Here is a 57,671-nt window from a genome sequence, read left to right as displayed (position 1 = left end):
CTTACGACTATGACAATTGAAGAGGTTATAAAAAGTACAGTTAAGATGGATAATGCGAAAAAAGTTATTCTGAATATCATGTACACGCAAAACGTGATTCAGGATCATTTCAACGAGTTGATAAAACCGTATGATTTATCCGGAGAACAATATAATGTGTTACGTATATTAAGAGGACAAAAAGGAAATCCTGCTAATATGTGTGTAATACAGGAACGTATGCTGGCCAAAACAAGTAATACAACCCGATTGGTAGACAAATTATTACTAAAGGATTTTGTTACGAGAAATGTTTGCCCCGGCAATCGACGTAAAATTGAAGTTTTGATCACCCAAAAGGGATTAGATGTTTTGAAAGAATTAGACCCGAAAGTAGATGAACACGAGCGTGCATTTGCTGAGAATATAAGTCCTGAAGAATTAGAATTATTAAATAAATTATTAGAAAAATACCGAACCCAACAAAATTAATATTATGAGCACATTATTAGACAATCTAAACTGGAGATATGCAACAAAGAAGTTTGATGCAACAAAAAAAATATCTTCGGCAGATTTGAATACTTTAAAAGAGGCTGTTAGACTAGCTGCTTCTTCATACGGATTACAACCTTATAAAGTTGTTATTGTAGAAAATCCTGAAATTAGAGAGCAATTAAAAGCTGCTGCTTACGGTCAGACTCAAATTACTGACGCTTCTCAAATTTTTATTTTTGCTAACGACTTAAATGCCGGAGCAGAATCTGTAGATACTTACATCAAAAATATTAGCGAAACAAGAGGTGTTCCTGCTGATGCTTTGGCTGGATTTGCTGACATGATGAAAGGTACAATTGCTAACTTATCTCAGGATGCTAAAAATATCTGGACAGCAAAACAAACTTATATTGCTCTAGGAACTTTATTGGCTGCTGCTGCTGAATTGAAAATCGATGCAACACCAATGGAAGGATTTAATGCTGCTGCATTTAATGAAATCTTAGGTTTCGATAAATTAGGCTTAAACGCATCTGTTATCGCTACTGTAGGTTACAGACATGACGAAGATGACACACAACACTACAAAAAAGTTAGAAAATCTCACGAGGAATTATTTATCACTATATAATTATTATTAATCCAAAATCAATTTAAACAACATGAAAAATTTAAAAACAATTGCAATAGCATTATTCGTAGCAGCGGCTAGTATTTCAGTAAATGCTCAAACTAAAAAAATCGACGTAAAAGCATCTACTATCAAATGGGTAGGTAAAAAAGTAACTGGAGAACACTCTGGAACTGTAAACTTTAAAGACGGAGCTGTAGTTTTTAAAGGAAAAAAATTAACTGGTGGTTCTTTCACTGTTGATATGACTTCTTTAACTTCAACTGATTTAACTGGAGAATACCAAGGAAAATTGAATGGCCACTTAAAAGCTGACGATTTCTTTGGAACTGACAAATTCCCAACTGCAAAATTAGTTTTCAAAACTATCGGAGCTAAATCTACTGATGTTTACACAGTAACTGCTGATTTAACTATCAAAGGAATTACTAAACCAGTAACTTTTGACATCACTGTAGCAGGAAACACTGCAACTACTGCATTCAAAGTTGACAGAACTAAATACGGTATCAAATACAACTCTGGTAACTTCTTCGAAAACTTAGGAGATAAAACTATCAATGATGATTTCGAATTAACTGTAGCTTTAAAATTCTAATATTTTAAAATTCACACACAATTCTAATTATTATAAGAAAAACCCCAATGGTTCAAAACCATTGGGGTTTCTTTTTACATTATTTTCAAAAAGATAACATCCTTAATATTCGCATAACACTTTCGTAATAACATCTAATACTTTGATTAACATTGGGCTTCTAATTTTGGGCTAACTAAAAAAACAACCCTGGAATCAAAATTATAGTTATGAAAGCAAAAATACATATTGCAATTATTACTCTTCTAAGTACTTTATTTTTACAAGCACAACAGCAACCTAAAGGAATTATTGGCAACTCGAACTGGATGGGTAACTGGACCAATTTTAAGCCAGCCAATACTGAATATAACGAAGCAACAAATATTATTGCAGGTACTATCGACAAAGACACCAAATTATTAAAACGAAATACATATCAGTTAGTTGGCGTTGTTTACGTGACCAAAAATGCTGTTTTAACGATAGAACCCGGAACCGTTATTCGAGGAGACGACAAAACTTGCGGAACTCTTGTAATAACCAACGGAGCAAAAATTGTGGCCGAAGGTTTAGAAACTGATCCTATCGTTTTTACTTCAAATAAAGAAATTGCAGATAGAAAACCCGGAGATTGGGGAGGAATCATCATACTGGGAAAAGCGCCTATTAATACTATAGGTGGTGTACATACGCTACCTTTTGATCTGGAACCAATGCTAAATCATTACGGAGGTCAGGATGCCGAAGACAATTCAGGAATTTTAAAATATGTAAGAATTGAATATTCCGGTAGAAAACTGAGTGCTGCCAAAGAACTTAACGGACTTTCACTAGCCGGAGTGGGCCGAAAAACAGTTTTGAGCAATATCCAGATTAGTTTTTCAAACGATGATTCGTTCGAATGTTATGGCGGAGATTTAAATATGAACAATCTTGTTTCGTACAGAACTACAGATGATGATTTCGATTTTACACAAGGGGTTCAAATCAACATCAATAACAGTATTGCTATTCGTCATCCTTTTTCATCAGATATTTCAGGTTCAAGATGTTTCGAGGTAGATTCTTATGACAAAATTGGAAATACAGATATGAGCAAAAAATTGACTAAAATAAATGCGAGCAATATTACTCTTGTAAACTTGGAAGAAAACAATCAGGGACTTGTACGTGAGTCTGTTTACGTTAGAGAAAATACGCTGTTTAATTTATCGAACAGTATCATTTCAGGTTTTTCTCCCTTTGTTTTATTGGAAGGAAATATTGGAAACGGCGATTTTAATTTAGCTAAAATTACATTCAAAAACTTAATCGTTAACAATTGTAATGGTGGAATTGTAAGCGAAGCGGGTGGTGCAAATCCGTCAATTCAAAAATTCTATAGCAATCCTGATTTCGAAATAAATTATACAAAGCTCAAAAACAGCGAATTGTTTACAACGCCTAATATCAAAGGAAATCCGGATTTTAGAATGAACCAAAACAATACAATTGCGATTGGAAATTAGATCTTTAAAGTAATTTAAAACAGTAGAATTTAACAAATTTTAAAATTTAGAAAAGATTTTTTTGAAATTTTATGTATTCTAATCCAAATTACATTTATATCTTTGTCACATCAAAATAAAGAAATGAAAACATTAATGAACAATACTTGGTGGTGGAAGAATTTACGTCAAACGTCGTGAACGAAGCTTCCTATGGTACTGTAAAACTATAAATATAAAGGGCTTGTCATCACGACAAGCCCTTTTTTTTTGGTCGAAACTAAAACAAGAAAATATTAAAAATCAAAAACAACATACTTTGAAACCTTTTATACTCAACACACACTACAAACAAATTCTGGCAGACACGATTACGCCGGTAAGTATTTATTTTAAAATAAGAGATAAATTCCCGAATAGTTTATTACTGGAAAGTAGTGATTATCACGGAAATGACAACAGTTTCTCATACATCTGCTGCAACCCGATTGCAACGATTAAAATCGAAAACGAAATCATCTCAAAAACTTTTCCTGACGGAACAACAGAACAAATTGCAATCGATGCTTCTACCAATATTCCTCAGGTAATTCAGGAATTTTCAAGTCAGTTTCAATCCGAGAAAAACGATTTTAAATTCATTAATAATGGATTATTCGGATACATTTCTTACGATGCCGTTCGTTATTTCGAGAAAGTTTCGATTGCCAAAAAAGATACTGCGACTTTAATTCCTGATGTATTTTATGCAGTTTATCAAAACATCATCGCTATCAATCACTTTAAAAACGAAGCGTATATTTTCTGCCACAGCGTAGACGGAAAAAACAATATTGCCGAAATCGAGCAATTACTTCAATCCAGAAATATTGCATCCTACAAATTCACCAAAGAAGGCGAAGGTTTCTCTAACCTAACTGATGAGGAATTCAAACACAATGTGGCTTTAGCTAAAAAACATTGCTTCCGCGGAGATGTTTTTCAATTGGTATTATCACGCCGATTTACTCAAGGTTTTAAAGGTGATGAATTCAACGTTTACAGAGCTTTAAGAAGTATTAATCCATCTCCTTATTTATTCTTTTTTGATTATGGAGATTTCAAAATATTTGGGTCTTCGCCCGAAGCACAAATTATCGTAAAAAACAGAAAAGCTGAGATTCACCCCATCGCCGGAACATTCAAAAGAACCGGAAATGACGAACGCGATGCTGTCTTAGCCAAACAACTTTCTGAGGATAAAAAAGAAAATAGTGAACATGTCATGTTGGTTGATTTAGCCAGAAATGATTTAAGTAGAAATGGTCACAATGTAAACGTAGAAAAATATAGAGAAGTTCAGTTTTTCTCTCACGTAATTCACTTAGTTTCTAAAGTTACAGGACATTTACACGATAAAGCTACCACGATGCAAGTCGTTGCAGATACTTTCCCGGCAGGAACTTTAAGCGGTGCTCCAAAACACAGAGCGATGCAATTGATTGAAGATTACGAAAAAACAAATCGTAATTTCTACGGAGGAGCTATAGGTTTCATGGATTTTGAAGGCAACTTTAATCACGCGATTATGATTCGAACTTTCCTTAGTAAAAACCATCAATTACATTGTCAGGCGGGTGCCGGAATTGTTGCCAGTTCTGACGAAGAAAGTGAAATGCAGGAAGTTTATAATAAATTAAGAGCATTGAATACGGCCCTTGAAATGGCGGAGAAAATATAGAAAAAATTAGTTTCAAGTTTTTTTAATTTCAAATTTCAAGCTGTTGGAACGTGAAACCTGAAACTTGAAACAACAAAAACAAACCAAAAACATAACCTATGAAAAATATAATTCCTTTTTTTATCGCTTTCGTTCTTTTAGTATCATGTGAATCTAAGAAAGAAACAACGACAATTCCGTTAACAGGAACTTGGCGTCTGATATCAGCAGAAACCACTGAAAAAGATTCAACGTTTTCTACTTTCAATCCAAAAACAAAAATGATTAAAATTATAAATGACACCCATTTTGCTTTTTTTAATCATGATTTGAATAACGGAAAAGACAGTACGGCAGTATTCTTTGGCGGAGGTGGAAAATATACTTTAAAGGATAGTATTTATACAGAGAATTTAGAGTTTTTTAATAACAGACAATGGGAAAACGGAAAATTTGAGTTTACAGTAAAAATTAAAAATGACACACTGACTCAGAAAGGAATCGAAAAAGTAGAAAAATTAGGAATCGACCGCATTATTACTGAAAAATACGTTCGAGAAAAATAAAAATCAGTTTTCAGTCGCAGTTTTCAGTCACAGAACTTGAAACTTGAAACAAAGAAAACCTGAAACAAAGAAAACCTGAAACAAAACAAAAGACATGAAAAAAATATTAGTTATAGACAATTACGATAGTTTCACTTATAATTTAGTGCACTATTTAGAGGATTTAAACTGCGAAGTTACCGTATACAGAAACGATGAATTCGAAATTGACGAAATCGCTTCTTTCGATAAAATATTACTTTCTCCGGGTCCTGGAATTCCGGATGAAGCAGGTTTATTAAAAGCTGTAATTGCAAAATATGCTCCAACAAAAAGCATCTTAGGAGTTTGTTTAGGTCAACAAGCCATTGGGGAAGTTTTTGGAGGAACGCTTTCTAACCTTGATAAAGTATATCACGGAGTTGCTACAAATGTAAAAACCGTAGTTGCAGATGAAATTTTGTTTGAAGGTTTAGGAAACAAATTCGAAGTTGGGCGTTATCATTCATGGGTTGTTGATGCTAATTTGCCTGATGTTCTTGAAGCAACTTCAATAGACGAAAACGGACAAATTATGTCATTAAGACACAAAACTTTTGATGTTCGCGGAGTGCAGTTTCACCCCGAAAGTGTTTTGACGCCAAACGGAAAAAGAATTTTAGAGAACTGGATAAAGAGCTAGTTTACAATATTCAGTCGCAGTATTCAGTCTCAGAAAAAAAAACTTAGAATCTCATGAAAATAACTATTTCAGCAACTAAAGAAATCAACATTGAAGATATACTGATTTTATACCAAGCAAATGAATGGAGTTCAGCCAGTAAGCCCAATGAATTGTATAATGGCCTTTTGAATTCTGAAACTTTAATAACTGCCTGGGACGGAAAAAAGTTAGTGGGATTAGGAAATGCAATTTCCGATGGTTATTTAACCGTTTATTATCCACATTTATTGGTACTTCCTGATTATCAAGGAAAAGGAATTGGAAAATTGATTATGGATAAAATGCAGGAGAAATACAGTCACTTTCATATGCAAATGCTAACCGCCGACGGAAAATCAGTTGATTTCTATAAGAAAAACGGATTTGAACGTGCCGGAAAAACAGAACCTATGTGGATTTATCAGGGGAATGAACATTAAAAAAGTAGGCAGTCTCAGTCACAGTTTACAGTCTTAGCAACTTAGAGTCTTAGTAACTCAGAACCTTAAAGAAAAATGAAAAATATATTAAACAAATTAATCAGTCACGAAGTGCTTTCAAAAGAAGAAGCAAAAAACGTATTGATTAATATTTCAAGCGGTCAATACAATCCGAGCCAGATTTCGGCATTTTTGACTGTATTTATGATGCGAAGCATTACAATTGATGAACTTTCGGGCTTTCGTGAAGCTTTGTTAGAATTGTGCGTTCGCGTTGATTTATCAGCTTATAATACGATCGATTTATGCGGAACAGGTGGTGACGGAAAAGATACTTTCAACATCTCGACTTTAGCATCATTTATATCCGCCGGAGCGGGAATAAAGGTGGCCAAACACGGAAATTACGGCGTTTCATCGATTTCAGGTTCGAGCAACGTAATGGAAAAAATGGGAATCAAATTCAGCAATGATGCTTCGTTTTTAGAAAAATGTATTGACAAAGCTGGAATTTGTGTTTTGCACGCTCCCCTATTTCACCCGGCAATGAAAAACGTTGGGCCTATTCGTAAAGAATTAGCGGTAAAAACGTTCTTTAATATGTTGGGACCAATGGTAAATCCGTCATTTCCACAAAATCAATTGGTAGGTGTTTTCAATCTGGAACTAGCCAGAATGTATGCGTATTTATATCAAAATACTGATATAAATTTCACCATTTTACATTCGCTTGACGGATATGACGAAATCTCTTTAACAGGCCCGACCAAAACGATAACCTCACATATGGAAGGCATGCTAAAACCGGAAGATTTTGGCGTTCGTCTTTTATTGCAAAGCGAAATTGAAGGCGGAAAAACCATCGAAGAATCAGCAGATATGTTTACCAATATCATTTCTGGAAAAGGAACCGAAGCGCAGAACAATGTAGTATTGGCCAATGCTGCAATGGCGATTGCAACAGTTACAAAGTGTTCTCCTCTCGAAGGATTTGAATTGGCAAAAGAGAGTCTGTTCTCAGGAAAGGGATTAAAAGCATTGCAGACATTACAAGAATTAAGCAAATAAGAAACAAACACAAATTTCACGAATTAGCACAAATTAACTTTGCATCTTTGTGACTTTGTGGCAAAAGAAAAGCCATGAATATTTTAGATAAAATAATAGTTGATAAAAAACGAGAAGTCGTTCTTAAAAAATCAATCATTCCGGTTTCGCAATTGGAAAGTTCAGTATTTTTTGGAAGAGAAACCATTTCTTTAAGTCAAAAATTAAAAGCAAGTTCAACCGGAATTATTGCAGAACACAAACGTCGTTCTCCATCTAAATCAGTAATCAATCATAGTTTTACTGTTGAAGAAGTGGTGAAAGGATATGAAAATGCAGGAGCTTGCGGAATTTCGGTTTTAACGGATGGAAAATATTTCGGTGGTTCTCTTGACGATTTACTTTTGGCAAGAGCATCAGTAAATATTCCGCTATTGCGAAAAGAATTTATTGTCGACGAATACCAAATTCTGGAAGCCAAAGCTTTTGGAGCCGATTTAATTTTATTGATTGCAGCAGTTTTAACTCGCGAGGAAATCAAATCATTATCAGAATTTGCAAAGAAATTAGGTTTAGAAGTTCTACTGGAAGTTCACAATCAGGAAGAATTAGAAAAATCGATTATGCCAAGTTTAGATATGATTGGCGTAAACAACCGAAACCTAAAAACATTTGAAGTAAGCTTAGATTTCAGCAAACAATTGGCATCGCAAATTCCGGACGATTTCGTAAAAGTTTCCGAAAGCGGCATCTCATCAATCGAAGCCATTTCTGAACTACGTCCTTACGGTTATAACGGTTTCCTAATTGGAGAAAACTTCATGAAAACTGATAACGCCGGACAAGCAGCTATTGACTTTATTAGTCAGCTGTAGGCTTAAAAGTTCGCCACGAATTTCACGAATTAGCACCAATTGAACTAGTGCAATTCTTTGCAAAAAAACTTTGCGCCCCTGAGCCTTCGTGGCAAAAAACAAAAAAACTTAGTGTCTTAGAGCCTTCGTGGCAAAAACATCAAAAAAAATGAAACTCAAAATATGCGGCATGAAATATCCAGAAAACATTCTCGAAATAGGAGCGCTCCTACCCGATTATATGGGATTTATTTTCTGGGAGAAATCCGCACGATACTTTAACGGAACCATTCCTGAATTGATCAAAACCATCAAAAAAGTCGGTGTTTTTGTTGATCAGAGTCAGCAAGAAATTCTGAAAAAAGTAGCACAATACAATTTACAAGCTGTTCAGTTACACGGAAATGAGTCGGTTGAATTTTTATCAGAATTAAAAAAACAACTGCCTAAAAAAACCGAAATCATAAAAGTATTTTCGGCCGATAATGACTTTGATTTCGAAATCATAAAACCTTTCGAACCGGTTTGCGATTATTTTCTGTTTGATACCAAAGGAAAATTACCTGGCGGAAACGGAACCACTTTTGACTGGACGATATTAAAAAAATACAAATCTGATAAACCCTTCTTTTTGAGTGGCGGAATCGGAATGAACGAATTAAAAGCCATCGAAGAAATTTCAAAAACCAATCTTCCTATTTATGCTGTCGATATAAATAGTAAATTTGAAATCGAACCTGGTCTAAAAAACAAAAATCTATTTAGCAATTTCAAACGAAAATTTGATGTTGCCAACTTTTAAAATTGGAATAAAATGAATTTTAACGTTAACGAAAAAGGATATTACGGAGAATTTGGAGGAGCTTACATTCCTGAAATGCTGTACCCAAATGTAGAAGAATTACGCCAGAATTATTTAAAAATTACCAGCGAACCTGATTTTAAAGCCGAGTTCGATCAGTTACTAAAAGATTACGTTGGCCGCCCAAGTCCGCTTTATTTCGCCAAGCGTTTATCTGAAAAATACAATACAAAAGTTTACTTAAAAAGAGAAGACTTAAACCATACCGGAGCACACAAAGTCAATAACACCATTGGGCAAATATTAGTTGCCAAACGTTTGGGCAAAAAAAGAATCATTGCCGAAACTGGAGCGGGTCAGCACGGTGTAGCAACGGCGACAGTTTGTGCCCTTATGGGAATGGAATGTATCGTATACATGGGAGAAATCGACATTGCGCGTCAGGCGCCAAACGTGGCGCGTATGAAAATGTTAGGCGCTGAGGTACGTCCGGCACTTTCGGGTTCAAGAACTTTAAAAGACGCTACAAACGAAGCAATTCGTGACTGGATCAATAATCCGGTTGACACCCATTATATTATTGGATCTGCGATTGGGCCGCATCCTTATCCGGATATGGTGACACGTTTTCAGAGTGTAATTTCTGAAGAAATAAAATGGCAGTTAAAAGAAAAAGAAGGACGTGAAAATCCTGATTATGTTGTCGCTTGTATTGGTGGCGGAAGTAATGCTGCCGGAACGTATTATCACTTTTTGCACGAACCAGAAGTGGGTATTATTGCCGTTGAAGCAGCCGGAAAAGGCGTAGATAGCGGTCATAGTGCAGCAACCAGTAAATTAGGAAAAGTGGGCGTTATTCACGGTTGCAAAACCCTTTTAATGCAAACTCCTGACGGACAAATTACCGAGCCATATTCAATTTCGGCAGGTTTAGATTATCCGGGAGTTGGACCAATGCACGCACATTTGGCACAAACCGGTCGTGGCGAATTTTTCTCTGTGACTGATGATGATGCTATGAATGCCGGATTGCAATTAACGAAATTAGAAGGAATTATCCCGGCAATAGAGAGCGCGCATGCTTTTGCAGTTTTAGATCAAAAGAAATTTAAGCCAACTGATATTGTCGTTATAAGTCTTTCTGGTCGTGGAGACAAAGATTTAGATAATTATATCGATTACTTTAAATTATAAGATTAATTTGGGCGTTACCTCCCGCGCGGGCTATCCGCTATATTCCCGATTAACAAAAACTACGGCTAAAAAGCCTTGTTTTTCTAAATCGGGAGATACCGCTCCTATCCCTAACGCAAACAAACAACGAGAAAAATAATAATTATGGAAAAGTTATTTTCATACGGAACATTAAGATCGAAACAAATTCAAATGCAGCTTTTCAAAAAGCTATTAACGGGAATACCGGATCAGTTACTTGGCCACAAACTAAAAAGTCTTCAAATCGAAGAAGAATTTGGAATGGCAGACTATGTTGTAGCTGTACCGAGCGCAGATTCTTCAGATCCTATACATGGTGTTGCTTTTAATATTTCGGCTTCGGATTTAGCTAAAGTAGATATATTCGAATCTAATGCTTATAAAAGAGTTCAGGTTACGTTGAAGTCTGGAACAGTTGCCTGGGTTTATATCGAAAATAAATAAAAGTCGATATGATTTTAGCCGCTGCACAAACAAAACCAACCCGAGGAGATATTGAAGCTAATTTATTAGATCATTATCGCCTTATAGAATTAGCTGTGCAAAATAGAGTACAATTAATCGCATTTCCTGAAATGTCAATTACAGGTTACGAAAGAGAAAATGCTCAACAACTAGCTTTCAAAAAAGACGATTCCCGTTTGGATTATTTAAGACAATTGGCTGTCGAAAATAATATCATTATTGTTGCTGGAGCACCAATTGAGATCGAAACGAAATTGTTTATTGGCGAATTTATTATCACACCGGATAATTCAGTTGCAGTTTATACAAAACAATTTTTACATGAAGGCGAAGATGAGTTTTTCCAATCTTCTTTCGATTACAATCCGATGATTACAATTGAAGATAAAAAGATTTCGTTTGCCATTTGTGCTGATATTGATAATCCGCTGCATTCGGAAAATGCCTGTAAAAAAGAAACTGATATTTATATCGCAAGCATCTTTTTTACTCCAAACGGAATTCCGAATGCCTATAGAGATTTACAAAGCTATGCTCAAAAGCATAAAATGAATGTTTTGATGTCTAATTTTGCTGGAGAATCATGGGGTTATCCTTCAGCAGGACAAAGTGCATTTTGGAATAACAAAGGTGAATTGATTGCTCAAATGAACGATTCAGATTCCGGATTATTATTAATCGAAAATAAAAATGATAATTGGATAAGTAAAATTATAAAAAAATAATGCCACAGATTTCACAGATTAGAACAGATTTTTTGTTTCGCGCAGATTCTGCAGATTACAGCAGATTTAATTAAAAAAATCTGCATGAAGCAGCTTAAATCAATTTAAATCTGCGTGAAACAAATTTTCAGCAGTAATCAGTAAAAATCTTTTAATCTGTGGCAAAAAAAAACTCAAAAAACACCTACAAGGTTTTGAAAACCTTGCAGGAGTAAATAAAAAGATAAAAAAATGAACAGAATAACTCAAAAATTACAAGAAGATAAAAAGATACTTTCTATTTATTTTTCGGCTGGATATCCTAACTTAAATGATACCGTTCAGATCATTCAGGATTTAGAAAAAAATGGCGTTGACTTAATCGAAATTGGTTTGCCTTTTAGCGATCCTTTGGCCGACGGACCAACGATTCAGGCGAGTTCGACTAAGGCGCTTCATAACGGAATGACGACTCAAATTCTATTCGATCAATTGAAGAACATCCGCGAAAGCGTAAAAATTCCGTTGATTATTATGGGATATTTCAACCCGATGTTACAATACGGAGTTGAAGAATTTTGTAAAAAATGTGCTGAAATTGGTATCGATGGTTTAATTATTCCTGATTTACCGGTAGATGTTTACGCAGACGAATATAAAGCAATTTTCGAAAAATACGGATTGATAAACGTGTTCCTGATTACGCCACAAACTTCTGACCAACGTATTGGTTTTATCGACAGTGTTTCAAACGGATTCATTTATATGGTAAGTTCTGCAAGTGTTACAGGATCTCAATCAGGTTTTGGAAACGTTCAGGAAGATTATTTCGAAAGAATTTCAAACATGAATCTTAAAAATCCACAAATTATTGGTTTCGGAATTTCGAATAAAGAAACTTTTACACAGGCAACTAAGTTTGCAAAAGGAGCTATTATTGGTAGCGCTTTTATTAAACATTTAAGCGAGAATGGTTCTGGTAAAATTGCGGAATTTGTTGGGGAAATTCGATAAAACTAATTTTTCTAACATATATAATAACGTCTAGTCTGTCATTCCGACGAAGGAGGAATCTCCGTTGCAAAATCACCAAAGATTGACTCTTGATTACGGAGTTACTTGAGAAGATTCCTCCTCCGTCGGAATGACAAGATTAGGAAAAATACATAGCTGAAATAATATCATTCATAATATTATTTCAGCTTTTTTTGTTGATAAACATTGGCTTCAAAGAGTGTTTTCACTCTAAAACCACTACAAGGTTTTCTGTTAAAATTATGTTAAAATAAAATTAAACAACTGTTTAATTTAAACGCTTGTTTAATTTTGTGGCCAATTAGAAACAATACCATGTCAAACTTCGAATTAAACGATAAAAAAATTCAAATTCTTGAGGTTGCTGAAAAGCTATTCTCTGAAAAAGGATTCGAAGGAACTTCTATACGAGACATCTCAAAACATGCCAAAATAAATATTGCCATGGTTTCGTATTATTTTGGTTCTAAAGAAAGACTGCTTGAAGCGTTAATTATCTACAAAACTTCTGATTTAAAATTACAACTCGAAAATTTATTACAGGAAAATCTCGAACCTATTGAAAAAGTCAATAAATTAATCGAAATTTACATTAACCGAATAAGTTGTAACAAAGGGATTTTCAGAGTGTTGCATTTTGAAATCAACGCAAAAAAAAGAGAGAAAAGTTTTATTGCTTTTACAGAATTAAAAAAAGGAAATCTAAAATCTGTTGAGAGTATTATTGCTCAAGGTCAGGCTAAAGGCGTTTTCAGGAAAGATGTTATTATCCCGCTGATTACTCCAACCATTATTGGAACCTTTTTTCACTTTCATATGAACAAACCTTTCTTCGAAGAATTACTGAATTTAAAAACAGAAGCTCTGTACAATGATTACATTAAAACCAGTCTTACAAAGCACATTCAACAAACTATAAAAGCTCTACTTGTTTATGAAAATTAATCAATTAATGCTCTTTGGTATTTTCTTTATCGGAATTTCATCAATAGAAGCACAAGAAAAAACAAGTTTAACCTTAGACGAAGCCGTGAAGTTGGCTTGGGAAAAAAGTAACGAAGTTACTCTTGCCAGTACTAAGGTAAACACAAAAAAGTACGAATTACAAGAAGTTAAAAACAATCAGTATCCGGATATTAAAGTTTCGGGACAATACCAACGCCTTACAAAAGCGTCGATTGATATGCCAAATCAGGGAGAAAACGCATCTTTAGCCTCTCCTGACAGAGCAATGATTGGAATGGCAAATTTAAGCTTGCCTCTTTTTGCAGGATTTAAAATTCAAAATAGCATTAACGCATCGGACAATTTATATGAAGCAGAAAATGCAAATGCTGCTAAAACAAAAGAAGATGTTGCTTTAAGAGTTATTACTTATTATACTGCTCTATATAAAGCTCAAAAAACTTTGGATGTTTTAAATGAAAATCAAAAAAGCGCGAAACAGCGTGTTACTGATTTTACAGAATTAGAGAAAAACGGAATTATCCCGAGAAATGATTTATTAAAGTCACAATTATTAGTTTCAAAAACGCAATTATCTATTGATGAAGCTACTAACAACCTTAATAATATCAACTTTTATCTGACTACTTTATTGAAGCTGGATCCAAGTACAAAACTTCAGGTTAACGAAGCTGATTTCTTTAATTTAAAAACGAATAATGCACCAACATCTGATGTTTTAGCACTTCAAAACAGAAAAGATTTAGAAGCGATTCGTTTTCAACAAAAAGCTTCTGAAGCCAATATCAAAGTGGCAAGAGCAGCATACTATCCTACATTAGCATTACTTGGCGGATATACTGCTTTAGATCTTAAAGATATTATTACTGTAAAATATGCCATGAACTTTGGTCTGGGTTTAACTTATGATATCTCTGGAATTTACAAAAACAGCGCTCATGTAAGAGAAGCTGAAAGCAGAGCTTTGGAGGTTAAAAATACAGAAGCCGTAATGACAGATCGTATTAAAGTTGAAGTTCAAAAATCTATTGAAGATTATGACCTGGCTATTAATCAAAGTGTGGTTTATGACGAAGCGCTTCAACAGGCATCGGAAAATTACAGACTTGTAAAAGATAAGTTCGACAATGGTTTAGCGGATACCAATGATTTGGTTGAAGCCGATGTTGAGCAATTAAGCGCTAAGATCAATACCGCTGTATCTAAGGCAACAATTATTCAAAAATATTACGAATTACTTTCAGTATCAGGACAATTATCACAATCATTCAATCTTTCTAAAATATAATCGATAGCTCTCATGGAAAAGAAAAAAACAAATACTAAATTCATCATTATACTAACCGTGTTGGTTTTAGTGGGCGGAACTTACGGAATAACAAAATACATGCACTCCTTAGCCCACGAAGAAACAGATGATGCTCAGATCGAGAAAAAAATGAATCCAATTATTCCTAGAGTATCTGGATATATTAGCAAAGTGTATGTAAAAGATAATGATTTTGTAAAAAAAGGAGATACTTTATTTACTATCGATAAAAGAGATTACCAATTAAAAATCGATGAAGCGAATGCTGCATTATTAGGTGCTGAAGGTCAATACGAAGCTGCAAAAGCAGATATTGGGAGTGCAAATGCAAACATTTCGGTTTCTGATGCTCAAATGAGATCTGCAACGGGGTCTATCGAAAGTGCAAAAATCAGATTAAGACAAATTACTAACGATTACAACCGTTACAATAATCTTTACAAAACGCACACGATTACAAAACAACAATATGAGCAGGCATTATCTGCAAAAGATGAAGCTGAAAACCAGGTTCGTGTTTTAGAACAACAACAAAGAGCAAGTTCTTACCAAAAATCAGTAATTCAGTCAAAATCTAAAGTTTCTGACAAACAAACTGAAGTTGCTGCTGCAAATATCAAAAGAGCTAAAACAATGTTGGATGTTGCTCATTTGAACCTAACGTATACTGTTGTAACTGCAGCAATTGACGGTCAGGTTTCTAAAGTTGATATTCAGCCAGGACAATTGGTTCAGCCAGGACAATCTTTATTTTATATCATCAATAACAATGAAGCATGGGTTGTAGCAAACTTTAAAGAAACACAATTAAACAAAATGGTTGTGGGACAAAAAGTAAGCTTAAAAGTAGATGCTTATCCGAACTACGAATTCAAAGGTACCTTAACTTCATTTTCTCCTGCAACAGGATCACGTTTTTCATTATTACCTCCTGATAATGCAACAGGTAACTTCGTAAAAACAATTCAGAGATTACCGGTAAAAATTAGTTTAGATGAATCAAACGATCCTGAAAAAGTAAAATTACTAAGACCGGGAATGAATGTTGACGTAGATGTACATTTAAAATAAAATAATGACAGCAGTACAAGGAGACGACGATTTAGTAGAATACGGTTACAGACGTGTCATTATTACGATTACTGCAGTACTTTGTGCACTGTTGGAAATTGTAGATACCACGATTGTAAACGTAGCACTAACAGACATGCGAGGTAGCCTTGGTGCTACTTTGACTGATGTGGCTTGGGTAATTACAGCATACGCAATTGCGAATGTTATTGTAATTCCGATGACGAGTTGGCTTTCGCAGCAATTTGGAAGACGTAACTATTTTGTGGCTTCTATCATAATATTTACAGTCTGCTCCTTTTTGTGTGGTAATGCCAGTAATATTTGGGAACTGGTGGCTTTTAGGTTTGTACAAGGTATGGGTGGTGGCGCCTTATTGGTAACCGCTCAAACCATTATCACCGAGAGTTATCCCGTGGCAAAACGTGGTATGGCGCAAGCTATTTACGGTATGGGTGTAATTGTTGGTCCAACTTTAGGTCCGCCTTTAGGAGGATATTTAGTAGATAATTACTCTTGGCCTTATATATTTTATATCAATATACCGTTAGGGATTATTGCAACTATTTTGGCTCTTACTTTTGTAAGAAGTCCAAAATACGGAGAGAAATTAAAAGCAAATCAGGTTGACTGGTGGGGAATCATATTGTTGGCCGCTTTTATTGGTTCATTACAATTTGTTCTGGAACACGGACAACAAGACGATTGGTTTAACGATTCGACAATTGTAACCCTAAGTGTTGTTACAGTTCTTGGATTGGTATTGTTTATCTGGAGAGAGCTTACTTATAAACATCCAATTGTAAATTTAAGTGTTTTAAAAGACGGGAATTTAAGAATTGGAACCGTAATGTGTTTTATTCTTGGTTTCGGTTTATACGGATCGACTTTGATTATCCCGATTTATACGCAATCTATTTTAGGATGGACTGCAACTGATGCCGGATTATTACTGATCCCTGGTTCGATTACAACAGCGATCATGATGCCATTTGTTGGTAATATGATTCAAAAAGGGGTTCCGCAAGGATATATGGTGGGAGTAGGATTTTTAATTTTCTTCTTCTTTACCTTTATGATGCGAAACCGTCTTACGCCTGATACCGGAGTTGAACATATGTACTGGCCTTTGATTTTAAGAGGAATTGGTTTAGGATTACTTTTTGTACCTATTACAACACTTTCGCTTTCTACATTAAAAGGAAAACATATTGGTGAAGGTGCTGCTTTTACTGGAATGATGAGACAATTAGGTGGTTCATTTGGTATTGCCATTATTACCACTTTTATCACTCGTTTAAGTCAGGAACACAGAGTTAATTTATTAACGAATTTAGATCCTGCCAATTATCAGGTGCAACAACGTATACTAGGAATGCAAAGAGCTTTTGAAGCGAAAGGTTATAGTGCCGATGTTGCCCTTAAAAAAGCCTATCAGGCAATAGATTACGCAGTTTTGAAACAAAGTACAGTGATGTCGTATATGGATATTTTTATGTATCTGGGAATCATGTTCTTATTCTGTATACCAATTATTCTTTTCATTAAAAAAGGAAAAAACAAAATTAATCCTGCTGATGCAATGCATTAATAATAATTGATTTATAATACAAAAAAGCCGGACTATTTATTTAGTCCGGCTTTTTTATTTTTATATAATGATCTTCTGGATTTGAAGAGATTGAAATTGTTTCCTACAATATTTTTTGAATCTGAAGGATTAAAATTCCTGCCTACAATATGTCCCGAGTCTCCAACTCTCTAGTCAAAACTTTAAACCTTAGCAGTTTCTAAAAAAAACCTCCCCTTTGCCACTTGCCACTTTGAACCTTTGTCCCTCAAAAAAAAACTATCTCGTAAACACCAAATGATTTCCTTCTGAAAGATTAGCATCAAAATGATATCCTTCATAATTGAATCCTTTTAGGTCATCAATAGTTTCCGCATTCGTATCAATAATGTAACGTACCATCATCCCTCTCGCTTTTTTAGCAAAAAAACTGATTATTTTTAGTTTTCCATCTTTATAATCTTTAAAGTCCGGAGTAATTACAGGAACTTTTAGAGCCTTAACATCTACTGCCGAAAAATATTCGTTACTGGCCAAATTCACAAACAATTCTCCTTTTTCTAATTCTTTGTTTAAAGCTTTAGTAACGGTTGGTTTCCAGAATTCGTGCAGATTTTTGTATTCACCAACTGGCAATTTAGTCCCCATTTCTAAACGGTATGCCTGCATTAAATCTAATGGTTTTAAAACACCGTAAAGACCTGAAAGAATTCTAAGTTTGCTTTGTAAAACATCTAACTTTTCAAGCGGAATTGTGTAAGCATCCAATCCTGTATATACATCTCCGTCAAAAGTATAAATTGCTGGATGTGCATTTTCAGGCGTAAAAGGTGTTTTCCAATCCTGATTTCTCTTCCAGTTTAAATCTGATAATTTATCTGAGATTGACATTAAGTCTGATAATTCAGCTGGTTTTTTTTCTTTTAAAACTTTATGAACCTGACGTGCTTCTTTCAAAAAAGCCGGTTCTGTATATTGAGTTGTTGGTAATTCTTTTTCGAAATTTAATGACTTCGCTGGCGATATAACAATTTTCATGTGTGCGTTTTTATATGATTCAAAAATACAAATTGAAATTTTAAAAATTATCGTTTACAATTGATTTGTTTTATTGCTGCATAGTTTTTTCCGCCACGAATTGCACGAATTTCCACGAATTATTTTTTTATTAAGATTGCGAAGATTTTTGTGCCATAGATTAAAAGATTTCCACAGATTTTTTTTTAAAATCCATTTAAACCTTTAATCTGCGGCTATATTTTTTACGCCAAGAATTGCACTAATTTTTTAATCCTTTTTATTTCATTAATCTGTGGCTGAAAAAAATTAATTAGTGGAAATTCGTGCAATTCGTGGCAACTCTTTCTCAATTCATAAAAATTGACGTTACAAAATGTGAAATTGTTCAAAAAAGTCAACAATACATTATTATAGGCATTTTCTATGTTGTAAATTTGCAGACGTTTCATTCTCTTCAAGAAAAGAAATGTAATATTTAAAATTAGTGAATTCGTGGCTATACAAACAAATTATAAAACAGCATTACAACATAAAATCTTCGAAATAATTTCGAAAGCATCTCAGGAACTCAATGTCGATAGTTATGTTATTGGCGGTTTTGTTCGGGATTTGCTTTTAAATCGGGGTTCAAAAAAAGACATTGATGTGGTTGCTGTTGGCAGTGGTATAGAATTGGCTTTGAAAGTTTCTGAATTACTTCCTAAAAAACCAAAAGTACAGGTTTTTAAAACTTACGGAACGGCAATGTTGCGTTTTGAAGATACTGATATAGAATTTGTAGGAGCACGAAAAGAGTCTTATAATTTTGACAGCAGAAATCCTATTGTCGAAAACGGAACGCTTGAAGACGATCAAAACCGTCGTGATTTTACCATCAATGCTTTGGCTTTATCTCTAAACGAAAAAACATTCGGAGATCTTTCTGATCCTTTTAATGGTTTGGCTGATTTAGAGAACAAAACGATTAAAACGCCTTTAAATCCTGACATTACTTACTCTGATGATCCTTTGAGAATGTTGCGTGCGATTCGTTTTGCAACGCAATTGAATTTCGAAATCGAAGAGAATTCATTGAATGCTATCACCAAAAATGCAGATCGTATCAAAATTATCTCTGGCGAAAGAATTGTAGACGAATTAAACAAAATTTTATCTACACTTAAACCGTCAACAGGATTTTTACTTTTATATAAAACTGGGCTTTTGGATATTATTTTACCCGAGTTAACAGCGCTTAATCAGGTCGAAGAAATTGAAGGTCATACTCATAAAAACAACTTTTATCATACACTTGAAGTGGTTGATAATATCTGCCCAAATACAGATGATGTCTGGTTACGCTGGTCGGCTTTGTTGCATGATATTGGGAAAGCGCCAACAAAACGGTTTAATAAAAAACAAGGATGGACTTTTCACGGACATGAGTTTTTAGGTGGTAAAATGGCTAAAAAAATATTCGAACGTTTGCATATGCCATTGAATCACAAAATGAAATTTGTGCAAAAAATGGTTATTATGAGTTCGCGGCCGATTGTTTTGGCACAGGATATTGTAACCGATAGCGCAGTTCGTCGTTTGGTTTTTGATGCCGGTGAAGATGTAGATGATTTAATGACGTTATGTGAAGCTGATATTACAACCAAAAATCCGTCGAAGTTTAAGAAATATCATAAAAACTTTGAAATCGTTCGCAAGAAAATTGTTGAAGTAGAAGAACGTGATCATGTTCGTAATTTTCAACCGCCAATTTCAGGTGAAGAAATTATGGAATTGTTCGATTTAAAACCTTCACGCGAGATTGGAGTTTTGAAAGAAGCGGTGAAAGAAGCTATTTTAGAAGGTGATATCCCGAATGAATATCAGGCTGCTTATGATTTTATTATTAAAAGAGCTGCAAAATTAAATTTAACGCCTAAAAAGTAATGGATCTATTAGGGGCTATTTTTTCTATTATTTTAATATTAATAGTTTTAGTAACTAATATTATTTTTATTAGAAAAATTAATAGAACTAACAGTAGTCACTATAAATATAAAATCTTCTTTTTTTTAATCAGTATTGCTTCCATATCTGCTATAATGATTATAGGCGCGATTTTTCAAAATGCAGTTCTAATTGATTATTTTAAAATAACAATGAACATTGAAAGCTATCAATATAGAATAATAGTTATGACAGTGATCCTAATTATCAACATTATAGCAAACTTTACTTTATTAAAACTTTATTTAAAAAGAAGAGAACGAAAAAGCAAAAACAAAATTAACGAGATTGAATTAATTGGAAAAGAATGAAAAAAGAGAATAAATCAGTAATCATTTGGTTACTATCAGGTTGTGTTTTATTGTTTTTAATGGTTGTTGTTGGCGGAATTACCCGTTTGACTAATTCAGGTTTATCAATGACCGATTGGCATTTGGTAACCGACACCTTCCCTCCTTTGACGGATGCAAAATGGAATGAAGCTTTCGAGCAATACAAAAAATTTCCTGAGTATCAAAAAATCAACATTCATAACGATTTTCAACTAGCAGATTATAAGTTTATTTACTTCTGGGAATGGTTCCACCGTTTTATTGGTAGAATCATAGGATTGGTTTTCTTTGTTCCTTTTGTTTATTTTTTAATGAAAAAGAAACTGGACCGTGCAACTGTCAAAAAATGTATCGTTCTTTTGGCAATGGGAGCATTTCAGGGTTTCCTTGGATGGTTCATGGTTCGCAGCGGATTAATCGATAATCCAGACGTAAGTCACTTTAGACTTTCTTTGCACCTTACTTTTGCATTTATCACTTTCGCCTATACTTTATGGGTTGCATTGGATTTAATTTATCCTGAAAGAACGATTACTAAAGTAATTCCGCTTCGTAATATTGCAAGATTTGCTTTAGTTGCTTTATTAATTCAAATTATTTATGGTGGTTTTGTAGCAGGATTAAATGCAGGATTAATTCACAATCATTGGCCATTAATGAGCGATGGAGAATTTATACATGATTCTGTTTTTATTGAACAATCTACTTTGGTCAAAAATTTAATCGAAGGTAAAAGCGGTGTTCAGTTTGTACACAGAACTTTTGCTTATGTAGTGGTTGCTTTTATCTTATTTTTATATTACAAAAGCACTCAATTTTCACTTTCAAGAACACAGGTAAACGGAATTAAAACTTTAGTTCTTTTTGTATTTATTCAATTTGCGTTGGGTGTATTTACGCTATTGTACAGTATTCCATTGGCTTTAGGATTAATTCACCAAATTATGGCGTTCTTCCTTTTAAGTGCCATGACGTTTACCTTGCATAGATTGAGTAAATAAAAAAAATCTTCAAATAAAAAAATCCTTCAACCGAAGGATTTTTTTTTATTTTTAATTAATGCTTAATATTTGGCTAATCTTTGTGTTAACCGGATTAAAATCAGGTGCTACAAAATAGATCGAGCCGATGGCTCTTTAATTTAAGGTTGAATTCTGGATGGAATAAAATTTACCCCAACCAACTTTTAAAATCCTGTACTTTCTCGCGGCTTACAATTACCTCATCTTCTTTGTAAGTAGGTAAAATAACTTTGAGGCGAGAATTGGTATATACCTGGATTTCTTTTATTGCCGTAAGCGGAATAATAAATTTTCTGCTTACGCGAAAGAAATCCTTCATGTCTAATTCCTGCTCCAGAACTTCTAAAGTAGAATCGATCAGATAGTTTCTATTATCGAAAGTATGAATATAAGTTCCTTTGTTTTCACTAAAAAAACATTCGATTTCATCGGTTGTAATCACTTTTAAATGCTGCCCTATTTTTACGGTGAAACGTTTTTTGTAACTCTTTTCGAAAGGATTAGATAACATCTGACGTATTTGCTCAAAATCAAGCTGTAGATTTTGATTTCCTGAATTTGCTTTCGGAATTCGGTTTTTGAATTTAGTCACCGCTACTTCTAAATCATCCTCGTCAATAGGTTTTAAAAGATAATCGATACTGTTTAATTTGAATGCCTTTAAAGCATATTCATCATAAGCTGTAGTAAAAATAATAGCGCTTTGAATGTTTATCTTTTCGAAGATTTCAAACGACAAACCATCTGATAACTGAATATCCAGAAAAATTAAATCAGGATGTTCATTATTGCTAAACCAGTGAACTGATTCTTCTACAGAGTGCAGCATGGTTTCTACGGCAATATCTAACTTTTCTAGTTTACGCTGCAATAATCTTGCTGCCGGTTTTTCGTCTTCTATAATTAATGTGGTCATTTAGTACAATGCAAAAATTGAAATTTTAGTTTAAAATTACTCCCATTTATTTTTATTCTGAGCCTCTCTCTCCATATATTTTTGAATTTTCTTTTGTTCCCAGTCTCTGCCGAAAAATATATCCGGTCCAAAAACTGTAAAGGCATGAATCAATAAAGCTATTCCCCAAAACAGTGCTGTAGAATAAATTTCCCAATTATTTAAACTTCTTATCGTAAAATGATTTCCATTATTAAAATCATATCCAACAAAATTCCTGTTTACACTAGTGATAATGATAATAGCATTTACTATAATATAAACCTTCAGGTGCGAATAAAATCCTTTGATTTTTTTTACTTTTTTATACGCAATATTATAACTTTCGTCTGTACTAAATTCTTGTCTGTATTCATCATACATACGTTGTCTAAATCGTCCCATTTTATTTTGAATTAAATTATTGCCATTTATTTTTACCTTCTTTTTCTTTTTCCATCAGTTCTTTGATTTTCCGTTCTTCCCATTCTTTTCCAAGAACCGGAAATATTTTAAAAACTTTCATTCCGTGAAAAACAACTCCAACTCCCCACCACATTAAAGGCCAATAGAACCATAAATGATCCGGTGATGTGTATAAATTGACAAAAATAAGAACAACATTTACACCAATAAAAGCGGTTAAATTTCCGTAAAAGCCTTTAATTTCTTCAACTCTCTTTTTTGCCAGATAATATCTGTCTTCTTCATTTAAATTAACTTCCATGATTACTCCCATTTTTGTGTTTTTTCTTTTTTCTCTAAAATACTTTTCACTTTTCGCTCTTCCCATTCTTCTCCAAAAATTTTAAAAGAAGCGAATAAATCTACCGCAGAAACTAAAAAAGCGGTTGTCCAGATGATCATTACAAAACAATTTATATATTTAAACGGCAGGAAATTTAAAGGTAATCCTGCGTATTCTTTTAAAATAAAAATGATCATTCCGATAGCATAAACAAATGCATGCGAATAAAATGCCTTAAGTTTAAGTACTTTTTTATTGGCCATTTTTTGAAGTTCGAATTCTTCCTCGCTATTGTTAAAATTATTTTCCATGATTACTCCCATTTTTGTTTTGGATTCTCTTTTTCTAAAAGCGCCTGAATTTTTCGTTCTTCCCAATCTTTATTAAAAATAGGCGAAAACCCAAAAGCTTTCATGCCATGCAAAATGATCGGAATTGCCCATCCTATTACAGAATATATACACCACAAATACCCAGGAGATGTCATAAGATTAACCACTATAACAATGGGATTACAAAGAAGATAAACCGTTAGGTGCTGGTAAAACTTTTTTATTTCGACGACTCTTTTCTGAGCCTCGTAATAGCGTTTTGCTTCATTATAATTGGGTTCCATTATTTCCAGTTTTTTTGTTGTTTTTCTTTTTCAAGAATCTCTCTTATTTTTCGTTCTTCCCAATCTGAGCTGTAACCAAAGACTTTAAAAGCATGCATTACCACTCCAAACCCCCAGCCCAAAGCCGAAAACCAAAACCATTGAAATCCAGGAGAATACCTCAAATTTATAAAAATTAAGAATGGAATTACACAACAATATGAAATAACATTCCCGTAAAAACCTTTTAATTCTTCTACTCTTTTTTTAGCTCTGAAATAAGCCTTATTCTCATCGCTATATTCTGCACTTGTTTCCATAACTGTAATTTGTTTGGTCAAAATTGGAATTTTAACTGTAAAAGTTTTTTCATTTTGTTCGATCAAAACTTTTCGGTTTGTTATAATCCCGTATCGATTTACAATATTTTGCAATCCGACTCCCTGCCTGTCCTGCAAAACTTCTTTTTTCTGAAAATCATTCTGAATTGCTAAATAATCTCCGTCAATAAAAATTCTGATATGCAACGGTTTTTGTTCGCTTACGATGTTATGTTTCACTGTATTTTCCAGCAAAAGCTGCAAAGACAGCGGAACCACTTTTGCATCAGGGTTTATATTTGTGGTGGGCAATTCGTAAAATAAACTATTTTCGAAACGCATCTTCAGCAAATTCATATAAGTTTTTGCAAACGACAATTCATCTTCTACAGATACTAGTTCTTTATCTTTTTGTTCTAAAACGTAGCGGTAAATTTTAGATAAAGAAGTCGTAAATCGTTGCGCATTATCCGGATTTTCTTCGATTAAAGAACTTAATACATTTAAACTATTAAAAAGAAAATGTGGATCTATTTGATTTTTTAAACTTTCGAATTTTGCATTTGCTGTTCCTGCAATAATCTTTTGTTGTGTAATTTCGAATTTTGATGCCTGTTTCCACTTTACCATAAAACTTCTGGCCTGCATAAAAGTCGAAACTCCCAACGCGAGTATGATATAAAACAAGTGTACCCAAATCATCTTATCGCTAAAAAAAACTTCTAGAGATACATCCTGCAAAATAACATAGATGTAATAGTTAATTCCTAAAACGATCGGAACTGTATACAAAACAGTAACCAAAATTCCGTAATATACCCTTAAGTTCGTTTGCTCTAACCAATCCCATTTTTTATCTAAGTAAACATTAATATATCCGTTACCAAAACCTACAAGGAAGGAATAAAGACAGCTGATAAAAAAAGTAATAAGAACGTTTCTGACATTTAGATCACCTCCTAAACAAGCTGAAAATATTACCGTAAAAATCATAGAAATCTTGAACGAAACTATTGTTCCACTTTTTAAATCTCCATAAACAGTTCCGCGATCTTTCATTATATTATCAGCTTAAATTAATTTTATTTTTTACAATTCTTTTGAGTTTCTAAAGCTCTTTCTAATCCCCATTTTGGCGAAAAAGGAGTTTCTGGTTTAAAAGTAGCAAAAAGTTCAACAGCTTTATCAACTTGTGCACAAAGAGGTTTTGTATCAACTCCTGTCCATTTTGCGCCACCTAACTGGTAATCAGCCTCACCAAAAACAATTCGCGGATTGTTTGGATCTATGGCTTTTCCTTTTGCGTAAGCTTCCATCACTTTAGCCGAATATTTCATTCCGTTTGTCATTGGGTCTGCTACTACCCAGGCCGTATAGATTAGAGCCTGCATGGCATATAATTCGGCATTGTTTTGATCTTTTATCAATTCAACATCCAATGCGTCTTGTGCTTTTGTCAGCAACAAATCTATTTTTGTTTTATCTTTTTCAGAAAACGCCGATATAGTATTGATTAAAGAGATATAATAATTAGGCAGATAACTTGTTTTTTCTGCTGCAGCAATTCTTTCGAACAATGCCGAAGCTTCTGTATTTTTTCCTTCTTTCCAAAGCCCTAACGCTTTTCCCATTCCTTGTTCAAACTGTGTTTGTGCAGAACTTATTGTTACTACGAATAATGCGATTAAAGTGATGATTTTTTTCATTTTATAAGTAATTAAAATGGTTGTTTTTATTTTGTTTTGTTAGTTATTATTTATAATGTAATTTCAATTTTTGAATCTTTCGCAATGACAAATTTAGCATCTTTATAAGCCGGAGGTCCCATAAATCCTTTTGCATTGTTTGAAGCTGCATAATCTTCAGAAGGAATTCCCATCATATTTTTATCCAGTTTTCCGTTATTGTTTTCATCGTGATACGTTGAAATTGCATATTCTCCTGCCGGAATATTGTCGAATTTTACAACTGCTTTGTTGTTTTTAATTTCAGACCCAACACTTTTATAGGTTGTTTTAAGAAAGGTCCCATCTGAGTTGTACAAACCTACTTTAACAGTTCCTGCATTATTTTTTAAACCCGAAACAGAAACAGTCAGTTTTACATTTTGAGCAGATATCAGACTGCAGATAAATAATGTGATTAAGGTAATAATTTTGGTCATGATTTCTTTTTTTTTTAGTTACTAAGATGCTAAGGTTCTGAGATTCTAAGTTTTGTTGATGATTAAAACTCTTCTTTTTAAGTATTAAGGTTTTAAGGAGATAAGCTTCTTTTTTCTTAGTGTCTTAGAGGCTTAGTCGCTTATTATTTTATACTTCAAAAGTATATTGATTTTTAATGCTTTAAAATTAAATAATACTGAGTTGTTGATTTTGATGACTGAATTGTTTTTTTTAAAGGTGCAAAGGTTCAGAGTAGCAAAGGGACAAAGGTTTTAAGTTTGCATCCGTTTTTTAATTCTAAAGCTTGTTAAGTACTTGCATTTTTTTTCAAATCCAAGCTCGACAAACCTTTGTCACTTTGAACCTTCCTAAAGATTCTTCAATTGATTCTCATTTTTATTATCACTAATCGTCCAGAAGAAACCTACGAAAAAGAATCGGTCTGCGGTTGGTACAACGGCTTGTCTGTTATAAACTCCGTTAGGGTCCGGTAATTTTGCGTAGTCGTAACCAAAAACATTTTGGGTTCCTAATACATTCGAAACCGAGAAATACAGGATTTTTTGTGTTGTTAGTAAATACGCCCAGTTAAAACTCAAACTATTATATGACTTTGTTTTCCCGTTCATGAATTGTGTTTGGTTGGGATCGTTATAAGGTCTTCCTGAACTATAACTGTTGGTGAAACCTATTTGCGATTTCCAATCGGTGATAAAATATTTGGTTACGATGGATAAACTGTGATTTGCCACAAAATTTGGAGTTGCCATCATTGGAAAATTCTTGTATTGTCTCTCTGAATCGATATAAGAATACGAAATCCAATATTCTAAGTTTTTATACAAATTACTGTCTCTCCAAAATAAATCCAATCCTTTTGCATAACCCGAACCATTGTTATTGAAAACCGAATTGTACTGAATATCTCTCGTATTATACTGAACCAAATTGCTGTAATCTTTGTAATATGCTTCTGCCCTGAAAGTTTGCCCTGGTTTTGTAAACTGATAATTCAAAATATAATGTCTCGCTTTTTCACTTTCGAACTGATGGTATTTTGAATATTTAATATAATCAACAACAGGAGTTTGAGAAAAATCTCCGTAAGCAAATGAAAACTGACTGTTTTTAGAAACTTTATAAGCGATTGAAGCTCTTGGCGCTGTATTGGTCTCGTCAAGCAAACTATTATTCGAAAGCCTGAAACCTACTTTCATCGCCAGGTTTTTCGAGAACAAAATATCCCCTTCGGTATAAAGAGCAGCGATATTTGAGTCGTAACCATTGGCTGTTTTTATCGAAATGTTATCATCAAAATTTTCATTGTATCTGGTCATAAAATAATCGGCTCCAAAAGACAATTTAAAATAGTTGGAAATGTTTTTTCTTAATTTCAACTTCAGCTGTGCTGCATTTTCGTTACTGTCAACATCATTGATGTCATATTTGACTTTGTTTTTGCTATACCCGTAACTAATTCCTGATGTTAGCTGCCAGCCCGTTCCAAAATCTCCTTTGTAAGAGGCATTCAAATAAAAATTATTATTGTTTAAATCGGTTCTGATGGGGTCAACGAAGTTTACATTCTTCTGATTCAAATCAAATTTTTCAGCATCAAAAGCGGCGTATAATTTAAAAATACCTCTTTCAAAATGATATCGGTAAACCGCTTCACCTCCCAAAGACTGATAAGGATTATTCCAATCTACATTCTGAGGAATTACCGCCTGATAAGGTGCCAGGTTTATATAATTGGTATTAATACTAAAAGAACTTTTTTTCCATTTTTGCGTATTTCCAACTCCTAAACCTACGGTCATTAAAGCAATATCTGTTTTATTCTGGTCCGGTTCATCTTGCGTATTCAATAATAAAACACTTGATAAAGCTTCTCCATATTCGGCAGAATATCCTCCGGTAGAAAAAGCAATTCCGCTAAACAAAAAAGGCGAAAACCTGCTGCGGGTTGGTAAATTATTTGTTGTTGCGCCATAAGGCTGTGCTACACGAAGTCCATCTACAAAAGTCTGAGTTTCGCTGGCTTCTCCTCCACGTACAAACAAACGTCCGTCTTCTCCAACAGTTTGAGTTCCCGGCAAGGTTTGCAAAGCGGCAATAATATTTCCCGCAGAACCTGCTGTGGTTACAATATCTAAAGGTTTTAGGACCGAAACTCTTGCTTTGTCTCCTGATTCTAATGTTCCGGCAGTAATTACAACAGCGTCAAGTGCATTTACGTTTTCTCTAAGTTTTACGGTTTGATCTTTATAGTTGGCAACATCAATTTCTTTTTTGAAAGTATCGTACAATAAAAAACTTATTACTAAAGTCTTATTTCCTGTTTCTGATGTTTCAAACGAAAAATCTCCTGTTTCAGAACTTGTAGCTCCGTCATAAGTTCCGTCGATATAAATATTAGCTCCCGGAACAGGTTTTCCTTTTTGATCTAATACTTTACCCGAAATAGTATTTTGGGCAAAAATAAAACAGGTAAAAAATAAAAAGCTAATGGTAAAAAGTAATTTGGTTGTCATGGTATTTTGTTTTTGATGGTGCAAATATATTTTAACAGTTTTTGTTAAAAAATATTAAATAACCCAATTGTAGAATTTCGAGGATGAGTTGTAAAATACTTATTTGTATCTTAGCTATTAGTTCTTCGTCTTTAATAAAACTCCAAATGAACATAGGAATCGCACAAATAAAACCTTTTAAAGGAGATATTTCAGCTAACATAAAAAAACACATAAAATTTATAGAACTTGCTTCCTCATTAAATGCAACTTCGATTTTTTTTCCTGAACTTTCATTAACTGGTTACGAACCCGAATTGGCCAAAGATCTTGCAACTCATCAAGATGATAATCGATTTGATTATTTTGAGAAAACTAGTACTCTTAAGAATATCACTATTGGAGTTGGGATTCCATTAAAAACCGAAAATGGAATACGAATTAGTATGCTTATATTTCGACCAAACCAAGAAAGACTTTCCTATTCAAAACAACAACTTCACGAAGATGAATTTCCCTATTTTGAAAATGGAAATGAACAAGTTATAATCCAAATTGAGAATCAAAAAATTATTCCTGCTATTTGTTATGAAAGCCTACAAACAGAACATGCCGAAAAAGCAAACAAACTTGGAGGGGATATATATCTGGCCAGTGTTGCCAAATCACAAAACGGAATACATAAAGCTTTTAAACATTATCCTGAAATTGCTAAAAAATACACCATTCCGGTTCTAATGTCCAATTGTATTGGAGAATGTGATAATTTTGTAAGTGTTGGGTTTAGTTCGATTTGGACAAAAGAAGGAAAATTAGCGGAACAACTTGACAACAAAAATGAAGGTATACTAGTTTTTAATACTGAGACTGAAAAAGTTGTAAAACAGATTATCTAGAAATTGATTTTATATCTTTGATAATCACTAAGACCGAAAGTTTAATTTTTTTAAATAAAACAAATAAACCATAGCAGTTATGTCAGAAAGCAAAAGAGTTTCGAATTTATATCAATCCATTTATAATGGACATCCATGGCTGGAGGTTACTTTGGCACATACTTTAGAAAATGTAACGGCTGAGCAGGCTTACAGAAAAATAAATCCAAAATTAAATACGATTTGGGAAATTGTCAATCATTTAATTCAATGGAGAAGAAATATTTTAAGACGTGTGCAGGGCGAAATTGTTACAACTCCTGATCATAATTATTTCGTTCCTATTTTGGATTCATCTGAAGCTTCATGGGAACAATCACTACAAAGTCTCGCTAAATCTCAGGAATTATGGAGTGCCTTTTTGAGTGATTTTGATGATGCTGGCTTTGATAAAATAGATCCAAATAACAATCATAATTTTTATGAAGATATTCATGGTATTATTCAGCATGATATTTATCATTTAGGACAGATTGTTATTTTGAAGAAGTTATTATAGTAGATAATTTTGTGCAACCTTGTGATTCCGATTTCTGTGATAAAACCTTTTTTTAGGAGCTAATCCCGAGCCTGAAAGTGCACTGGCGAAGCAATCCGTTTTCAATCTTTTGTGGCTCCCGATAGCTATCGGGACGCCACAAAAGGATTTACACTTTTATTGGGTCTAGAACAATCCTTTTCATAACAATATTTTCGTATAGTTTGCCATTCCGAATGAGGAATGAAAATTGGGAGTTATTTAAAATACAAAACATCTTTTTCTAAATAAACATTCAAATGAAAAAATCAGGACTGTTACTCGCATTTTTATTTATAAATGTTATCGGATTTTCTCAGGAAACTGAAATGAAATTCGATGAAAATCTGGCAAAATCACTGAAAGCCGATGAATACGGTATGAAGAAATATATATTTTGTCTTTTAAAATCAGGAACCCATACAAGCGCATCAAAAGAAGAAAGCAAAAAATTATTCGAAGGTCATATGGCGAACATCAACAAACTAGCCCAGGAAGGAAAACTGGTTGTTGCCGGACCATTTATGAAAAATGACAGAAATTACAGAGGCATATATATTTTTAATGTAGAAACCGTCGAAGAAGCAAAAGCACTTGTTGCCACAGATCCGGCAATAAAAGCCAATTTGCTCGAAGCCGAATTAACACCCTGGTATGCGACGGCTGCTTTGCAGGAAACATTAAAAATTCATGAAAAGATTGCTAAGAAAAAAATATAATTACATTTTATGAAGACTGAGAAAGAAAAAATGATTGGCGGAGAATACTACCTTGCAGGAGATCCTGTTTTAGTAAAAGAACGCCGAAAGGCTAAAAATCTACTTCACCGTTTAAACGTAACTGAATATCGCCTGACAAAAAAAGCAAAACTAATTTTAGAGGAGTTAATTCCTAATGTAGGTAAGAGTTTCTACATAGAACCTCCATTTCATTGTGATTACGGTTACAATATTTCTTGTGGTGACAACGTTTATTTTAATGTAAATTGTGTTGTTTTAGATTGTGCGCCCGTAAATATTGGATCGAATGTGTTTTTTGCACCAAACGTTCAAATTTATACTGCCACTCATCCGCTTGATGCCGAATTAAGAAAAACACTCGAAAATGCATTACCCATTTCTATTGGTGATGATTGCTGGATTGGCGGAAATTCTGTTATTTGTCCGGGAGTAACTATTGGCAAAGGATGTGTTATTGGAGCCGGATCTGTAGTGACCAAAGACATTCCGGCCAATTCATTGGCTGTTGGAAATCCGGCCAAAATAATTCGAAAATTAAATCAAGAACCTGAATCTAAATAAATGCTTACCTTAAATAAAGTTCATCATATCGCCATTTTATGTTCCGATTATCAAAAATCTAAAACTTTCTATACCGAAGTTTTGGGATTAATGATTATTAGAGAAATCTATCGCGAAGAACGTCAATCGTATAAACTTGATCTGGCCTTAAATGGCATTTATGTCATAGAATTATTTTCTTTTCCAAATCCGCCGCAACGTCCTTCCCGACCTGAAGCTGTTGGTTTGCGTCATTTGGCTTTTGAAGTAATTAATCTGGAAGAAACAATTGCTTTTTTGAATACTAAGAATATCGAATCAGAACCTATTCGAATTGATGAAACAACCAATAAGCGATTTACTTTTATCGCCGATCCTGATTTGTTGCCTATTGAGTTTTATGAAAGATAAGTTTAAAATAATCTCGCAAAGGCGCGAAGACGCTAAGTTTTTCATATTTTGATTCAACGTTATTTGAATAGCTTCCTGCTTTAGCTGGATGTGTAAATAAACAAAAGCAAAAAGGCTTTAGCCGAACAAATAAAATTTGGCTAAAGCCTTTTCTATATAAAATAATGTATCTCTAGCTAAAGCTGGAGGCTATTCAAATTGTTGTGGAAATCTCGCGCAAAGAGTCGTAGAGTAGCAAAGAAAATTAACTTAACAACTTTGCGACTCTGCGACTCTGCGACTTTGCGAGATTTGTTTACCAATTTTTACTTATCAATTGATTAAAAAAACTTAGAGTCTTTGTGCCTTTGTGGCCAATCCCGTAAGCGAAAGAAAATTCTTAAAACGAGAACTTTAACACAATATAATGACTGATTTTTATTAAAAACCGACTTTGATTCTCTAATTTTGTAATCCGCATAAAAAAAATGCGATTGAAAAAATCCACAACTGATGAACAAAACGGCGAAAATCAAAAAAAATCATCAATTTATTGTCTTCCAAAAATTAGTTATTGTTTCTGTTTTAATTGGCTTTCTTTCGGCCTTTTTAGGAATATCACTAAAAAAAATTACAGAATATTACGAAGAAATCTTCTTTCATGAAGTCTCCGTAAACCCGATTTTTTATATCATTTTCCCCGTCTTCGGATTATCTGTTATTTATTTTCTAAGACAATATTTATTCAAGAAAAAAGAAAATAAAGGCATCAAAGAAGTTTTTGAAAGCACCAAATCAACTTCAAAAAATTTACCTTCATATAAAATACCCTCTCACTTTATAAACGGATTACTAACTGTCGCTTTTGGAGGTTCAACGGGAATCGAAGTTTCAACCGTAGTTGCCACCGCTACAATTGGATCTGTTGCACAACAAAAAGAAAATGTATTTCGCAAATACAAAACCGAATTGATTTGTGCGGGAGTTGCAGCTGGTGTTACGGCATTATTCAGCAGTCCAATTGCAGGGATTTTATTTGCTCTCGAAGTAATTTCCAGAAAAGTGACCCGAGCTTTTGTGATTTCGAACATCATTGCGGTTTCAGTGGCTTTTGGATTATTAACGATATTAAAAGAAGAACCTTTATTTGCTGTTTCTATTACAACCTGGCATCTAAAAGCGATTCCGTATTTTATCCTTTTAGGAATTTTAGCCGGAATAAATTCAGTTTATCTAACCCGTTGCGTTTTATTTTTTAAATCTCAATTCGGAAGAATCGATACACATTATTATAAAATCTTAATTGGTTCTGTGGTTTTAAGCGTTTCACTTTTTATTTTTCCTCAATTGTATGGAGAAGGTTATCACGCTATAAAAAGTATTGTTGGCAACTCAGCCGAAATTACCTTAACCCTTACTTTGGCTTTTACTTTTGTTGGAGTTTTACTTCTAAAACCTATCGTGACTTCTATAACATTAGCTTCGGGAGGAGACGGAGGCGTGTTTGCTCCAAGTCTTTTTATTGGTGCTTTTCTGGGATTATTATTAGCATCTATATTAAACACGTTTTTTCAGGTTCATGTACTTCCGGTTAACTTTATGATCATCGGGATGGCAGCTGTTTTAAGCGCCAGTATTCATGCCCCTTTTACCGCCATATTTTTAGTATGCGGACTAACAAACGATTATACTTTGTTTTTACCAATTACGGTGGTTTGCTTAATTTCAAAGTACACAGCAAAAATGATTTATCCCTATACGGTATACTCTTATACTCCAAGTCTAATAAAATAAATTATCAAATACTGATTGCACAGGTTTTTAACATCGCTTAAATCTGTGATAAAATAATACCACAAAAAATATTTAGCAAATATGCCCACTCCAAAAATTAAAAGAAGCTATCGCAAAACCCGTTACATTCTTTACAAGGAAACTCTAATCGATTTTAAGGAACACTTTTGGTCTTTTTTAGGTTCGTTCGTAGGAATTGGAATTTTGGCTTATGTACAGTCAATTCACTTTTCAGGAAATGATGCTGTGTATTTAATTGGTTCTTTTGGCGCTTCGAGTGTATTGGTTTACGGAATTATTCAAAGTCCGTTCTCACAGCCCCGAAATTTAGTTGGAGGTCACGTAATTTCTGCCTTTATTGGTGTTACAGTTCACAAATTAGCTCCAGACATTATCTGGGTTGCTGCTCCTTTGGCCGTTTCGCTTGCCATAATTTCTATGCAAATTACAAAAACACTTCATCCTCCCGGAGGCGCAACTGCTTTAATTGCTGTTATTGGCACAGAAAAAGTAAAAGCGTTAGGATATATGTATGTGATTTCACCTGTTTTAGTTGGAACTTTGATTTTACTTTTAACGGCTTTGATTTTTAATAATATGACTTCAAGCAGAAGTTATCCTACTCATAGTACTTATCATAAGCATTATCACAAAATTAGAAAACGATTGGTTGGGAGATAGTTTTTTTTTTGAAACACGGTTGTCATCCTGAGTTTAGTGAGACTTGAGGAGAGGACTTGCCAATTGGAATGGGCTTCGACTCCGCTCAGCCTGACAGATCTATTTCGCTCAATCTGACAAATAAAAATCTTTTCAACAAATCTCAATTCCTAATTCATAAATCCTTTTTTATATTTTACCTTTGACCTCTCAATAAAAACAAAGATTATGGTTTATAAATTTAGAGTAATTCTAGACGCCGAAGAAGATATTTTTAGAGACATTGCAATTCTTGAAGATGATACTCTTGAAGATTTACACAATGCTATCTTCAACGCTTTTGGTTTTGACGGAATGGAAGTAGCTTCGTTTTATACCTGCGATGAAACTTGGAATCAGGAAGATGAAATTGCACTTTTTGATACTGGCGACGTTCCGGGAGAACAAAGAACCATGAGCGATTATAAATTATCTGATCTCTTAGATGATCAAAATACTAAAATTATCTACGTATATGATTTCATCAATATGTGGACATTCTTAGTTGAATTGGCCGCTATCGAAGATCAAATTGCAGGAGTTCCTTACCCGGAAACTTTATTCTCTCACGGAGAAATGCCTGATGAAGCCATAGAAAAAAGCTTTGAAGCCGATATGCACGACGATATCTACGGAGAATTTGAAGATGATCTCGACGAAGACGATCTAGACATGTTCGAAGGAGACGATAGCTTTGAAGATTTTGGATTTGAGGAAAATTGGAATTAAAGAAAGAGGTTCAAAGGTTCAGAGGTTTTCTTTAAAACCTGCGGTTTTAAAAAGTAATAAAATTCTTATTTTTACATTTAATTTTTTTAATGACTAATGATGAATACTTTTCGAGACCTTTTAATCTGGCAAAAATCGATGAACATAGTAACTGAAATTTACCAATTAACAAATTCATTTCCAAAAGAAGAATTTTATGGACTATCTTCACAAATCAGAAGATGTTCAGTATCAATACCCAGCAATATTGCGGAAGGTTATGGCAGAGACGGAAATAATGATTATCTGAGATTTTTAAATATTTCAATGTCATCGTTATTCGAGATGCAAACCCAACTTGAAATCTCATTCAATTTAAAATTTTTAAGCGAGAATCAATTTAATAAAATAAATGGAGAAAGCAGAGAACTAGAGCGCATGTTAATTGCCTTTATTCGAAAGATAAAAGACAGAAACTAAACCTTTGTGCCTTTGAACCTTTGCCACTCTGAACCTAAATAGAAACATGATCAACTTATTCAACACCCACATCGAGACGCTTGCGATACACCGCGTAGGAAACAAAAGCAGAAACGAAGCGATTTTTTTATCGGAACAACCATTTAATCTAAATGATGAAATTGTGCCTTTGATAAAAGAGTACTTTTTTAAGCCTTTTAGAGAGAAAGAAGAAAACTATTATCAGTTTGCGCACGAAGTCGATTTGGATTACAACGACATGTTTAAGTATGCTACGGAGATTTTTGATAATCCGAATAACTTGCAGGAGATTTCTAAAAGAATCACCACGCATTTATTCGAGCAATCAAATCATCCGCACATTAAAAACGGAGAAGTTTACGTAACGTATTTAACAAACTTAAGTATCGATAATAATGTTGTTGATGCGATCGGAATTTTTAAAAGTGAGTTACAAGCTGACTTTTTACAGTTTGAAGAAAAAAACAGTAACCTTGAGATGATCTTGCAGCAAGGTATCAACCTAAGCAAATTAGACAAAGGTTGTTTGATTTTTAATTATAAAAAAGAAGAAGGATATAAAATTCTAACTGTTGACAGTAACCGTTATGATGCGCGTTACTGGTTAGAGCACTTTTTATCTGTTGATGCTTTTGAAGATGAAAACTTCATCACTAAAAAATACTTGAAATTCTGTCAAAACTTCGCAAAAGATGTTGTTTTGCCAGCAGAAGACAAAAAAGAAGAAGTAATGTTTATGAACAGATCTGTGAATTATTTTGCTAAAAATGATCAGTTCGAAGAACAAAACTTTTTGAATGAAGTATTAGACAATCCTGACTTGATTCCTGAATTCAAAAATTATAAAGTTGATAAAGGAGAAAAATACAGCATCGAAGATGTAACCTCATTCCCTATTGCCAACGCAGCAGTTTCTGACGCTAGAAAATCGATTAAAAACGTTATTAACCTGGATACCCATATTCAGATTAAGATGGATTTTATCAACCCTGAAAGCGCTGAAAAATTTGTTGAAAAAGGCTGGGATGAAGAAAAACAAATGTATTACTACTTAGTTTATTTCAATAAAGAAGAAAAAAGCTAAGAGTCATTCATTTTCTATTACTTACTTAAAACAAAAAACGGCAACTACATTCGTAATTGCCGTTTTTTTATTTAAGGTTTCTCAAAGTCATTACAAAATCGATAACATTGCTTTTATAATATCATCGTACACTTGTTTATCTCTTTCGCCGGTACGTGCCAAAACCCTGATTCCTGAATAATTATTAAAAATAAACCGGGCTAAAACTTTCGCACTGTTTGCTTTTGAAATATGTCCTGAATCCTGACCTTTCTGTATGGCAGTTGTAAAAACTTCTTCCATTATCTGGCTGTTATTTTTTACAATTTTGGCAATCTCTTCATCATGCATCGCTAATTCTACCGAAGAGTTTACCATAAAACAACCTTTTGTAATCCGGTCTTCTAAACTCTCGATAACAGCTTGTTTGAAAATGTCGTGTAAAGTCTCTTTGATATTTTCTGATTGATCAAAAAGCTCGACGATCTGGTTTTGTGCATTTTTTTGATAGCGCTGCAACGATTGAGCAAAAAGCTTTTGCTTATCGCCAAAGGTGTCATACAAACTAGAGCGGCTTAAACCCAAATGTGTCACCAAATCCTGGGCCGATGTTCCGTTATAACCTTTGTGCCAAAAAATTTCGATGGCTTTGTCTAAAGCCTGATCTTCATTAAATTCTTTTGTTCTAGCCATGATTTTTTCAATTAACATTACAAAGGTATAAAAAACGGAACAATCGTTCCTGAATTTGTGTAAAAAAAAATTATACTACAGCATTAACGGTAAGTCCGCCATCAACAACAATTTCAGTTCCGGTAATAAACGATGCATCATCTGAAGCCAGAAAACTCACCGTTTTTGCAATTTCTGAAGCCTGCCCAAAACGTTTCAATAAAATTTTCTCTCCTAAAACGGCTCCAAAACTTTCCACTTCTGCTTTTTCTAAACCTAATTTTCCGTACAATGGAGTTTCAACAGGACCTGGAGAAACTGCGTTTACTCTAATTTTTCTTGGCGCTAATTCTGTAGCAAATACTTTATTTAAAGATAATACTGCTGCTTTGCTTGCTGCATAAACACTGGAATTTGGCATACCAACATGAGCATTAATCGAAGTATTAAAAATAATAGAACCTCCATCATTTAAGATTGGTAATACTTTTTGAACGGTAAAATAAACCCCTTTTACATTTACATTCATAATCCTGTCATAATGCGCTTCTGAAGCTGATTCTACCGGAGCAAAAGAAGCTGTTCCTGCGTTTAAAAATAAAATATCAACTTTTCCAAATTGAGCTTTTACCTGCTCTACCAAACTATCAATCGATTTTAGATCGGATTGATCTGAAACAATTCCGGTAACATTCAATTCTTTTTCAGCTTGAGCCAAAGCTTCTTTGTTTCTTCCTGTTACAATTACTTTTGCACCTTTTGCTACTAAATCAGCTGCAGCTGCGTACCCAATTCCGCTATTTCCACCAGTTACAATGGCTACTTTGTTTTCTAAATTTTTCATTTTTATTATTTTTAAAATTATTGATTATTTAATTATTATGGTACAAAGATATAATAACGGAACGATCGTTCCGTTATTACTAAAGTTAATATTTAGTTAAAATAAAAAATCACTCTAAAAACACTGATTTTCAGACAGTAAAATCTATGAAACAATAGACGAAAGAAATAATATAATAGCAAAGATTCTTAATTTTTGCTTAATTTTGTACTCTAAAAACAAATTAACATGGATATTCAATTATTCAACGAAAGTCCCTTTAAAACCATAATTTCATTTCATAAACTAATTGAATCTTTTGAAGAAATAGCTTTATCGAATGTAGATTACCGAGCCAACTACGCCAAAGCCATATTGAAAGAAATAGAACCTATTCCCGAATTTAGAACCGGGATTCAGGATTTTTCTATCATTAAAAACAATGAAGCTTTAATCAAAAATTTATTAGCAGATTTATTCCCAACTGCTTTAACCCAAAATGAAATAAAGGCGGTTACAATTCCGTTTCAAAATATATCTTTTAACTATACTGATCGTTTCAAGAAAATTTTACGTAATGCCGGTGACGAATTTTATATGGAGATTCGTGATTTTGATGATCATCAATTTTACATTAATAATTGCTGCTTGATTTTAAACAATTATTACAATCAGAAAATAGATTTTAATAAACCTTTTTTCTACGACATTCCGGATGAAGATGGAGTCGAAAAACATTATCGCATTTTATACAATGCCGATTTTATGGAAATAATTCCAACTGAAAACGCTGTAGAACTGACTCAGGACGATATCGATCTTTTATTTGATAATTATAACGATCTGGAGCTTTGGAAATCAAAATTCCCTAAAGGAAGCTGGATTTTAAAAGGTTTTGGAATTGTTTCTTTATTTGATGCGACGACAGAAAGTGCCATTTCTAATTTAAAAAGTAATTTACTTAAGCCTGATTCAAAAACCGTTGCAACAGATGAAATTGTTACAAACATTTTTAAATCTATATTTAAAATTCCGGATTTAAGAGTAGGTTTTATTATTTACAATCCTGAAGAAGAAAAATTTATCAGGCCGGCAAAATTAGACAATCAGCTCAAAAGCTTTTTACTTGCAAAAGATCAGGAAGTCGATTGTAAAAATGCTTTTTTTGGATGTTCTTTTGAAAATTTATTAGACAACAAAGAGCCTTTTGTTATTTCTAATGTTAAAAAATTCATCGAGGAATCATCTAATAAAAAACTTGGGGAACATTTATTAAGACAAGGGATTCAGAGTTGTGTTTTTGCTCCTGTTATAAAGAACGATCATTTACTGGGTGTTATTGAATTAGTTTCCGGAAATGCCAGAGAAATTAATAGTGTAAATGCAACCAAACTAGAGTTAGTCCTACCCTATTTAACGGATACGATTGATCGCTATAATACGGATATGCAACATCAGGTTGAGGCCATTATTCAGCGTGAATACACTACTATTCATCCAAGTGTATACTGGAAATTCAAGAAAGAATCCCAAAATTATTTTCAGAATAACAATCCTACAAAAGATTATATTTTTAAAGAAATTGTCTTTAAAAATGTTTATCCGCTGTACGGTCAAATCGATATTAAAGGTTCTTCTGAGCACAGAAATGAAACAGTTAAAACAGATTTGAAAAGCCAGCTTACTACGCTTCTGGAAATTTTTGACAATCAAAAACCAAATGCAAATCTGGTACTTTTGGAACAAAGAAAATTTGAATTGGAATCACTTCGCAACGAGCTTGATTTTCCGCTAAAAGCAGATACGGAACAACAAATTCAACGTTATATTGAAGAAGAGATACATCCTATTTTAAAAAATACAAAAGGAAATGCCATCAACGAAAAATTAGAAGAGATATATTTTGAGACTCTTGATGAAAAAACGGGATTGTTTTATCAGGAAAGAAAGAAATTCGATAATGCAATGTCTATTATCAACAAAAAATTGGCATCGGTTTTAGATAAAAAACAAATCGAAGCGCAACAAATTTATCCCCATTATTACGAGCGTTTTAAAACTGACGGTGTTGAGCATAATTTATATATTGGTGCATCAATTTCGCCAACCAAACCTTTTGATATTATGTATTTGCACAATTTACGTTTGTGGCAATTACAAACTTTGTGCGAAATGGAGCTTGAACATCATCAGCTAAAAGAATCTTTACCGTATGAACTCGACGTAACTTCGCTGATTTTAGTATTTAGCGCACCGCTTTCTATCCGTTTTAGAATGGATGAAAAACGTTTTGATGTTGACGGAACGTACAATGCAAGATACGAAGTGGTTAAAAAACGTATCGATAAATCGAACATTAAGGGCACAAAAGAGCGTATTACAGAGAAAGAAAAAATTACAATTGTATATTCTCAAAACAGCGAAGAAGCGGAGTATTTAAAATATATCAAATATTTGCAGCACAAGAAAATCTTAGAACCATCAATTGAACAATTTGAAGTCGAAGATCTTCAGGGAGTTTCCGGTCTAAGAGCGATTCGTGTAAAAGTGATTAATAACAGTACAAATCCGGTGGCTCAAAAAATTACCTATCAGGATTTATTAGATGAGCTTAATTAATTATTGAATACATAGTTAGGCCGCGCATTTTTGTCATCCTGAGAAACGAGAGATGACAAGATTGATGTTATATACTAAGCTTTGTCAAAGTTTACAACTTTGACAAAGCTTTTTTAATTAAATTGATTTAAAAGCGATTACAAAAGCAACAACAGTTACAATGATACCAATCATGAAAAAGTTGTAAGCAATACGCAACAAGTTGTATTTACGCTGCAAAACCAATCCCAGGTAATACAAATCTTTGATCATGTTCGAATAGAGATAATCACGATCTTTCATCATTTCATTCATTGCCCAGTCGTATTCTTCTAAAGGCATCTTATAGAAATTTCCAAAAAACAACAGATTAATCTTTTTGTTCTCGATATCTTCTCTGGTAAAAACTCCTGAAGTAACTTTTGGTCTGGTCGAAAGAATCGCAAAAATTATCGTAATAACGCTTGACATCAGCATTATAAAAGTTGGAATCACTAAATGTGCATTCTTCGGGCTGTCTAATTTTGGAATAATCGACGAAAGTGCAATCGAAATAATAATTGCATTTACAGACAATAAAATATTGGCTTTACTATCGGCAATTCCGCTTAAACGCGTGTGATTTCCTAAAGTAACACGAAACAAAGTATCGACACCACGATCCGGTTTTTCGATTTTATCTTTCTTTTTAATTTCTTCTTCTATTTTATCAGCTTCTTTCTTTTTTTGTTTTTCAAATCTCTTCTGAACAAGGAGTAAATTTTTTTCTTTTAGAGGCTGCCATTTTCTAAGTGCATAATCGGTATAAAAACGATGTTTGTTCATTAAAAAATTCAAATTTTCTTTTGCCCATTCGACATTAGAAAAATCCAGTTTCCAGGTATTTTTTAGTTCAATTCGCAACAATTCGCAGGTTGTTTCATACTCTGCTCCAACTAGATGCGAAAAATCTGCGTCTTTAATTATTTTTTCTAAATGTGTTTTGGGAACATATTCTTTTACGGTAGCCATAATCAAATTAGAAACACTCGCTATAAATTCATCAGATTGTCCTTTTTCTTTCAAAAAAGCTGTAGCAATTTTCACACTTTCCTGTTCATGGTTTTCATAACCATCAATATAACCTGTGTCATGAAACCAGGCAGCCACAAGAAGCATTTCTTTTTCATCACTACTTACGTCTTCCTTTTTGCATAGCTCTTTAACAGCATTTACTACGGTGAAAGTATGGTTAAAATTATGATAAGAATATAGATTAGAAAGTTTATCTTTGAGTAAATTACTGACGAAATCTTCTGATTGTTCTATTAGATTCATGGAGAATTGTTTTATATACCACTAAATTATGAAATTGTTTTTGGATAATCATTTTATTACTAAAATTAAAAACCGGTCTTTGGCAATAGTTGTATTGCTACTGGTCTATTCCTGTGCGACACATAAAGCGCAATATGGAAAAAATGTTAGTGCTAACGAAACGGAAAACGCAACTGATACTATAAAAATTGCACACACAATTTATTTAGTTGGAGATGCCGGAAATGCAGATGAGGAACAGGCACAACAAACGCTTGAATTATTGCATCAAAAATTGAAAAAATCGAATAAAAAAGCAACCTTACTTTTTTTAGGAGATAATATTTATCCTAAAGGTTTTCCCAGCGATGATAATGCCGCAGAGAAAGCTTTGGCCGAAACAAAATTGACCAACCAACTAAAACTTACTAAAGGTTTTAAAGGAAAAACAATTGTTATTCCGGGTAATCACGATTGGTATAATGGTATAAAAGGACTGGAATACCAGGCAACTTTTATAACAAAATATTTAAACGACAAGAAGGCTTTTTTGCCTAGAAAAGGCTGCGCGATCGAAGATGTAAAAATTGACAGTACTACGACATTAATTACTGTTGACAGTGAATGGTTTCTGGAAGACTGGGATAATCACCCTACTATTAATGACGATTGCGACATTAAAACGAGAGAAGATTTTTTTGATCAGTTAGAAAATATCTTAAATAAAAATCAGGAAAAAACAGTTGTTCTTGCTATTCACCATCCTTTGATGAGCAACGGAACTCACGGCGGGCAATTTTCTTTCGAAAAACAATTATTCCCACTAGAACAAAAAATACCATTGCCTATAATTGGTTCTTTTATCAACTTGTTACGTAAAACATCCGGAGCAAGTCCGCAGGATATTCAAAACAAGCAATATACTATTTATGCAAAACGAATTAAAACCCTTTTGCAAAAACAAAAAAATGTAATTGTAGTTTCCGGACACGATCATAATCTTCAGTATGTTAACAAAGAAAATATTCAGCAAATTATTAGCGGTGCAGGATCAAAATCTGAAGCGGCAAGAGCGATAAATCATAATGAATTCTCTTATGGCGGAAATGGTTACGCCACCTTAACTTTGTTTAAAAGCGGTGATGCTAAAGTTTCGTTTTTTGGAAATGAAAACAATAAAGAAAAATTACTTTTTGAACATGAAATTATAAAGGCAAAAGAAATTAATTGGGCAGCAACGGTTGATAATAAGTTTCCCGCCACTGTTACCACTTCTATTTATTCTGATAAAATGACCAAAAAGAGTATTTTTCATAAATTCTTATTCGGAAATCATTACAGAAAGTATTACAGCTTGCCAATAGAAGCTAAAACAGCTACTTTAGATACTTTAATGGGCGGTCTGAAACCTATTCGCGAAGGCGGAGGACATCAATCTGTATCGTTAAGAGTGTCTGATCCCAAAGGAAGAGAATATGTAATGCGTGCCCTGAAAAAAAGTGCCACCGTATTTTTGCAGTCAGTAGCTTTTAAAGATCAATATGTGGTTAATGATTTTGAAGATACATATGCAGAGAACTTCTTATTTGATTTCTACACCACTTCTCATCCTTATACTACATTTGCCATTGGCAGTATGGCAGACCAGATTGGTTTACCGCATACCAATCCAGTTCTATATTATATTCCAAAACAAAACGGTTTAAAAGAGTTTAACTCGAACTTTGGAGATCAGCTTTATATGGTCGAAGAAAGACCAGCTGATAATCATTTGGATGCTAAAAATTTTGGTAATCCAACTGATATTATTAGTACTGAGGATATGATGAAAAATCTTCATAAAGACGAAAAATACAGCGTTGATGAAGATGCTTATATGAAAGCGCGTTTGTTTGATATGCTTATTGGCGATTGGGACAGACATAGTGATCAATGGCGTTGGGCAGAGCATAAAAAAGGCAATAAAGTGCTTTATGAGCCAATTCCTCGTGACCGTGATCAGGCTTTTGTAAAATACGACGGAACTTTACTTTCTCTTTTAATGAATATTCCTGCACTTCGCCATATGCGAACTTTCAAAAATAAAATTGATAATGTAAAGTGGCTTAACAGAGAACCTTACCCTATGGATTTAGCATTTTTAAGAACTGCTGAAGAAAAGGACTGGATCGCTCAGGCCAAATATATTCAGGAAAATTTATCGGATAGTGATATCGATAAAGCTTTTAAAAACTTACCAAAAGAAGTTCAGGACGCAACGATTGAAGACATCAAGAAAAAATTAAAAAACAGAAAGAAAGATCTTCAAAAATATGCTTCGGAGTATTTTGATGTTTTAAGCCATACGGTAATGATTGCCGGAACAGATAAAAAAGACAAATTCGTTATTAATCATAATGCTAAAAAAAGCATCGAAATTCAGGTTTTTAGAGTTAAAAAAGAAGGCGATGAATTAGTTTACACGAAAACGGTAACGGATTCTAAAACTAAAAATCTTTGGATTTATGGTTTAGATGATAATGATGTTTTTGAGGTAAAAGGAAATCAGAAATCAAACATTAAAATTCGTTTGATTGGCGGTCAGAACAATGACACGTACAACATCGAAAACGGTAAAAAAGTAATTGTGTATGATTTTAAATCTAAAGAGAACACCTATAATCTGGATGCTAAAACAAGAACACAACTAACAGATGATTACGATGTGAACTTATACAATTACGAAAAACCTAAATACAATGTGGTATCCGGTCTGCCAAACATTGGTTTTAATCCTGATGATGGTGTAAAAGTGGGTATTAATTTAAATTATACGGTAAACAATTTCAAACAGAATCCGTATACGCAACGACACGTATTAAATGCTTTTTATTATTTTGCAACAGGAGGTTTAGAGTTTAATTATGTAGCGCATTTTCCTGGTTTGTTAGGTAAATGGGTTATTGATGTTGAATCGCAATATACAACTCCAAACTTTGCAGTAAACTATTTTGGATACGGAAATGAATCGGTAAATAATACTGAAGAATTTGGAATGGATTACAATAGGGTTCGTATTCAGAAATTTAATCTTTACGGAGCTATTAGACACGTTGGCAGATACGGAAGTGAGTTTAGTATTCAGCCCATGTTACAACAAATGAGAGTTGAAGAAACAGATAACAGATACATTGATACTCCAAATATCATTAACCCAATTGTTTTTGATAGTCAGGTTTATGGTGGTGCAAAAATTAAATATCTATTTAAAAATGCTGATTTTGCTGCAAAACCTACTTTAGGTGTTGCTTTTATGGCTTCGGCAACATGGCTTTCTAACTTAGATAACACGAAACAAAATTTTCCTACCATTGAAAGTTTCTTAGGATTTACTCATAAAATCGATCACAACGGAAATTTAGTATTAGCTACAATTTTAAAAGGAAAAGCGATTCTAAACAACAATTACGAATTTTATCAAGGCGCTACTTTAGGTGGAGATACTGATTTACGCGGTTATAGAAATGAGCGCTTTCTAGGAAGTTCTTATTTCTCTCAAAGCACAGATTTACGATTAAGCATTGGTAAAATCCGAAAAACAATTGCTCCTTTAACTTATGGAATTCTGGGTGGTTTTGATTACGGAAGAGTTTGGCTTGATGGTGAAAATTCAAGAAAATGGCATCAGGATTATGGTGGAGGAATCTGGATGAACGCCATAAATGTTTTAACTGCGAGAGTTTCTTATTTTAAATCTCCTGACGAAGAAGGAAGGGTTATTTTTGGAGCGGCATATAGCTTTTAGGAAAGGTTCAAAGTTGCAAAGGGACAAAGGGACAAAGCCACGAATTCACGAATTATTTATAATAATAATTCGTGAATTCGTGGCTAATTTTTTTGATGAGATGCTTTCTTATTTTAAACTTAGAAATTTAGTAGCTTAGAGTCTTAGCAACTCAGCAGCTTAAACTACTTTAGCTTAAACTCGTAAACGTTTCCTCCTACTTTGTTTGTTTTTTCGTCGGCAATCAATAATGTGTTGTTGTCTTTGAAAACTATGGCTTCTTTTTGCGAGAAGTGATTTAGTTTGATTTCGGTTTGAGATCCTTTATGAAATAAGTCTCCTTTGAAATCTTTAAATAAAACAATTTTATCATGGCTTAACAAAACTACTTTTTTCCCATCGGGACTAATTGTAGCACTTGTCAGGACACAATGATTGTAATTATCACAGGTTTTAAATTCACCTATTTTAGTTGCTTTTTGAGTTCCCGGAGCGTTTAGAATTTTGTATATAAAAGCGGTTCCGTCGAAATTTTTGCTACGGTTTTTTGTAAAAAGGTAAAAGTAATTTCCGTGTTCAAAAAAACCTTCAACATCATAAAACAGTTCTTTTTTCTTTGGAGGAAATTCAGTTTGTTCCGGATACGAAAATGAAACTTTATATTCGGCTACAGCCGCATCTTTATTCAATTGATTTTTATTGACTTTGTAAATGCACAAATCTCTACGTTCATTATCATTATTCCCAAAATCACCAATGTAGATATTTCCGGTTTTATCTTTAGTAATATCTTCCCAATCTACGTTTGTGGCGTTTGTGATTGTAATTGTTTTAGCCACTTTACCTTGCGAATTTATGGCATAGATTGCATTTTTATTGCCGCTGTCTTCTAAAGTATAAAGCAGTTTGGTTTCTGGGAAATAAGTAATGCCTGAAACTTCTTTTAATTTTTTAGGAAGCGAATAAAGCGTCTTGAATTCAGCCGTTGATTGTTGCTGACAAGCTAGTAAAGCAATAGAAATCCCAAGTAAAAAAAACTTTTTCATATGATTATTTTTTATTTTTCTAGCCACAGATTAAATGATTAAAAATGATTTTATCAAAGTTAATATTTTAAAAGAATCCGTTTAATCTGTGGCTAAAAACTAGATTAAATGTGTGTTTTTAAAATTGCGCGTAATAAACTCAAAAGCCGCAAACATGACATGCCCCATCGATTTGGCATTTTTAAACTTCATATCGTTGGTATAACGGTACAATTCCATTTTTAGCTGATTTAAATGATCTACTGTCGAAATGGTATCGTGACACATGATATTCAATAATTTTGTAATCCTGGCTTCGGCAGAATGAATTCGTTTGGCCAAAATGGCTCTTTCTTCATCTTTATACTGAATAACAGAACGGTCCTCTAATTTTTCTTTAATAAGTTTCATCATCTGATAGTTCTCTTTAAAAAACTGCGGACGATAGACTTTAAAATTCCCCTCATAACATTGCTGATCAAAATCTATGGCACGAATTCTATAGACTACCTGGTCAAAATCATGAATTGGGACAATTACATAATTATACGAACGCATATCGCCCAAAAGCCTAATCATACAACGCTCATTAAATTTCACAAACTCTTTTGCTATTTGAGATTTTTCTGTTTCGGTAGAAGTATGAAGCAACGTTTCCATAAAAATATCACCCGGAATTCCTACGATATGTTCTTCGATCAGAGTGTCACCAAAAACTAAAAAATTTATTTTATCCGGAGATAAAATGTCTTCCAATTCTAATCCGTAAATTCGTGAAGCATCGGCTTTTTTTATATAAAAATGAACGTAGTTGTCATTGAGAATATTACGGACTTTTACCCTAAAAGGCTTTGAGTTTCCAAAGGTGCAAAAATCGATAGCATCGACATTTAGATACTGAATAATATCATTGTTACCATCGGAATGCAACAGCGAATAAATCTTTTTTAAATTCAAATCAATTTCTTCGCGGTCAAACTCTCCATAATAAACACGAGTCCACAAAGTATCTACTCCGTTTTTATCATATAAATTTATGGCACCGGAAAATCGCAATAAATCATCATAGAACACAGATACCTTCGATATACGCTCGTATCGGTCTAGATAACTTAAAAGAGCTGGTGTCAAAGGGTACGATGGTTTTTTTAAAACCATTAAAGGTTCGCTCATTTTGAATATCTTTATTACAAATTTACATTAAATAAAATTTAGCGTAACAATAAACAAGTTGAATCGTCATACTTAAAACTAAAACCGAATAAATTTGGAAACCATACTTACTATTGAGAATCTGCATAAAAGATACGGGCGCATTCAGGCCTTAAAAAATGTTTCTTTTGAAATACAAAAAGGCCGTGTTTACGGTATTTTGGGACCTAACGGAAGTGGAAAATCGACTACTTTAGGAATTGTCCTAAATGTTGTAAACCGTACATCAGGAAATTATAGCTGGTTTGGAGGAAAGGTTCAGACTCATGAAGCCTTAAAAAAAGTAGGCGCCATAATAGAAAGACCTAACTTTTACCCGTACATGACGGCCGAAGAAAACCTGAAATTGGTTTGCAAAATAAAAAGCATCAATTATACTAAAATCAATGAAAAACTGGATTTAGTTGGTTTAACTGAAAGAAAAGACAGTAAGTTCAGTACTTTCTCATTAGGGATGAAGCAGCGTTTGGCTATTGCATCGGCACTTTTAAATGACCCTGAAATTTTAATTTTAGATGAACCTACAAATGGTTTAGATCCGCAGGGAATTCACCAGATTCGTGATATTATCAAAAAAATAGCTTCTCAGGGCACTACTATTTTACTGGCATCGCACTTATTAGATGAAGTAGAGAAAGTATGTTCGCATGTGATTGTTTTGCGTAAAGGCGAAATTTTGTATTCAGGCTCGGTGGATGAAATGTCAGCAAATGAAGGTTTCTTTGAAGTTATGTGTGATGATAATGCAACACTAAAAAATGTTCTGGCAACACATTCATCAATAGACCGGATTACAGAGGAGGACGGGAAAATTTTGGTTTATTTAAAATCAAATTTATCAGCAGCAGAACTGAATCAGTTTTTATTTTCTAAAAACATTACGTTAAGCCACTTAGTAAAACGTAAAAACAGTTTAGAAGCTCAATTTTTAGAATTAACCAAAAATGCCATTACTCAAAACAACTAAACCATGAACAGACTTATCTCTATAGAATTACAAAAAATCTGGAAAAACAAAGCCAGTCGCATCCTTACTTTAACCTATTTCATTTTACTTTCGTTCATTGCATTAATTGCTTCTATCAAATTTGATATAGGTCCAATACATATTGATCCGTCAGAAATGGGAATTTTTAATTTTCCGTTTATATGGCAGTTTAATACTTATGTTGCCGCCTGGCTAAAATTTTTCCTAGCCATTGTTATTGTGTCAATGATGGCAAATGAATATAGTTATGGTACTTTAAAACAAAATTTAATTGACGGTTTAAGCAAAAAAGAATTTATTTTATCCAAATTCTTAACCGTTGTACTTTTTGCATTAGGCTCGACCGTTTTCGTTTTTATAATGACTTTAATTCTTGGATATTCGTTTTCATCTTATACTGAATTTGATATCGTTTTTAGTGATTTAGATTATCTCTTAGCCTTTTTTGTAAAATTGACAGGATTCTTTTCTTTCTGTTTGTTTTTAGGAATTTTAGTAAAACGTTCTGCTTTTGCTTTAGGTTTTCTATTGGTTTGGAGTATTTTTGAGTGGATCCTAAAAGGAATATTAGTATTTAAAGTTTTTCCAAACAGCAATACAGGAAGTTACATCACACAATTCCTTCCTCTGGAAGCAATGTCAAATTTAATCACTGAACCTTTTACAAGATTATCAATTATAAGAAGTATAGGAACACAAATAGGAGTCGAAAACACTAAAGATTATGCTGTACATATTCTTTCAATTGTAATTGTTTTAGTATGGACATTATTATTCATGCTTTTTTCTTACAAATTGCTTAAAAAAAGAGATTTATAGTATATTTGTAATACTATGAATTATATTAAAATCTTTTTATTAGTTTTCTTTCTGTGCTTATTATCCACAAAGATAAAAGCGCAGAATATTACTGTAGATGATTCAAAAACAGACGAAAGTTTAGTAAAGAATATTTTAATAAATAGTTCGTGTATCGATGTATCCAGTGTGCAGGCTTCAGGAAATCCAACAAGCAGTGGAAATAGTTATGCTTCTTTCACTTCAGGAACTAGTGATTTTCCTTTTTCCAGTGGAATTGTTTTAAGTACTTCAGCCAGTAAAAATGCTGCCGGACCTTATAACGAAGCCAATTCGAAAGGTATACAAACTAACGGATGGCCTGGTGATGATGATTTAGAAAAGGCATTAAATACTACTAACAGTACCCAAGCAACAGTTTTAGAATTTGATTTTGTAGCTTTGACTAATTCCATAAGTTTTAATTATATTTTTGCTTCAAATGAGTATCAAACTTATTACCCTTGCAAATACTCTGATGGATTCGCTTTTTTAATAAAAGAAGCGGGAAGTACAGAGGACTACAAAAATTTAGCCGTATTACCCAATACTACAACACCTGTTTCTTCTACGACTGTACATAATGAAATAGAGCCTTATTCAGATGGTACCATATCTTCTCCCGGCTGTCCAGCAGAAAACGAAGATTTCTTTGACAGATATAATACTGCTAGTAGTCCTATAAATTATGCAGGGCAAACTAAAGTAATGAATGCCAGGGCCAACGTAGTTCCTAATAAAAAATATCACCTAAAACTAGTCATTGCTGATGATTCTACCAAAGAATACAACTCAGCTGTTTTTATAGAAGGTGGAAGTTTTCTTTCTTTAGTTGATTTTGGAGCAGACAGAACTATAGCAAATAACAATCCTGCATGTTTTGGAGAAACTATCACGTTGAACACTCAATTAGACAATACCCAATACGACTTTAAATGGTTTAAGCAAGATGCAACTAATAATTATGTAGAAATTCCTTCAGAAATAAGTGCTACATATAATGTTCAATCAACAGGAAATTATAAAGTCGAAGCTACTATAAAGGGCACAACTTGCGTATCGACAGGACAAATTAAAATTGAATATGCTCCAGAAATTCTTTCGACCGACACTTCTTTATTACAATGCGATGATGATACTGACGGAATTACTGTTTTCAACCTGACAAAAGTTAATGATATTGTAAAAAATAATGTTTCAGCAATTTTAAACAAAGGATATTACGAATCATTAGCAGATGCTCAGGCACCAACAAATCCGATTTTAAATCCTGAGAAATACACGAATAAAACCCCTGATCAAATTGTTTTTGCAAGAATTGAAAATCAATACGGCTGTTTTACAACTGCCGAAGTAACATTGAAGGTTTCTAATACAACAATTGCGGATCAAAACCCAATTGCAACTTGCGATGGAGATGATAAACAAGACGGATTGTATCAATTTGATCTTGCAGCAGAAGTAACAGCTCAAGTCACAACAGGATTACCTGCTACATTAGTATTTAATTATTATCTAAATACTAATGATGCGTTGCATGATGCCAATAAACTGCCGAACATTTTTAAAAATACTGTCGCTTACAGCCAGATTATTTATGCTAAAGCTACAAACGGAGCTGATTGTTTTGATATCGTTCCCATTACACTTGTTGTAAATACTTTTGATCCTCCTAATTTTCAGGATGAAACAAAATATTTATGCAAAGGAGAAGAAATCACATTAAATGTTGCTACTGGTTTTGTAAGTTATAAATGGAATACCGGAAGTAGCGACACCTCTATAGACGTTAACACAGCAGGAGATTATTCAGTAGTAGTTACAGATCCTAATGGTTGTGAAAAAACAAAGAAATTCAAAGTAATTTTATCTGAGCCTGCTTTTATAACCGATGCTATTATTAAAGATTTTTCGGGAATTGACAATTCTGTTTTAATAAAATATACAGGAGTTGGTAATTATGAATTCTCATTAGACGGTAATGTTTTTCAGGACGACGCGTTGTTTACCGGTGTCAGAGCAGGAATTTACAATGCAATTGCCAGAGATAAAAATGGCTGTGGATTGTCTAATTCTTTTCTTTTATATGTCATAGACTATCCTAGATTCTTTACTCCTAACGGAGATGGTTATAATGATTTATGGTTTATTACTAATGCAGATCACCTTCCTGATTACAAGATTTTCATTTTCGATCGTTACGGGAAGTTATTGAAACAAATGAATCAAAATAGTGCCGGATGGAATGGAATTTACAATGGCCAGCAACTTCCTTCTGATGATTATTGGTTTACACTACAATTTGTTGATGGCAAAACTGTAAAAGGCCATTTTAGTTTAAAAAAATAAAGGAAATTCCAATCTGAAAATTCCAAATTCCAATACTTGAAAATTCTAAGGAATTTAAACTTCAACTAAAAATTATAAATTCCAAAAAGTTAGAATAAAAAAAATCCCAAACTCCGTAAAAATGGAATTTGGGATTTTTTATATTGAAATTTAAAAAATGATTTAGATTTTAAATCTTTTTCTATCAGTTTCTGTCAAATAGATTTTTCTCAAACGAATAGATTTTGGAGTTACCTCTACATATTCATCTTTTTGAATGTACTCTAAAGCTTCCTCTAATGAGAAAATAATTGGAGGGATGATTCTTGCTTTTTCATCATTTCCAGAAGAACGAACGTTAGATTGTTTTTTCTCTTTCGTTACGTTTACACACATATCATCAGCACGAGAGTTTTCTCCAATTACCTGACCTTCGTAAATTTCAGTATTTGGTTCAACAAAAAACTTACCACGATCTTGTAATTTATCGATAGAATAAGGAATAGCTTTTCCTTTTTCCATAGAAATCAATGAACCTTTGTTACGCCCGGCAATTTCTCCTTTGTAAGGCTCATATCCAATGAAACGGTGTGCCATAATAGCTTCACCAGCTGTTGCAGTAAGTAATTGGTTACGCAATCCAATAATTCCACGAGATGGAATATTAAATTTTACAATCATACGCTCACCTTTAGTTTCCATGCTCAGCATTTCACCTTTACGCATAGTAACGAACTCAACCGCTCTTCCAGAAAGTGATTCCGGTAAATCGATTGTCAATTCCTCAATTGGCTCACATTTTTTACCATCAATTTCTTTGATGATAACTTGTGGCTGACCAATTTGTAACTCATACCCTTCTCTTCTCATTGTTTCAATAAGAACAGATAAGTGAAGTACTCCACGACCAAAAACCATGAATTTATCAGCAGAATCAGTTTCACCTAACTTCATCGCTAAGTTTTTCTCTAATTCTTTTGTCAATCTTTCTCTAATATGACGAGAAGTTACAAATTTACCCTCTTTACCAAAGAAAGGAGAGTCATTAATTGTAAACAACATACTCATTGTAGGCTCATCAATATCAATCGTTTTTAGACCTTCTGGATTTTCAAAATCAGCAATAGTATCACCAATTTCAAAACCTTCAACTCCAATGATTGCACAAATATCTCCAGCAATAACTTCTTGTACTTTTTTACGACCAAGTCCTTCAAAAGTATGAAGTTCTTTGATACGTGATTTAGATACAGTACCATCTCTTTTCACTAATGAGATTGGCATACCTTCTTTAAGAACACCTCTTTCTAAACGACCAATAGCAATACGACCTGTAAAAGCTGAAAAGTCTAAAGAAGTAATCAACATTTGTGGTGTTCCTTCAGAAACTTTAGGAGCTGGTACATTTTCAACAACCATATCCAATAATGCTTCAACATTATCAGTTACGTTTTCCCAATGATCAGACATCCAGTTATTTTTAGCAGAACCATAAACGGTTGGGAAATCCAACTGCCATTCTTCAGCACCTAATTCAAACATTAAGTCAAAAACTTTCTCATGAACTTCTTCAGGAGTACAGTTTTCTTTATCAACTTTATTGATAACTACACAAGGTTTTAAACCAAGGTCAATCGCTTTCTGTAATACAAAACGAGTTTGTGGCATTGGACCTTCAAAAGCATCGACTAGCAAACATACACCATCGGCCATGTTTAATACACGTTCTACTTCTCCTCCAAAATCGGCGTGGCCAGGAGTATCGATAATATTGATTTTTGTTCCTTTATATTGAACTGATACGTTCTTTGAAGTAATAGTAATACCTCTCTCACGCTCTAAATCGTTATTATCAAGAATTAAATCACCTGTGTTTTCGTTGTCACGAAATAATTGACAGTGATACATAATTTTATCAACCAAAGTGGTTTTACCGTGATCGACGTGGGCAATAATTGCAATGTTTCTAATAGATTCCATCTGTGATTTTTAATGGGTGCAAAGGTACACTTTATTTTGATATAAAAAACGTTTCTGTGATAGTTTGCGTATAGACAAGTAATTAGTTCGTTAAAACAATGTAAATTTAACCACCAAATTGAACTTTCGTTGTTGTTTAATTATAGTTAATTTAACTATATTTGAGTAATGAAAAGTAAAACTCTCCAAATTACTCTAGTTTACGTTATCATATCGCTAATTATGGCAATTCTCTGTCATAAAATACTTACTACCTACTTTTCTAAAATAGAATATTTTTATTTATTTTTCATAAAAGACATACTCTTTATATTAGCTACAGGATTTATTTTCAGATATATATTAGCCAAAAACGAAAACAGAAATATCTCTATTTTCGAAAAACTAAAGAGAACAAACGAAGAAATCAAAGAATCGAACGAAAAATATGACATTGTCGCAAAGGCAACAAGTGATACTATTTGGGACTGGAAAATTCAGGAAGACAGCATCAACTGGAACAAAGGAATCGAAATTGTTTTTGGATACAATCCGGCAGAAGTTGGCAAAACATCAAAATGGTGGTTTGACAAAATACACCCCGAAGACAGCATCAGAATGTCTATAAAACTATATTCGTTTATCGAGCAAAAAACCGAAAAATGGCAAGATCAATACCGCTTTAGATGTGCTGACGGAACCTATAAATATGTTCTTGACAGAGGTTTTTTATTGAAAGATGAAAACGGAAGAGCCATAAGGATGATTGGAGCCATTCAGGATATCACCAAACAAAAAGAAGAAGAGCAGCGACTAAAACTTTTAGAAACCGTAATTACACAATCTAAAGATTCGATCCTGATTACAGAAACTAACTCAGTAGATCGTAAAATTCCTAAAATAGTCTATGTGAATCCTGCTTTTTCGCACATGTCCGGATACCTCTCTCATGAAATAATCGGTAAATCCCCGAACATCTTCAAAGGGCCAAAATCAGATTCAGAAGAATTAAAAAAACTATTAAGAGCCATAAAAAACAAAGAAGAGTGCTTAATTGAAACTATAAGCTACACCAAGAAAAAAGAGGAATACTGGGTTCGATTTTCGATGATTCCAATTTTCAATAATGAAGAAAATATTTCGCACTGGATCTCTATACAAAGAGACATCACCGATGAGAAAAAATTAGAGACAGAAAAAGAACATCTTATTCGCGAATTAACTCAAAACAATAAAGACTTAAAACAATTCTCCTATATTACGTCACATAATCTGCGAGCGCCATTATCTAATTTAATAGGACTTCTTAACTTAATAGAAGACATCCCGGTAAAGAATCCTGAACTTCAGGAAATTATTTCCGGTTTTACAAAATCGACTCATTTATTAAATGAAACTATCAATGATCTGGTAAAAGTGATTATCATCAAAGACAATCCTTCGATGCAAAAAGAAGAAGTCTCATTAAAAGAAGTTTTCGAGAATGTCTTTAGTCAATTGTCTTTTCAGATCGAGCTGCACAAACCTATTATTAAACTCAAATTCGACAAAGTTCCTGTATTAAACACAAATAAAGCTTATATTGAAAGCATTTTACTTAATTTACTAACCAATTCTATAAAATACAAATCAGAAAACAGGAAATTAAAAATCTCTATTACCGCCGAACAAATCGATCATAAAGCCATCCTAACCTTCAAAGACAACGGAATTGGAATTGATCTGGAACGAAACGGCGATAAAGTTTTTGGATTGTATCAAAGATTTCACAATTACCCCGACAGCAAAGGCTTAGGATTGTATTTAGTAAAATCACAAGTAGAAACTATGGGAGGAACAATTAGTATCGATAGCGAAGTTAATACAGGAACAACATTTACAATAACATTTAAAAATTAATTTATATGCTCGAGCAAATTTTATGCATCGACGACGACCCAATCACGTTAATGCTATGCAAGAAAGTAATTTCGAAATCATCTTTTTCAAAAGAAATTATCACTGCTCAAAATGGCGAAGAAGCATTGCATCATTTCAATACCTTAAAGTACAACAAAAACAAAGCAAGCAAACCAGAACTAATTTTTTTAGATCTAAACATGCCTGTCATGGGCGGTTGGGAATTCCTGGACCATTTTACCTCTTCAGATTATGCCGAATTCAATAAGGCACGCGTAATTGTACTTTCTTCTACAATTGACCCCGAAGATCTAGCCAAAGCAAAAAAATATCCTATTATCATCGATTTCCTTTCAAAACCAATTACACAGCCAATGTTGGAATATCTTAAAAAGAAAATGGATCTTTAAATAGATTTAAATTCCAATATCTAAAATTCCAAATTCCAACAAACATATCTAAATTCTAAAAAAAAATCCAAATTCCAATAGATATCGCAAAAGTTAACGCGTATAATTGGAATTTGGAATTTATTTTTTTTTGGAATTTTATTTGTTTATTCCGTTTTGTTCAAATAAAAAAAAGTCCTCTTTTAGAGGACTTTTTATATACTTTAGGAAATTGTAACTAATTACAATTTAGCAACATGTTTAGTTAATTTAGACTTCAAGTTAGAAGCTTTATTATCATGAATGATGTTCTTTTTAGCTAATTTATCAATCATAGAGATTACAGTTGATAATTTAGAAGTAGCATCAGCTTTATCAGTAGCTATTCTTAATGCTTTAATAGCATTACGAGTAGTTTTATGTTGATATCTGTTAAGAACTCTTCTTTTTTCGTTACTTCTGATTCTTTTTAATGCTGACTTATGATTTGCCATTTTGTTTTAATTTTAGATGTAATAATTATTATAGATACTAGTTAAAAAAGAAAAACCTCCCATAATTGCAAAACAATCACTTTGGTTTTAACTAATAAAATAAAAATCGAGACACCAATCCTTATTTTACAAAACTTATTCACAACTAATTTTAGTAGTCTGTAAGGGAATCGAACCCCTGTTACCAGGACGAAAGCCTGGAGTCCTAACCCCTAGACGAACAGACCATATCCTTCTAAGTTTTTCTATATTTAAATAGAGGTATTATT

56 protein-coding genes and 1 tRNA gene are annotated in these 57,671 nt (G+C 33.3%); 39 read left to right on the top strand and 18 right to left on the bottom strand.

Annotation, left to right across the window (positions count from 1 at the left end; all coding sequences use genetic code 11):
- Positions 1–9: 9 nt before the first annotated feature.
- The 19 genes from IRZ78_RS21025 (at position 10) to IRZ78_RS20935 (ending at position 17,621) form a co-directional block, all read left to right on the top strand.
- Positions 10–471, top strand: a complete 462-nt coding sequence (locus IRZ78_RS21025) for a MarR family transcriptional regulator (protein WP_068844590.1) — start codon at positions 10–12, stop codon at positions 469–471.
- Positions 472–475: 4 nt separating this feature from the next.
- Complete coding sequence (locus IRZ78_RS21020) at positions 476–1,108, top strand: NAD(P)H-dependent oxidoreductase (protein ID WP_194618424.1); 633 nt, start codon at positions 476–478, stop codon at positions 1,106–1,108.
- Positions 1,109–1,139: 31 nt separating this feature from the next.
- Positions 1,140–1,706: a YceI family protein gene (locus tag IRZ78_RS21015; RefSeq protein ID WP_194618422.1), complete on the top strand. Its 567-nt coding sequence runs from the start codon at positions 1,140–1,142 to the stop codon at positions 1,704–1,706.
- Positions 1,707–1,915: 209 nt separating this feature from the next.
- Positions 1,916–3,196: a hypothetical protein gene (locus IRZ78_RS21010; RefSeq protein WP_194618420.1), complete on the top strand. Its 1,281-nt coding sequence runs from the start codon at positions 1,916–1,918 to the stop codon at positions 3,194–3,196.
- Positions 3,197–3,494: 298 nt separating this feature from the next.
- Positions 3,495–4,895 carry an anthranilate synthase component I family protein gene (locus IRZ78_RS21005; RefSeq protein WP_194618418.1) on the top strand — a complete coding sequence of 467 codons (1,401 nt, stop codon included), beginning with the start codon at positions 3,495–3,497 and terminating at the stop codon, positions 4,893–4,895.
- A 98-nt stretch (positions 4,896–4,993) separates the two neighbouring features.
- Complete coding sequence (locus IRZ78_RS21000) at positions 4,994–5,440, top strand: hypothetical protein (RefSeq protein WP_194618416.1); 447 nt, start codon at positions 4,994–4,996, stop codon at positions 5,438–5,440.
- 94 nt (positions 5,441–5,534) lie between these two features.
- Entirely contained in the window at positions 5,535–6,101 is a 567-nt protein-coding gene (locus IRZ78_RS20995; RefSeq protein ID WP_194618414.1) for an aminodeoxychorismate/anthranilate synthase component II, read from the top strand.
- A 53-nt stretch (positions 6,102–6,154) separates the two neighbouring features.
- A complete protein-coding gene (locus tag IRZ78_RS20990; RefSeq protein ID WP_194618412.1) occupies positions 6,155–6,562 on the top strand; it encodes a GNAT family N-acetyltransferase in 408 nt (135 codons plus the stop codon).
- 75 nt (positions 6,563–6,637) lie between these two features.
- Positions 6,638–7,630, top strand: a complete 993-nt coding sequence (gene trpD / locus IRZ78_RS20985; protein WP_194618410.1) for an anthranilate phosphoribosyltransferase — start codon at positions 6,638–6,640, stop codon at positions 7,628–7,630.
- Between the two features lie 74 nt (positions 7,631–7,704).
- Complete coding sequence (trpC, locus tag IRZ78_RS20980; RefSeq protein WP_194618407.1) at positions 7,705–8,484, top strand: indole-3-glycerol phosphate synthase TrpC; 780 nt, start codon at positions 7,705–7,707, stop codon at positions 8,482–8,484.
- 148 nt (positions 8,485–8,632) lie between these two features.
- The gene (locus tag IRZ78_RS20975) at positions 8,633–9,265 is read left to right on the top strand and encodes a phosphoribosylanthranilate isomerase (protein ID WP_194618405.1); all 633 of its coding nucleotides are present in this window, start codon (positions 8,633–8,635) and stop codon (positions 9,263–9,265) included.
- Positions 9,266–9,277: 12 nt separating this feature from the next.
- Positions 9,278–10,459, top strand: a complete 1,182-nt coding sequence (trpB, locus tag IRZ78_RS20970; protein WP_055095721.1) for a tryptophan synthase subunit beta — start codon at positions 9,278–9,280, stop codon at positions 10,457–10,459.
- Between the two features lie 144 nt (positions 10,460–10,603).
- Entirely contained in the window at positions 10,604–10,924 is a 321-nt protein-coding gene (locus IRZ78_RS20965; protein ID WP_194618403.1) for a gamma-glutamylcyclotransferase family protein, read from the top strand.
- Between the two features lie 8 nt (positions 10,925–10,932).
- Positions 10,933–11,670, top strand: a complete 738-nt coding sequence (locus tag IRZ78_RS20960) for a carbon-nitrogen hydrolase family protein (protein ID WP_194618401.1) — start codon at positions 10,933–10,935, stop codon at positions 11,668–11,670.
- Positions 11,671–11,901: 231 nt separating this feature from the next.
- Positions 11,902–12,663 carry a tryptophan synthase subunit alpha gene (trpA, locus tag IRZ78_RS20955; RefSeq protein WP_194618399.1) on the top strand — a complete coding sequence of 254 codons (762 nt, stop codon included), beginning with the start codon at positions 11,902–11,904 and terminating at the stop codon, positions 12,661–12,663.
- 336 nt (positions 12,664–12,999) lie between these two features.
- A complete protein-coding gene (locus IRZ78_RS20950) occupies positions 13,000–13,629 on the top strand; it encodes a TetR family transcriptional regulator (RefSeq protein ID WP_194618397.1) in 630 nt (209 codons plus the stop codon).
- On the top strand, positions 13,619–14,938 hold the full coding sequence (locus IRZ78_RS20945) for a TolC family protein (protein ID WP_194618395.1): 1,320 nt from the start codon (positions 13,619–13,621) through the stop codon (positions 14,936–14,938). Before IRZ78_RS20950 ends, IRZ78_RS20945 begins: the two co-directional genes overlap by 11 nt.
- A gap of 12 nt (positions 14,939–14,950) precedes the next feature.
- A complete protein-coding gene (locus IRZ78_RS20940; RefSeq protein WP_194618393.1) occupies positions 14,951–16,030 on the top strand; it encodes an HlyD family secretion protein in 1,080 nt (359 codons plus the stop codon).
- Positions 16,031–16,034: 4 nt separating this feature from the next.
- Complete coding sequence (locus IRZ78_RS20935) at positions 16,035–17,621, top strand: DHA2 family efflux MFS transporter permease subunit (protein WP_194618391.1); 1,587 nt, start codon at positions 16,035–16,037, stop codon at positions 17,619–17,621.
- 258 nt (positions 17,622–17,879) lie between these two features.
- Here IRZ78_RS20935 and yaaA read toward each other — a convergent pair whose 3' ends face one another.
- Positions 17,880–18,638 carry a peroxide stress protein YaaA gene (gene yaaA / locus IRZ78_RS20930; protein WP_194618390.1) on the bottom strand — a complete coding sequence of 253 codons (759 nt, stop codon included), beginning with the start codon at positions 18,636–18,638 and terminating at the stop codon, positions 17,880–17,882.
- A gap of 474 nt (positions 18,639–19,112) precedes the next feature.
- Here yaaA and IRZ78_RS20925 point away from each other — a divergent pair, with 474 nt between their 5' ends.
- The 3 genes from IRZ78_RS20925 to IRZ78_RS20915 are packed head-to-tail and all read left to right on the top strand — an operon-like array spanning position 19,113 to position 21,936.
- Positions 19,113–20,543, top strand: coding sequence for an HD domain-containing protein (locus tag IRZ78_RS20925; RefSeq protein ID WP_194618387.1), 1,431 nt, complete (start codon positions 19,113–19,115; stop codon positions 20,541–20,543).
- A complete protein-coding gene (locus IRZ78_RS20920) occupies positions 20,543–20,914 on the top strand; it encodes a hypothetical protein (RefSeq protein WP_194618386.1) in 372 nt (123 codons plus the stop codon). Before IRZ78_RS20925 ends, IRZ78_RS20920 begins: the two co-directional genes overlap by 1 nt.
- Entirely contained in the window at positions 20,911–21,936 is a 1,026-nt protein-coding gene (locus IRZ78_RS20915) for a COX15/CtaA family protein (protein WP_194618384.1), read from the top strand. Before IRZ78_RS20920 ends, IRZ78_RS20915 begins: the two co-directional genes overlap by 4 nt.
- 169 nt (positions 21,937–22,105) lie before the next feature.
- Here IRZ78_RS20915 and IRZ78_RS20910 read toward each other — a convergent pair whose 3' ends face one another.
- From IRZ78_RS20910 to IRZ78_RS20870, 9 genes are all read right to left on the bottom strand, one after another.
- On the bottom strand, positions 22,106–22,873 hold the full coding sequence (locus IRZ78_RS20910) for a LytTR family DNA-binding domain-containing protein (protein ID WP_194618382.1): 768 nt from the start codon (positions 22,871–22,873) through the stop codon (positions 22,106–22,108).
- A 36-nt stretch (positions 22,874–22,909) separates the two neighbouring features.
- Positions 22,910–23,296, bottom strand: coding sequence for a 2TM domain-containing protein (locus IRZ78_RS20905; RefSeq protein WP_194618380.1), 387 nt, complete (start codon positions 23,294–23,296; stop codon positions 22,910–22,912).
- Between the two features lie 16 nt (positions 23,297–23,312).
- Positions 23,313–23,618 (bottom strand): 2TM domain-containing protein, encoded by a 306-nt coding sequence (locus IRZ78_RS20900; RefSeq protein ID WP_228520551.1) that lies wholly within the window; start codon positions 23,616–23,618, stop codon positions 23,313–23,315.
- A 2-nt stretch (positions 23,619–23,620) separates the two neighbouring features.
- Positions 23,621–23,950, bottom strand: coding sequence for a 2TM domain-containing protein (locus tag IRZ78_RS20895; RefSeq protein WP_194618376.1), 330 nt, complete (start codon positions 23,948–23,950; stop codon positions 23,621–23,623).
- Positions 23,951–23,952: 2 nt separating this feature from the next.
- Positions 23,953–24,255 (bottom strand): 2TM domain-containing protein, encoded by a 303-nt coding sequence (locus IRZ78_RS20890; protein ID WP_194618374.1) that lies wholly within the window; start codon positions 24,253–24,255, stop codon positions 23,953–23,955.
- Positions 24,255–25,613: a 2TM domain-containing protein gene (locus IRZ78_RS20885; RefSeq protein ID WP_173972694.1), complete on the bottom strand. Its 1,359-nt coding sequence runs from the start codon at positions 25,611–25,613 to the stop codon at positions 24,255–24,257. The genes IRZ78_RS20890 and IRZ78_RS20885 overlap by 1 nt, the downstream gene beginning before the upstream one ends.
- A 23-nt stretch (positions 25,614–25,636) precedes the next feature.
- Positions 25,637–26,260 carry a hypothetical protein gene (locus tag IRZ78_RS20880; protein ID WP_194618372.1) on the bottom strand — a complete coding sequence of 208 codons (624 nt, stop codon included), beginning with the start codon at positions 26,258–26,260 and terminating at the stop codon, positions 25,637–25,639.
- 50 nt (positions 26,261–26,310) lie between these two features.
- A complete protein-coding gene (locus IRZ78_RS20875) occupies positions 26,311–26,718 on the bottom strand; it encodes a DUF2141 domain-containing protein (protein WP_194618370.1) in 408 nt (135 codons plus the stop codon).
- A gap of 369 nt (positions 26,719–27,087) precedes the next feature.
- A complete protein-coding gene (locus IRZ78_RS20870) occupies positions 27,088–29,253 on the bottom strand; it encodes a TonB-dependent receptor (RefSeq protein ID WP_194618368.1) in 2,166 nt (721 codons plus the stop codon).
- 146 nt (positions 29,254–29,399) lie between these two features.
- Between IRZ78_RS20870 and IRZ78_RS20865 the strand changes: the two genes are divergently transcribed.
- The 10 genes from IRZ78_RS20865 (at position 29,400) to IRZ78_RS20820 (ending at position 37,140) form a co-directional block, all read left to right on the top strand.
- Positions 29,400–30,128, top strand: coding sequence for a carbon-nitrogen hydrolase family protein (locus IRZ78_RS20865; protein ID WP_194618366.1), 729 nt, complete (start codon positions 29,400–29,402; stop codon positions 30,126–30,128).
- A gap of 79 nt (positions 30,129–30,207) precedes the next feature.
- Positions 30,208–30,666, top strand: coding sequence for a DinB family protein (locus IRZ78_RS20860; RefSeq protein ID WP_194618365.1), 459 nt, complete (start codon positions 30,208–30,210; stop codon positions 30,664–30,666).
- Between the two features lie 278 nt (positions 30,667–30,944).
- Positions 30,945–31,403, top strand: a complete 459-nt coding sequence (locus IRZ78_RS20855) for a YciI family protein (RefSeq protein WP_194618364.1) — start codon at positions 30,945–30,947, stop codon at positions 31,401–31,403.
- Positions 31,404–31,412: 9 nt separating this feature from the next.
- Positions 31,413–31,985 (top strand): sugar O-acetyltransferase, encoded by a 573-nt coding sequence (locus IRZ78_RS20850; protein ID WP_194618363.1) that lies wholly within the window; start codon positions 31,413–31,415, stop codon positions 31,983–31,985.
- Positions 31,986–32,375: a VOC family protein gene (locus tag IRZ78_RS20845; protein WP_194618362.1), complete on the top strand. Its 390-nt coding sequence runs from the start codon at positions 31,986–31,988 to the stop codon at positions 32,373–32,375. It begins immediately after the preceding gene.
- A 492-nt stretch (positions 32,376–32,867) separates the two neighbouring features.
- Positions 32,868–34,148, top strand: coding sequence for a chloride channel protein (locus tag IRZ78_RS20840; protein ID WP_194618361.1), 1,281 nt, complete (start codon positions 32,868–32,870; stop codon positions 34,146–34,148).
- Positions 34,149–34,229: 81 nt separating this feature from the next.
- Complete coding sequence (locus tag IRZ78_RS20835; RefSeq protein WP_194618360.1) at positions 34,230–34,829, top strand: HPP family protein; 600 nt, start codon at positions 34,230–34,232, stop codon at positions 34,827–34,829.
- Positions 34,830–35,036: 207 nt separating this feature from the next.
- On the top strand, positions 35,037–35,576 hold the full coding sequence (locus tag IRZ78_RS20830; RefSeq protein ID WP_194618359.1) for a hypothetical protein: 540 nt from the start codon (positions 35,037–35,039) through the stop codon (positions 35,574–35,576).
- Positions 35,577–35,675: 99 nt separating this feature from the next.
- Positions 35,676–36,035, top strand: coding sequence for a four helix bundle protein (locus tag IRZ78_RS20825; protein ID WP_194618358.1), 360 nt, complete (start codon positions 35,676–35,678; stop codon positions 36,033–36,035).
- 46 nt (positions 36,036–36,081) lie between these two features.
- On the top strand, positions 36,082–37,140 hold the full coding sequence (locus tag IRZ78_RS20820) for a nucleoid-associated protein (RefSeq protein ID WP_055095663.1): 1,059 nt from the start codon (positions 36,082–36,084) through the stop codon (positions 37,138–37,140).
- 90 nt (positions 37,141–37,230) lie between these two features.
- Here the strand turns inward: IRZ78_RS20820 and IRZ78_RS20815 are convergent, their stop codons facing one another.
- Positions 37,231–37,812 carry a TetR/AcrR family transcriptional regulator gene (locus tag IRZ78_RS20815; RefSeq protein ID WP_194618357.1) on the bottom strand — a complete coding sequence of 194 codons (582 nt, stop codon included), beginning with the start codon at positions 37,810–37,812 and terminating at the stop codon, positions 37,231–37,233.
- A gap of 70 nt (positions 37,813–37,882) precedes the next feature.
- Positions 37,883–38,635, bottom strand: coding sequence for a glucose 1-dehydrogenase (locus tag IRZ78_RS20810; RefSeq protein WP_194618356.1), 753 nt, complete (start codon positions 38,633–38,635; stop codon positions 37,883–37,885).
- Between the two features lie 228 nt (positions 38,636–38,863).
- On the opposite strand from IRZ78_RS20810, the gene IRZ78_RS20805 reads away from it, so the two are divergent.
- On the top strand, positions 38,864–41,233 hold the full coding sequence (locus tag IRZ78_RS20805; protein WP_194618355.1) for a GAF domain-containing protein: 2,370 nt from the start codon (positions 38,864–38,866) through the stop codon (positions 41,231–41,233).
- 117 nt (positions 41,234–41,350) lie between these two features.
- On the opposite strand, the gene IRZ78_RS20800 is transcribed toward IRZ78_RS20805, so the two are convergent.
- Entirely contained in the window at positions 41,351–42,529 is a 1,179-nt protein-coding gene (locus IRZ78_RS20800) for a Pycsar system effector family protein (RefSeq protein WP_194618354.1), read from the bottom strand.
- Between the two features lie 79 nt (positions 42,530–42,608).
- Between IRZ78_RS20800 and IRZ78_RS20795 the strand changes: the two genes are divergently transcribed.
- Positions 42,609–46,292, top strand: coding sequence for a metallophosphoesterase (locus IRZ78_RS20795; RefSeq protein WP_228520550.1), 3,684 nt, complete (start codon positions 42,609–42,611; stop codon positions 46,290–46,292).
- 164 nt (positions 46,293–46,456) lie between these two features.
- Here the strand turns inward: IRZ78_RS20795 and IRZ78_RS20790 are convergent, their stop codons facing one another.
- Entirely contained in the window at positions 46,457–47,317 is an 861-nt protein-coding gene (locus IRZ78_RS20790; RefSeq protein ID WP_194618352.1) for an SdiA-regulated domain-containing protein, read from the bottom strand.
- A gap of 99 nt (positions 47,318–47,416) precedes the next feature.
- A complete protein-coding gene (locus IRZ78_RS20785) occupies positions 47,417–48,469 on the bottom strand; it encodes a hypothetical protein (RefSeq protein ID WP_194618351.1) in 1,053 nt (350 codons plus the stop codon).
- Between the two features lie 94 nt (positions 48,470–48,563).
- On the opposite strand from IRZ78_RS20785, the gene IRZ78_RS20780 reads away from it, so the two are divergent.
- Genes IRZ78_RS20780 through IRZ78_RS20770 form a run of 3 tightly spaced genes read left to right on the top strand, consistent with a single transcriptional unit; the run spans position 48,564 to position 52,682 of the window.
- Positions 48,564–49,475: an ABC transporter ATP-binding protein gene (locus IRZ78_RS20780; protein WP_194618350.1), complete on the top strand. Its 912-nt coding sequence runs from the start codon at positions 48,564–48,566 to the stop codon at positions 49,473–49,475.
- Between the two features lie 3 nt (positions 49,476–49,478).
- On the top strand, positions 49,479–50,315 hold the full coding sequence (locus IRZ78_RS20775; protein WP_194618349.1) for an ABC transporter permease: 837 nt from the start codon (positions 49,479–49,481) through the stop codon (positions 50,313–50,315).
- A 15-nt stretch (positions 50,316–50,330) separates the two neighbouring features.
- Positions 50,331–52,682, top strand: coding sequence for a T9SS type B sorting domain-containing protein (locus IRZ78_RS20770; RefSeq protein ID WP_194618348.1), 2,352 nt, complete (start codon positions 50,331–50,333; stop codon positions 52,680–52,682).
- 162 nt (positions 52,683–52,844) lie between these two features.
- Here the strand turns inward: IRZ78_RS20770 and typA are convergent, their stop codons facing one another.
- Positions 52,845–54,641, bottom strand: coding sequence for a translational GTPase TypA (gene typA / locus IRZ78_RS20765; protein ID WP_194618347.1), 1,797 nt, complete (start codon positions 54,639–54,641; stop codon positions 52,845–52,847).
- Positions 54,642–54,863: 222 nt separating this feature from the next.
- Between typA and IRZ78_RS20760 the strand changes: the two genes are divergently transcribed.
- Together IRZ78_RS20760 and IRZ78_RS20755 are read left to right on the top strand one after the other, a co-directional pair.
- Positions 54,864–56,519, top strand: a complete 1,656-nt coding sequence (locus IRZ78_RS20760) for a PAS domain S-box protein (RefSeq protein ID WP_228520549.1) — start codon at positions 54,864–54,866, stop codon at positions 56,517–56,519.
- Positions 56,520–56,524: 5 nt separating this feature from the next.
- Positions 56,525–56,929: a response regulator gene (locus IRZ78_RS20755; RefSeq protein ID WP_194618345.1), complete on the top strand. Its 405-nt coding sequence runs from the start codon at positions 56,525–56,527 to the stop codon at positions 56,927–56,929.
- Between the two features lie 221 nt (positions 56,930–57,150).
- Here the strand turns inward: IRZ78_RS20755 and rpsT are convergent, their stop codons facing one another.
- Both rpsT and IRZ78_RS20745 read right to left on the bottom strand, forming a co-directional pair.
- Positions 57,151–57,402, bottom strand: coding sequence for a 30S ribosomal protein S20 (gene rpsT / locus IRZ78_RS20750; RefSeq protein ID WP_055095632.1), 252 nt, complete (start codon positions 57,400–57,402; stop codon positions 57,151–57,153).
- A gap of 155 nt (positions 57,403–57,557) precedes the next feature.
- A tRNA-Glu gene (locus tag IRZ78_RS20745) sits at positions 57,558–57,629 on the bottom strand.
- Positions 57,630–57,671 lie beyond the last annotated feature (42 nt).

This window comes from Flavobacterium sp. CSZ, from assembly GCF_015350725.1.
Classification (GTDB): Bacteria; Bacteroidota; Bacteroidia; order Flavobacteriales; family Flavobacteriaceae; genus Flavobacterium.
This window is presented reverse-complemented; position numbering and strand designations above follow the sequence as displayed.

What these genes read in the sequence shown, in the direction of transcription:
- IRZ78_RS21025 (WP_068844590.1), top strand. Translation starts at nt 10, where the DNA reads ATGACAATTGAAGAGGTTATAAAAAGTACAGTTAAGATGGATAATGCG.
- IRZ78_RS21020 (WP_194618424.1), top strand. Translation starts at nt 476, where the DNA reads ATGAGCACATTATTAGACAATCTAAACTGGAGATATGCAACAAAGAAG.
- IRZ78_RS21015 (WP_194618422.1), top strand. Translation starts at nt 1,140, where the DNA reads ATGAAAAATTTAAAAACAATTGCAATAGCATTATTCGTAGCAGCGGCT.
- IRZ78_RS21010 (WP_194618420.1), top strand. Translation starts at nt 1,916, where the DNA reads ATGAAAGCAAAAATACATATTGCAATTATTACTCTTCTAAGTACTTTA.
- IRZ78_RS21000 (WP_194618416.1), top strand. Translation starts at nt 4,994, where the DNA reads ATGAAAAATATAATTCCTTTTTTTATCGCTTTCGTTCTTTTAGTATCA.
- IRZ78_RS20995 (WP_194618414.1), top strand. Translation starts at nt 5,535, where the DNA reads ATGAAAAAAATATTAGTTATAGACAATTACGATAGTTTCACTTATAAT.
- IRZ78_RS20990 (WP_194618412.1), top strand. Translation starts at nt 6,155, where the DNA reads ATGAAAATAACTATTTCAGCAACTAAAGAAATCAACATTGAAGATATA.
- trpD (WP_194618410.1), top strand. Translation starts at nt 6,638, where the DNA reads ATGAAAAATATATTAAACAAATTAATCAGTCACGAAGTGCTTTCAAAA.
- trpC (WP_194618407.1), top strand. Translation starts at nt 7,705, where the DNA reads ATGAATATTTTAGATAAAATAATAGTTGATAAAAAACGAGAAGTCGTT.
- IRZ78_RS20975 (WP_194618405.1), top strand. Translation starts at nt 8,633, where the DNA reads ATGAAACTCAAAATATGCGGCATGAAATATCCAGAAAACATTCTCGAA.
- trpB (WP_055095721.1), top strand. Translation starts at nt 9,278, where the DNA reads ATGAATTTTAACGTTAACGAAAAAGGATATTACGGAGAATTTGGAGGA.
- IRZ78_RS20965 (WP_194618403.1), top strand. Translation starts at nt 10,604, where the DNA reads ATGGAAAAGTTATTTTCATACGGAACATTAAGATCGAAACAAATTCAA.
- IRZ78_RS20960 (WP_194618401.1), top strand. Translation starts at nt 10,933, where the DNA reads ATGATTTTAGCCGCTGCACAAACAAAACCAACCCGAGGAGATATTGAA.
- trpA (WP_194618399.1), top strand. Translation starts at nt 11,902, where the DNA reads ATGAACAGAATAACTCAAAAATTACAAGAAGATAAAAAGATACTTTCT.
- IRZ78_RS20950 (WP_194618397.1), top strand. Translation starts at nt 13,000, where the DNA reads ATGTCAAACTTCGAATTAAACGATAAAAAAATTCAAATTCTTGAGGTT.
- IRZ78_RS20945 (WP_194618395.1), top strand. Translation starts at nt 13,619, where the DNA reads ATGAAAATTAATCAATTAATGCTCTTTGGTATTTTCTTTATCGGAATT.
- IRZ78_RS20940 (WP_194618393.1), top strand. Translation starts at nt 14,951, where the DNA reads ATGGAAAAGAAAAAAACAAATACTAAATTCATCATTATACTAACCGTG.
- IRZ78_RS20935 (WP_194618391.1), top strand. Translation starts at nt 16,035, where the DNA reads ATGACAGCAGTACAAGGAGACGACGATTTAGTAGAATACGGTTACAGA.
- yaaA (WP_194618390.1), bottom strand. Translation starts at nt 18,638, where the DNA reads ATGAAAATTGTTATATCGCCAGCGAAGTCATTAAATTTCGAAAAAGAA.
- IRZ78_RS20920 (WP_194618386.1), top strand. Translation starts at nt 20,543, where the DNA reads ATGGATCTATTAGGGGCTATTTTTTCTATTATTTTAATATTAATAGTT.
- IRZ78_RS20915 (WP_194618384.1), top strand. Translation starts at nt 20,911, where the DNA reads ATGAAAAAAGAGAATAAATCAGTAATCATTTGGTTACTATCAGGTTGT.
- IRZ78_RS20910 (WP_194618382.1), bottom strand. Translation starts at nt 22,873, where the DNA reads ATGACCACATTAATTATAGAAGACGAAAAACCGGCAGCAAGATTATTG.
- IRZ78_RS20905 (WP_194618380.1), bottom strand. Translation starts at nt 23,296, where the DNA reads ATGGGACGATTTAGACAACGTATGTATGATGAATACAGACAAGAATTT.
- IRZ78_RS20900 (WP_228520551.1), bottom strand. Translation starts at nt 23,618, where the DNA reads ATGGAAGTTAATTTAAATGAAGAAGACAGATATTATCTGGCAAAAAAG.
- IRZ78_RS20895 (WP_194618376.1), bottom strand. Translation starts at nt 23,950, where the DNA reads ATGGAAAATAATTTTAACAATAGCGAGGAAGAATTCGAACTTCAAAAA.
- IRZ78_RS20890 (WP_194618374.1), bottom strand. Translation starts at nt 24,255, where the DNA reads ATGGAACCCAATTATAATGAAGCAAAACGCTATTACGAGGCTCAGAAA.
- IRZ78_RS20885 (WP_173972694.1), bottom strand. Translation starts at nt 25,613, where the DNA reads ATGAAAGATCGCGGAACTGTTTATGGAGATTTAAAAAGTGGAACAATA.
- IRZ78_RS20880 (WP_194618372.1), bottom strand. Translation starts at nt 26,260, where the DNA reads ATGAAAAAAATCATCACTTTAATCGCATTATTCGTAGTAACAATAAGT.
- IRZ78_RS20875 (WP_194618370.1), bottom strand. Translation starts at nt 26,718, where the DNA reads ATGACCAAAATTATTACCTTAATCACATTATTTATCTGCAGTCTGATA.
- IRZ78_RS20870 (WP_194618368.1), bottom strand. Translation starts at nt 29,253, where the DNA reads ATGACAACCAAATTACTTTTTACCATTAGCTTTTTATTTTTTACCTGT.
- IRZ78_RS20865 (WP_194618366.1), top strand. Translation starts at nt 29,400, where the DNA reads ATGAACATAGGAATCGCACAAATAAAACCTTTTAAAGGAGATATTTCA.
- IRZ78_RS20860 (WP_194618365.1), top strand. Translation starts at nt 30,208, where the DNA reads ATGTCAGAAAGCAAAAGAGTTTCGAATTTATATCAATCCATTTATAAT.
- IRZ78_RS20855 (WP_194618364.1), top strand. Translation starts at nt 30,945, where the DNA reads ATGAAAAAATCAGGACTGTTACTCGCATTTTTATTTATAAATGTTATC.
- IRZ78_RS20850 (WP_194618363.1), top strand. Translation starts at nt 31,413, where the DNA reads ATGAAGACTGAGAAAGAAAAAATGATTGGCGGAGAATACTACCTTGCA.
- IRZ78_RS20845 (WP_194618362.1), top strand. Translation starts at nt 31,986, where the DNA reads ATGCTTACCTTAAATAAAGTTCATCATATCGCCATTTTATGTTCCGAT.
- IRZ78_RS20840 (WP_194618361.1), top strand. Translation starts at nt 32,868, where the DNA reads ATGAACAAAACGGCGAAAATCAAAAAAAATCATCAATTTATTGTCTTC.
- IRZ78_RS20835 (WP_194618360.1), top strand. Translation starts at nt 34,230, where the DNA reads ATGCCCACTCCAAAAATTAAAAGAAGCTATCGCAAAACCCGTTACATT.
- IRZ78_RS20830 (WP_194618359.1), top strand. Translation starts at nt 35,037, where the DNA reads ATGGTTTATAAATTTAGAGTAATTCTAGACGCCGAAGAAGATATTTTT.
- IRZ78_RS20825 (WP_194618358.1), top strand. Translation starts at nt 35,676, where the DNA reads ATGAATACTTTTCGAGACCTTTTAATCTGGCAAAAATCGATGAACATA.
- IRZ78_RS20820 (WP_055095663.1), top strand. Translation starts at nt 36,082, where the DNA reads ATGATCAACTTATTCAACACCCACATCGAGACGCTTGCGATACACCGC.
- IRZ78_RS20815 (WP_194618357.1), bottom strand. Translation starts at nt 37,812, where the DNA reads ATGGCTAGAACAAAAGAATTTAATGAAGATCAGGCTTTAGACAAAGCC.
- IRZ78_RS20810 (WP_194618356.1), bottom strand. Translation starts at nt 38,635, where the DNA reads ATGAAAAATTTAGAAAACAAAGTAGCCATTGTAACTGGTGGAAATAGC.
- IRZ78_RS20805 (WP_194618355.1), top strand. Translation starts at nt 38,864, where the DNA reads ATGGATATTCAATTATTCAACGAAAGTCCCTTTAAAACCATAATTTCA.
- IRZ78_RS20800 (WP_194618354.1), bottom strand. Translation starts at nt 42,529, where the DNA reads ATGAATCTAATAGAACAATCAGAAGATTTCGTCAGTAATTTACTCAAA.
- IRZ78_RS20790 (WP_194618352.1), bottom strand. Translation starts at nt 47,317, where the DNA reads ATGAAAAAGTTTTTTTTACTTGGGATTTCTATTGCTTTACTAGCTTGT.
- IRZ78_RS20785 (WP_194618351.1), bottom strand. Translation starts at nt 48,469, where the DNA reads ATGAGCGAACCTTTAATGGTTTTAAAAAAACCATCGTACCCTTTGACA.
- IRZ78_RS20775 (WP_194618349.1), top strand. Translation starts at nt 49,479, where the DNA reads ATGAACAGACTTATCTCTATAGAATTACAAAAAATCTGGAAAAACAAA.
- IRZ78_RS20770 (WP_194618348.1), top strand. Translation starts at nt 50,331, where the DNA reads ATGAATTATATTAAAATCTTTTTATTAGTTTTCTTTCTGTGCTTATTA.
- typA (WP_194618347.1), bottom strand. Translation starts at nt 54,641, where the DNA reads ATGGAATCTATTAGAAACATTGCAATTATTGCCCACGTCGATCACGGT.
- IRZ78_RS20760 (WP_228520549.1), top strand. Translation starts at nt 54,864, where the DNA reads ATGGCAATTCTCTGTCATAAAATACTTACTACCTACTTTTCTAAAATA.
- IRZ78_RS20755 (WP_194618345.1), top strand. Translation starts at nt 56,525, where the DNA reads ATGCTCGAGCAAATTTTATGCATCGACGACGACCCAATCACGTTAATG.
- rpsT (WP_055095632.1), bottom strand. Translation starts at nt 57,402, where the DNA reads ATGGCAAATCATAAGTCAGCATTAAAAAGAATCAGAAGTAACGAAAAA.